Annotated in this window: 50 protein-coding genes, 2 tRNA genes and 1 pseudogene (2 of these 53 cut by a window edge); 33 read left to right on the top strand and 20 right to left on the bottom strand. The window is 72.4% G+C overall.

The genetic code is table 11. The features are described 5' to 3' along the window. Positions 1–415, bottom strand: the 5' portion of a protein-coding gene (locus Saso_RS35480; protein ID WP_189919989.1) for a lysylphosphatidylglycerol synthase domain-containing protein. It extends 2,303 nt beyond the left edge of the window; 415 of the gene's 2,718 nt are visible here — the first part of the coding sequence; the start codon lies at positions 413–415; the stop codon falls past the left edge of the window. A gap of 185 nt (positions 416–600) precedes the next feature. Here Saso_RS35480 and Saso_RS35475 point away from each other — a divergent pair, with 185 nt between their 5' ends. The 5 genes from Saso_RS35475 (at position 601) to nudC (ending at position 10,957) form a co-directional block, all read left to right on the top strand. Further along, on the top strand, positions 601–987 hold the full coding sequence (locus Saso_RS35475) for an MGMT family protein (RefSeq protein ID WP_307822334.1): 387 nt from the start codon (positions 601–603) through the stop codon (positions 985–987). A 347-nt stretch (positions 988–1,334) separates the two neighbouring features. Continuing rightward, a complete protein-coding gene (locus Saso_RS35470) occupies positions 1,335–4,661 on the top strand; it encodes an ATP-dependent helicase (RefSeq protein WP_189919985.1) in 3,327 nt (1,108 codons plus the stop codon). 104 nt (positions 4,662–4,765) lie between these two features. Continuing rightward, positions 4,766–8,437 carry an ATP-dependent DNA helicase gene (locus Saso_RS35465; protein WP_189919983.1) on the top strand — a complete coding sequence of 1,224 codons (3,672 nt, stop codon included), beginning with the start codon at positions 4,766–4,768 and terminating at the stop codon, positions 8,435–8,437. A 10-nt stretch (positions 8,438–8,447) separates the two neighbouring features. Next, positions 8,448–9,860, top strand: coding sequence for a dipeptidase (locus Saso_RS35460; RefSeq protein ID WP_189919981.1), 1,413 nt, complete (start codon positions 8,448–8,450; stop codon positions 9,858–9,860). Positions 9,861–10,012: 152 nt separating this feature from the next. Then, positions 10,013–10,957, top strand: coding sequence for an NAD(+) diphosphatase (gene nudC, locus Saso_RS35455; RefSeq protein WP_229901174.1), 945 nt, complete (start codon positions 10,013–10,015; stop codon positions 10,955–10,957). 78 nt (positions 10,958–11,035) lie between these two features. On the opposite strand, the gene Saso_RS35450 is transcribed toward nudC, so the two are convergent. Beyond that, positions 11,036–11,278 carry a mycoredoxin gene (locus Saso_RS35450; protein ID WP_057603310.1) on the bottom strand — a complete coding sequence of 81 codons (243 nt, stop codon included), beginning with the start codon at positions 11,276–11,278 and terminating at the stop codon, positions 11,036–11,038. A gap of 217 nt (positions 11,279–11,495) precedes the next feature. On the opposite strand from Saso_RS35450, the pseudogene Saso_RS35445 reads away from it, so the two are divergent. The 4 genes and pseudogenes from Saso_RS35445 (at position 11,496) to Saso_RS35430 (ending at position 15,073) form a co-directional block, all read left to right on the top strand. Beyond that, positions 11,496–13,698 (top strand): annotated as a pseudogene (locus Saso_RS35445) (ATP-dependent DNA helicase UvrD2). A 189-nt stretch (positions 13,699–13,887) separates the two neighbouring features. Then, a complete protein-coding gene (locus Saso_RS35440; protein ID WP_189919975.1) occupies positions 13,888–14,205 on the top strand; it encodes a hypothetical protein in 318 nt (105 codons plus the stop codon). 179 nt (positions 14,206–14,384) lie between these two features. Then, complete coding sequence (locus Saso_RS35435; RefSeq protein ID WP_037695023.1) at positions 14,385–14,753, top strand: WhiB family transcriptional regulator; 369 nt, start codon at positions 14,385–14,387, stop codon at positions 14,751–14,753. Beyond that, a complete protein-coding gene (locus tag Saso_RS35430) occupies positions 14,750–15,073 on the top strand; it encodes a hypothetical protein (RefSeq protein ID WP_189919973.1) in 324 nt (107 codons plus the stop codon). Before Saso_RS35435 ends, Saso_RS35430 begins: the two co-directional genes overlap by 4 nt. Before the next feature lie 458 nt (positions 15,074–15,531). Here Saso_RS35430 and Saso_RS35425 read toward each other — a convergent pair whose 3' ends face one another. Together Saso_RS35425 and Saso_RS35420 are read right to left on the bottom strand one after the other, a co-directional pair. Next, positions 15,532–16,911, bottom strand: coding sequence for an ABC1 kinase family protein (locus Saso_RS35425; protein ID WP_189919971.1), 1,380 nt, complete (start codon positions 16,909–16,911; stop codon positions 15,532–15,534). Next, positions 16,904–18,112 (bottom strand): TOMM precursor leader peptide-binding protein, encoded by a 1,209-nt coding sequence (locus tag Saso_RS35420; protein ID WP_189919969.1) that lies wholly within the window; start codon positions 18,110–18,112, stop codon positions 16,904–16,906. The genes Saso_RS35425 and Saso_RS35420 overlap by 8 nt, the downstream gene beginning before the upstream one ends. 241 nt (positions 18,113–18,353) lie before the next feature. Between Saso_RS35420 and Saso_RS35415 the strand changes: the two genes are divergently transcribed. From Saso_RS35415 to Saso_RS35400, 4 genes are all read left to right on the top strand, one after another. Then, entirely contained in the window at positions 18,354–18,950 is a 597-nt protein-coding gene (locus Saso_RS35415; RefSeq protein WP_189919967.1) for a M48 metallopeptidase family protein, read from the top strand. 143 nt (positions 18,951–19,093) lie between these two features. Then, on the top strand, positions 19,094–20,776 hold the full coding sequence (locus Saso_RS35410; RefSeq protein WP_189919965.1) for a TerD family protein: 1,683 nt from the start codon (positions 19,094–19,096) through the stop codon (positions 20,774–20,776). Positions 20,777–20,787: 11 nt separating this feature from the next. Then, positions 20,788–21,468 carry an AIM24 family protein gene (locus Saso_RS35405; protein ID WP_189919963.1) on the top strand — a complete coding sequence of 227 codons (681 nt, stop codon included), beginning with the start codon at positions 20,788–20,790 and terminating at the stop codon, positions 21,466–21,468. 18 nt (positions 21,469–21,486) lie between these two features. After that, complete coding sequence (locus Saso_RS35400) at positions 21,487–22,242, top strand: AIM24 family protein (protein ID WP_189919961.1); 756 nt, start codon at positions 21,487–21,489, stop codon at positions 22,240–22,242. Between the two features lie 67 nt (positions 22,243–22,309). Here Saso_RS35400 and Saso_RS35395 read toward each other — a convergent pair whose 3' ends face one another. Together Saso_RS35395 and Saso_RS35390 are read right to left on the bottom strand one after the other, a co-directional pair. After that, positions 22,310–22,825 (bottom strand): NUDIX hydrolase, encoded by a 516-nt coding sequence (locus Saso_RS35395; protein WP_189919959.1) that lies wholly within the window; start codon positions 22,823–22,825, stop codon positions 22,310–22,312. Further along, the gene (locus Saso_RS35390) at positions 22,822–24,276 is read right to left on the bottom strand and encodes a zinc-dependent metalloprotease (RefSeq protein ID WP_189919958.1); all 1,455 of its coding nucleotides are present in this window, start codon (positions 24,274–24,276) and stop codon (positions 22,822–22,824) included. Before Saso_RS35390 ends, Saso_RS35395 begins: the two co-directional genes overlap by 4 nt. Positions 24,277–24,468: 192 nt before the next feature. Between Saso_RS35390 and Saso_RS35385 the strand changes: the two genes are divergently transcribed. From Saso_RS35385 to Saso_RS35370, 4 genes are all read left to right on the top strand, one after another. Continuing rightward, positions 24,469–25,578, top strand: a complete 1,110-nt coding sequence (locus Saso_RS35385; RefSeq protein ID WP_189919957.1) for an SDR family oxidoreductase — start codon at positions 24,469–24,471, stop codon at positions 25,576–25,578. Positions 25,579–25,742: 164 nt separating this feature from the next. Beyond that, positions 25,743–26,204 (top strand): molybdenum cofactor biosynthesis protein MoaE, encoded by a 462-nt coding sequence (locus tag Saso_RS35380; RefSeq protein WP_189919956.1) that lies wholly within the window; start codon positions 25,743–25,745, stop codon positions 26,202–26,204. A gap of 137 nt (positions 26,205–26,341) precedes the next feature. Further along, entirely contained in the window at positions 26,342–26,506 is a 165-nt protein-coding gene (locus tag Saso_RS35375) for a hypothetical protein (protein ID WP_189919955.1), read from the top strand. A gap of 54 nt (positions 26,507–26,560) precedes the next feature. After that, positions 26,561–27,652 (top strand): YlbL family protein, encoded by a 1,092-nt coding sequence (locus Saso_RS35370; RefSeq protein ID WP_189919954.1) that lies wholly within the window; start codon positions 26,561–26,563, stop codon positions 27,650–27,652. A 9-nt stretch (positions 27,653–27,661) separates the two neighbouring features. On the opposite strand, the gene Saso_RS35365 is transcribed toward Saso_RS35370, so the two are convergent. Beyond that, the gene (locus Saso_RS35365; RefSeq protein ID WP_234482783.1) at positions 27,662–28,204 is read right to left on the bottom strand and encodes a PPA1309 family protein; all 543 of its coding nucleotides are present in this window, start codon (positions 28,202–28,204) and stop codon (positions 27,662–27,664) included. A 164-nt stretch (positions 28,205–28,368) separates the two neighbouring features. On the opposite strand from Saso_RS35365, the gene Saso_RS35360 reads away from it, so the two are divergent. The 4 genes from Saso_RS35360 to Saso_RS35345 all read left to right on the top strand — a co-directional run bounded on the left by Saso_RS35360 (position 28,369) and on the right by Saso_RS35345 (position 33,800). After that, on the top strand, positions 28,369–31,353 hold the full coding sequence (locus tag Saso_RS35360) for a UPF0182 family membrane protein (protein ID WP_229901195.1): 2,985 nt from the start codon (positions 28,369–28,371) through the stop codon (positions 31,351–31,353). Between the two features lie 40 nt (positions 31,354–31,393). Continuing rightward, positions 31,394–31,467, top strand: a tRNA-Met gene (locus tag Saso_RS35355). A gap of 206 nt (positions 31,468–31,673) precedes the next feature. Continuing rightward, a complete protein-coding gene (locus Saso_RS35350; RefSeq protein WP_189919949.1) occupies positions 31,674–33,566 on the top strand; it encodes a tetratricopeptide repeat protein in 1,893 nt (630 codons plus the stop codon). Positions 33,567–33,726: 160 nt separating this feature from the next. Further along, a tRNA-Met gene (locus tag Saso_RS35345) sits at positions 33,727–33,800 on the top strand. A gap of 127 nt (positions 33,801–33,927) precedes the next feature. Here Saso_RS35345 and Saso_RS35340 read toward each other — a convergent pair. The 6 genes from Saso_RS35340 to hisN all read right to left on the bottom strand — a co-directional run bounded on the left by Saso_RS35340 (position 33,928) and on the right by hisN (position 38,907). Then, entirely contained in the window at positions 33,928–35,112 is a 1,185-nt protein-coding gene (locus tag Saso_RS35340) for an ABC transporter substrate-binding protein (protein WP_189919947.1), read from the bottom strand. Continuing rightward, complete coding sequence (locus Saso_RS35335; protein WP_229901173.1) at positions 35,109–36,020, bottom strand: ABC transporter permease; 912 nt, start codon at positions 36,018–36,020, stop codon at positions 35,109–35,111. Before Saso_RS35335 ends, Saso_RS35340 begins: the two co-directional genes overlap by 4 nt. Further along, complete coding sequence (locus Saso_RS35330) at positions 36,017–36,784, bottom strand: ABC transporter ATP-binding protein (RefSeq protein ID WP_189919945.1); 768 nt, start codon at positions 36,782–36,784, stop codon at positions 36,017–36,019. Before Saso_RS35330 ends, Saso_RS35335 begins: the two co-directional genes overlap by 4 nt. An 84-nt stretch (positions 36,785–36,868) precedes the next feature. Beyond that, positions 36,869–37,285 carry a Fur family transcriptional regulator gene (locus Saso_RS35325; RefSeq protein WP_189919943.1) on the bottom strand — a complete coding sequence of 139 codons (417 nt, stop codon included), beginning with the start codon at positions 37,283–37,285 and terminating at the stop codon, positions 36,869–36,871. 230 nt (positions 37,286–37,515) lie between these two features. After that, positions 37,516–37,908 (bottom strand): CBS domain-containing protein, encoded by a 393-nt coding sequence (locus tag Saso_RS35320; RefSeq protein ID WP_189919941.1) that lies wholly within the window; start codon positions 37,906–37,908, stop codon positions 37,516–37,518. Between the two features lie 198 nt (positions 37,909–38,106). Beyond that, complete coding sequence (hisN, locus tag Saso_RS35315; protein WP_189919939.1) at positions 38,107–38,907, bottom strand: histidinol-phosphatase; 801 nt, start codon at positions 38,905–38,907, stop codon at positions 38,107–38,109. Between the two features lie 164 nt (positions 38,908–39,071). On the opposite strand from hisN, the gene Saso_RS35310 reads away from it, so the two are divergent. Further along, positions 39,072–39,698 carry a TetR/AcrR family transcriptional regulator gene (locus Saso_RS35310; protein WP_189919936.1) on the top strand — a complete coding sequence of 209 codons (627 nt, stop codon included), beginning with the start codon at positions 39,072–39,074 and terminating at the stop codon, positions 39,696–39,698. A 45-nt stretch (positions 39,699–39,743) separates the two neighbouring features. On the opposite strand, the gene Saso_RS35305 is transcribed toward Saso_RS35310, so the two are convergent. The 4 genes from Saso_RS35305 to Saso_RS35290 form a co-directional block, all read right to left on the bottom strand. Continuing rightward, the gene (locus Saso_RS35305; RefSeq protein ID WP_062642293.1) at positions 39,744–40,067 is read right to left on the bottom strand and encodes a DMT family transporter; all 324 of its coding nucleotides are present in this window, start codon (positions 40,065–40,067) and stop codon (positions 39,744–39,746) included. Positions 40,068–40,177: 110 nt separating this feature from the next. Then, entirely contained in the window at positions 40,178–41,188 is a 1,011-nt protein-coding gene (gene rsgA / locus Saso_RS35300; protein ID WP_189919934.1) for a ribosome small subunit-dependent GTPase A, read from the bottom strand. Positions 41,189–41,199: 11 nt separating this feature from the next. After that, positions 41,200–42,540 (bottom strand): 3-phosphoshikimate 1-carboxyvinyltransferase, encoded by a 1,341-nt coding sequence (gene aroA / locus Saso_RS35295; RefSeq protein ID WP_189919932.1) that lies wholly within the window; start codon positions 42,538–42,540, stop codon positions 41,200–41,202. A 311-nt stretch (positions 42,541–42,851) separates the two neighbouring features. After that, on the bottom strand, positions 42,852–43,574 hold the full coding sequence (locus Saso_RS35290; RefSeq protein ID WP_189919930.1) for a M50 family metallopeptidase: 723 nt from the start codon (positions 43,572–43,574) through the stop codon (positions 42,852–42,854). 57 nt (positions 43,575–43,631) lie between these two features. On the opposite strand from Saso_RS35290, the gene Saso_RS35285 reads away from it, so the two are divergent. The 10 genes from Saso_RS35285 to Saso_RS35240 all read left to right on the top strand — a co-directional run bounded on the left by Saso_RS35285 (position 43,632) and on the right by Saso_RS35240 (position 53,755). Next, complete coding sequence (locus Saso_RS35285) at positions 43,632–44,447, top strand: SOS response-associated peptidase (RefSeq protein WP_189919928.1); 816 nt, start codon at positions 43,632–43,634, stop codon at positions 44,445–44,447. Position 44,448: 1 nt separating this feature from the next. Then, entirely contained in the window at positions 44,449–45,096 is a 648-nt protein-coding gene (locus Saso_RS35280) for an alpha/beta hydrolase family protein (RefSeq protein WP_189919926.1), read from the top strand. Between the two features lie 313 nt (positions 45,097–45,409). Next, positions 45,410–46,105 carry an RNA polymerase sigma factor SigR gene (gene sigR, locus Saso_RS35275; RefSeq protein WP_189919924.1) on the top strand — a complete coding sequence of 232 codons (696 nt, stop codon included), beginning with the start codon at positions 45,410–45,412 and terminating at the stop codon, positions 46,103–46,105. Beyond that, positions 46,102–46,404 (top strand): mycothiol system anti-sigma-R factor, encoded by a 303-nt coding sequence (rsrA, locus tag Saso_RS35270; RefSeq protein ID WP_189919922.1) that lies wholly within the window; start codon positions 46,102–46,104, stop codon positions 46,402–46,404. The genes sigR and rsrA overlap by 4 nt, the downstream gene beginning before the upstream one ends. A 117-nt stretch (positions 46,405–46,521) precedes the next feature. Continuing rightward, entirely contained in the window at positions 46,522–47,829 is a 1,308-nt protein-coding gene (locus Saso_RS35265; protein WP_189919920.1) for an HD-GYP domain-containing protein, read from the top strand. After that, positions 47,826–49,127, top strand: coding sequence for an HD-GYP domain-containing protein (locus tag Saso_RS35260; protein WP_189919918.1), 1,302 nt, complete (start codon positions 47,826–47,828; stop codon positions 49,125–49,127). Before Saso_RS35265 ends, Saso_RS35260 begins: the two co-directional genes overlap by 4 nt. Positions 49,128–49,252: 125 nt before the next feature. After that, complete coding sequence (locus tag Saso_RS35255; RefSeq protein WP_189919916.1) at positions 49,253–50,233, top strand: hypothetical protein; 981 nt, start codon at positions 49,253–49,255, stop codon at positions 50,231–50,233. A 123-nt stretch (positions 50,234–50,356) separates the two neighbouring features. Further along, positions 50,357–51,007: a peptide deformylase gene (gene def, locus Saso_RS35250; RefSeq protein WP_189919914.1), complete on the top strand. Its 651-nt coding sequence runs from the start codon at positions 50,357–50,359 to the stop codon at positions 51,005–51,007. A 283-nt stretch (positions 51,008–51,290) separates the two neighbouring features. Next, positions 51,291–52,388, top strand: coding sequence for an epi-isozizaene synthase (gene cyc1, locus Saso_RS35245; RefSeq protein WP_189920521.1), 1,098 nt, complete (start codon positions 51,291–51,293; stop codon positions 52,386–52,388). Beyond that, the gene (locus Saso_RS35240) at positions 52,385–53,755 is read left to right on the top strand and encodes a bifunctional albaflavenone monooxygenase/terpene synthase (protein ID WP_189919911.1); all 1,371 of its coding nucleotides are present in this window, start codon (positions 52,385–52,387) and stop codon (positions 53,753–53,755) included. The genes cyc1 and Saso_RS35240 overlap by 4 nt, the downstream gene beginning before the upstream one ends. Before the next feature lie 9 nt (positions 53,756–53,764). Here the strand turns inward: Saso_RS35240 and Saso_RS35235 are convergent, their stop codons facing one another. After that, positions 53,765–54,730, bottom strand: coding sequence for a GlxA family transcriptional regulator (locus Saso_RS35235; protein ID WP_189919909.1), 966 nt, complete (start codon positions 54,728–54,730; stop codon positions 53,765–53,767). Positions 54,731–54,823: 93 nt separating this feature from the next. Here Saso_RS35235 and Saso_RS35230 point away from each other — a divergent pair, with 93 nt between their 5' ends. Continuing rightward, entirely contained in the window at positions 54,824–55,066 is a 243-nt protein-coding gene (locus tag Saso_RS35230; RefSeq protein WP_189919907.1) for a hypothetical protein, read from the top strand. Here the strand turns inward: Saso_RS35230 and Saso_RS35225 are convergent. Next, entirely contained in the window at positions 54,979–56,004 is a 1,026-nt protein-coding gene (locus Saso_RS35225) for a ribonucleotide-diphosphate reductase subunit beta (protein ID WP_189919904.1), read from the bottom strand. The genes Saso_RS35230 and Saso_RS35225 overlap by 88 nt on opposite strands. Continuing rightward, on the bottom strand, positions 56,004–57,193 hold the end of the coding sequence (locus tag Saso_RS35220; protein WP_189919902.1) for a ribonucleoside-diphosphate reductase subunit alpha. The gene runs 1,198 nt beyond the window's last position; only the last 1,190 of its 2,388 coding nucleotides appear in the window; its start codon lies off the right edge, out of view; its stop codon occupies positions 56,004–56,006. Before Saso_RS35220 ends, Saso_RS35225 begins: the two co-directional genes overlap by 1 nt.

Below are 57,193 nucleotides of genomic sequence, written 5' to 3'. Positions count from 1 at the left end.
CGGCGATGCGCAGTCCGTCGCGTTTGATCAGCCGCTCGATCGCGAACGCGACCGGCACCAGCAGGATCGCGATGCTGGACGCCAGGCCCGCGATCTTGATGAGGAGATCGGGCGCCTGTCCGGTGCCCTTGTTGATGTCCTGTTCGAGGCCCGAGGTCGTCCCGTGCGCGAAGGCGGCGATGCCCAGGAGCAGCATGACGGCGAGGACGCCGACCAGCAGTCGCATGAGGTCGGAGGGGCGGTGCACGCGCGCGGGGAGGAGCGGCTCGTCGCCCTCGACCTCGTCGGTGTGCGCGTCTTGCGTTACCTGGGCCTCCGGTACGTCGGCTTCCGGTACCTCGGCGGCGGTGTCCGGGCGCGCGGCAGCGTCAGAGGTGCTGTCCGCGCCCTCAGGATGCACGCCCTGCTGCTTCATCGTCTCTTCTTGATCTCGTATCACCGGTCACCGCCCGCACGATGGTGGCATGCCGCACCGACACACGGGGGCATCAGGGTGCAAACGCGGGGCGCACAGTCTGCCCGAAGCCTCGCACGGGGGCGAGCATCACACAGGGTCGCGGGCCCGTCGCATTGTCGGTGCCGTGGGGCAGGATGGGGCGGATGAGCGAGCAGAGCCCTCCGGACGACGCCCGCCCGGAGTACACCGACGAGCTGCCGGAGTACGCCGAGCGGGTCCTCGAGGTCGCGGAGCTGATCCCGCCCGGGCGGGTCATGACGTACGGGGACGTCGCGGAGTGGCTGGAGGAGGGCGGGCCGAGACAGGTCGGCCGGGTGATGGCCCTCTACGGCGGTGCCGTCCCGTGGTGGCGTGTGGTGCGCGCGGACGGCCTGCTCCTCCCGGGGCACGAGTTGCGGGCGCTGGACCACTACCGCGTCGAGGGCACGCCGCTGAAGCAGGCGGCCCGGGCCGCCGCGGGACACCTGCCGCGCCTCGACATGAAGCGGGCGCGGTGGGACGGCGGTGAACGCGCGGAAGGTCACACCTGACAGCTTCCGCCATCGGAGGGGGTGGAGGGGAGCCTGTGGCTCGTACGGGGGAAACCGCGCAAACGGGGCACGTCGGCGCGATGGCGTACGTTCGAGAGGCGACGGACGTGCGGGATGCGCGGGACATGCGGGCCGGAAAGGGCGTGAGGGCTGTGCGAGGCGTGAGGGCCCTGAAGGCTGTGCGGGTCGCGGCGGGCGTGCGGGCCGGGAGAGAACAAGCGGAAGCCGTCCTTCCGGACCGTTCCTCGGCGTAGCGTCGGCTGCGCGCGTCCCCCTCATCCCGTGACCACCGCTCTTCCCGAGCGGTGCTTCCTCGACCAGTACACCCACCAGGACCGGCGAACCACGTGAGCTCCTCTTTCTCCACCAGCCGTCTGTCGTACCCCCAGGGGCGACAGGGGAACCGTGGCGCTCACCGACTGGTGCGTACCCCGCCGGTCCGGGTGGATCCCCCTCAGCTGGACGCCGCACAGCGCTCCGTGGTTGACCACGGGTCCGGCCCCCTGCTCGTCCTCGCGGGCCCGGGAACCGGGAAGACCACCACGCTGGTCGAGTCCGTGGCGGCCCGTGTCGCCCGGGGCGGCGACCCCGAGCGCATCCTGGTGCTCACCTTCAGCCGCAAGGCCGCCGTGGAACTGCGCGACCGGATGGCGCACCGCATGGGCGCCGCCCGCGCCCCCCGGGCGACCACCTTCCACTCCTACTGCTACGCCCTGGTCCGCGCCCATCAGGACGCCGACCTGTTCGTGGAACCCCTGCGGCTGCTGTCCGGCCCCGAACAGGACGTCGCCGTCCGCGAGCTGCTCGCCGGCCAGCTCGACCTGCAACGGCTCGGCCTCGCGCACGTGCGCTGGCCGGACGAGCTGCGCGCCTGCCTGACCACACGCGGCTTCGCCGACGAGGTCCGCGCCGTCCTCGCCCGCAGCCGCGAACTGGGCCTCGACCCGGCCGCCCTGGACGCCTTCGCGCACCGCATCGGCCGCCCCGACTGGCGCGCCGCCGCCTCCTTCCTCGCCGAGTACCTCGACGTGCTGGACCTGCACGGAGTGATCGACTACGCGGAACTCGTCCACCGCGCGGTCCTCCTCGCCCACCGCCGCGAGACGGCCGGGCGGCTCGCCGCGCAGTACGACGCCGTGTTCGTCGACGAGTACCAGGACACCGACCCCGCCCAGGTGCGGCTGCTGCGCGCCCTCGCGGGCGGCGGCCGCGACCTCGTCGCCTTCGGCGACCCCGACCAGTCGATCTACACCTTCCGCGGCGCCGACGTGAACGGCATCCTCGACTTCCCCGAGGACTTCCCCCGCCCGGACGGCCGTCCCGCCCCCGTGGAGGTCCTGCGCACCTCCCGCCGCTCGGGCGCCGGCCTGCTGGCCGCCACCCGGCTGCTCACCCAGCGGATGCCCCTGACCCGCCTGCCCGCCGAGAAGGTCCGTGCCCACCGCGAACTGACCGCCGCACGCGACGGCGGCCGGGTCGAGGTCTACACGTATCCGACCACCGGCACCGAGCTGGACAACGTCGCCGACATCCTGCGCCGCGCCCACCTCGAGGACGGTGTGCCCTGGAGCGGGATGGCCGTCCTGGTACGTGCGGGCGCCCGCACGATCCCGACGGTCCGGCGCGCCCTGACCGCCGCCGGCGTCCCCCTCGACATCGACGGCGACGACCTCCCCCTGCGCCACGAACCCGCCGTGGCGCCCCTGCTCACCGCCCTGCGCGCGGTGGCGACCGCCGAGGCCTCCGCCCCGCCGCCGGAAGGCGAGGACGCCGACGCGGCCTCGCGCGCGTGCTGGCTCGACACCGAGACCGCCCTCACCCTCCTCGCCTCCCCGCTGGCCGGCATGGACGCCGCCGACCTGCGCCGCCTCGGACGGGCGCTGCGCGAGGAGGAGCGCGCCGCGGGCGACCCCCTGCCACCGCCCTCCGACGAGCTGCTCACCCGCGCCCTCGCCGAACCGGAGCGGCTGGTCGCCCACGACCCCACGTACGCGCGCGGTGCGCAGCGCCTCGGCGCGCTGCTGGCGACGGCCCGCGAGGGCCTCGCCCGCGGCGGCACGGCCGAGGAGGCCCTGTGGGCGCTGTGGGACGGCACGCCCTGGCCCGGGCGCCTGGAGCGGGCGGCCCGGCGCGGCGGCGCGGCGGGCCGCAACGCCGACCGGGACCTGGACGCCGTGTGCGCCCTGTTCGCCACCGCCGCGCGCGCGGAGGAGCGCACCGGAGGCCGGGGCGCCCTGAACTTCCTGGCCGAGATCGAGGCCGAGGACATCGCCGCCGACACGCTCGCCCGCCGGGCCGTGCGCCCCGACGCCGTACGTCTGATGACCGCCCACCGCGCCAAGGGCCTGGAGTGGAGGCTGGTCGTCGTGGCCGGCGTCCAGGAGGGTCTGTGGCCGGACCTGCGCCGCCGGGGCTCCCTCCTGGAGGCGGACCGCATCGGCCGCGACGGACTCGCCGAGCCGCTCACGCCCGGCGCGCTGCTCGCCGAGGAGCGCCGCCTGTTCTACGTCGCCGCCACGCGCGCGCGGGAGCGGCTCGTCGTCACCGCCGTGAAGGCACCCGCCGACGACGGCGACCAGCCCTCCCGCTTCCTCACCGAACTCGGTGTCGAACCCAAGGACGTCACCGGCCGCCCGCGCCGCCCCCTGGCGGTCGCCGCGCTGGTCGCCGAACTGCGCGCCACGACGGTCGACCCCCGCGCCTCCGCCGTCCTGCGCGAGGCCGCCGCCCGCCGCCTGGCCCGGCTGGCCGCGCTCGCCGACGAGGACGGCAGGCCGCTGGTGCCGGCCGCCCACCCGTACCGCTGGTGGGGCATGTTCGAGCCGACCGAGAGCAAGGTGCCGCTGCGCGACCGCGACCAGCCCGTCGTGCTCTCCGGCAGCGCCCTGGACCAGCTCGCGAACACCTGCGCCCTCCAGTGGTTCCTGGGCCGTGAGGTGAAGGCCGACGCGCCCGCCACCGCCGCGCAGGGCTTCGGCAACGTCGTCCACGTCCTCGCCGACGAGGTCGCCTCCGGGCACACCCCGGCCGATCTCGACGTCCTCATGGAGCGCCTCGACTCCGTGTGGAACGCCCTCGCCTTCGACGCGCCGTGGAAGTCCGCGCAGGAGAAGACCCACGCGCGTGTGGCGCTCGAACGCTTCCTGAAGTGGCATGTGATGGACCGGGCGGGCCGCACGCCCGTCGCCAGCGAGCACGACTTCGACGTCACCCTCGAAGCGGGCGGGTACGAGGTGCGCATCCGCGGCCAGATGGACCGCGTCGAGGCCGACGCCGACGGCCGCGCCTACGTCGTCGACTTCAAGACCGGCAAACACGCGCCGACCGCGCGCGAGGTGGAGCGCCACCCCCAGCTCGCCGTCTACCAGCTGGCCGTCCGTGAGGGCGCCCTCGACGAGGCCTTCGACGGCGTCCGGCCCGCGCCGGGCGGCGCCGAGCTCGTCCAGCTGCGTCAGAGCGCCGCCAAGCGGGACGGCGGCGAGAGCCTGCCCAAGGTGCAGGCGCAGGAGGCCCTCGACGGCGGGTCGGGGGAGTGGGTCGGTGAGCTGCTCGCCACGGCGGCCGGCAAGGTCCTCGACGAGCGGTTCACCCCGACCTCCGGCCAGCAGTGCACCCACTGCGCGTTCCGCGCCTCGTGCAGCGCCCGGCCCGAGGGGCGGCACGTGGTCGAGTGACGGGGGCGTGTGACGGACCGCACCACACGTGCTGACCTGCGGTTCTCCCGGTCCGTGCGGGCGATTTGTCATCGACTGTCAGTGCTCGCCGCTAGCCTCTCCCCATGCCCGCCCGCATCAACGATCCCGAGCAGCTCAAGGAGCTCCTCGGGATCCCCTTCACCCCGGAGCAGACGGCCTGCATCGTCGCGCCGCCCGCCCCGCAGGTGATCGTGGCCGGAGCCGGGTCGGGCAAGACGACGGTGATGGCCGCGCGCGTGGTGTGGCTGGTCGGCACCGGCCAGGTGGCTCCCGACCAGGTCCTCGGTCTGACCTTCACCAACAAGGCCGCCGGGGAACTCGCCGAGCGCGTCCGCAAGGCACTGGTCAGGGCGGGCGTGACCGACCCCGACCTCATCGACCCCGACGACCCGCCGGGCGAACCGGTGATCTCCACCTACCACGCCTTCGCGGGCCGCCTCCTGACCGACCACGGTCTGCGCATCGGTCTGGAACCGACGTCCCGCCTGCTCGCCGACGCCACCCGCTACCAGCTCGCCGCACGCGTCCTGCGCGAGGCCCCCGGCCCCTACCCCTCGCTCACCCGCTCCTTCGCCGACCTGATCAGCGACCTCCTCGCGCTCGACGCCGAACTGGCCGAACACCTCGTACGGCCCGAGGACCTGCGCGCGTGGGACGCCGGACTGCTCGGCGCACTCGCAGGCGCCAGGCTCACCAACGCCGACCTGCGCAAGGTGCCCGAGACGGCCGCCGCCCGGCGCGAACTGGCCGACCTGGTGCTGCGCTACCGCGCCGCCAAACGGGAACGCGACCTGCTCGACTTCGGCGACCAGATCGCCCTGGCGGCCCGGCTCGCCCAGGTTCCCGAGGTGGGGCCGCTGCTGCGCGACGAGTTCCGCGTCGTCCTCCTCGACGAGTACCAGGACACCTCGGTCGCCCAGCGCGTCCTCCTGGCCGGCCTCTTCGGCGGCGGCACCGGGCACCCCGTGACCGCCGTCGGCGACCCCTGCCAGGCCATCTACGGCTGGCGCGGGGCCTCCGTCGCCAACCTCGACGACTTCCCCGAACACTTCGCGCACGCCGACGGCGGCACGGCCCGCCGCCAGTCCCTCAGCGAGAACCGCCGCAGCGGCGGCCGCCTCCTGGACCTCGCCAACGGCCTGGCCGAACCGCTGCGCGCCATGCACGCGGGCGTGGAGGCACTGCGCCCGGCCCCCGGCGCCGAACGCGACGGAGTGGTCCGCTGCGCCCTGCTCGACACCCACGCCGAGGAGATGGACTGGATCGCCGACTCCGTCGCCCACCTCGTGCGCACCGGCAAGGCCCCCGGCGAGATCGCCGTGCTGTGCCGCACGGCCACGGACTTCGCGGAGATCCAGGCCGCCCTGGTCGCCCGGGACGTCCCCGTCGAGGTCGTCGGACTCTCCGGACTGCTGCACCTGCCCGAGGTCGCCGACCTCGTCGCCGTCTGCGAGGTCCTCCAGGACCCCGGCGCCAACGCCTCGCTGGTCCGCCTGCTCACCGGCCCGCGCTGGCGCATCGGCCCCCGCGACCTCGCCCTCCTGGGACGGCGGGCACGGCTGCTCGTGACCCACGCGCGCGGGGGCGACGACGACCCGGACCGCCGCCTCGCCGAGGCCGTCGAGGGGGTCGACCCGTCCGAGGTGATATCGCTCGCGGACGCCCTCGACACCTTCCTGGAGACCCCCCTCTACAGCGACGGCGGTACCGGGGACGACGACGGACTGCCCTTCTCGCCCGACGCGCGCGTACGGTTCGCGCGACTGGCCACCGAGCTGCGCGACCTGCGCCGCTCCCTGGCCGACCCGCTCATGGACGTCCTGCACCGCGTGCTCGCCGTCACCGGCCTGGAGGTCGAACTGTCGGCCTCCCCGCACGCCCTGGCCGCCCGGCGCCGCGAGACGCTGTCCAACTTCCTCGACGTCGCCGCCTCCTTCGCCGCGACCGAGAGCCAGGCGAGCCTGCTGGCCTTCCTCGCCTTCCTGCGCACCGCCGCCCAGTACGAGAAGGGCCTCGACAACGCCCTCCCCGGCGGAGAGAACACCGTCAAGGTGCTCACCGCGCACAAGTCCAAGGGCCTGGAGTGGGACGTCGTCGTCGTCCCCGGTCTGGTCACCGGCACGTTCCCCAGCGGCCAGGGCCGCGAGAAGTGGACGGCCCAGGCCAAGGTGCTGCCGCACGAACTGCGCGGCGACGCCGACACCCTCCCCGGCCTCGACTCCTTCGACGCGCGCGGCATGAAGGCCTTCCACGAGGCCATGAAGGACCACCAGCACACCGAGGAGCTCCGCCTCGGCTACGTCACCTTCACCCGCCCGCGCTCGCTGCTCCTCGGCTCCGGCCACTGGTGGGGTCCCACCCAGAAGAAGCCCCGCGGCCCGTCCGCCTTCCTCCACGCGCTCCACGACCACTGCGCGGCCGGACACGGCGAGATCGAGGCCTGGGCGGACGAGCCGGCCGAGGACGAGGAGAACCCCGTCCTGCACCGCGCGACGGCCGACCAGGTGTGGCCGCTCCCCCTGGACGACGACGCCCTCGCCCGCCGCCGGGCCGCCGCCGAGACCGTCCTCGCGCACCTGGAGGACCTCGCCTCCCACCAGGACGGTCACCCCGGCGCCGCCCACGACCCGGACACCTACGAGGACCCGGACTGGCCACCGCCCTCGGACGAGGACGACCCCGCCCACGGGCAGCACGACCACGAGCCCCCCTACGACGAGCCTCCGTACGACGAGGCTCCCTACGACGAGCCCGGGTACGACGACTCCCCGTACGACGCGTCCCCGGACGACGACGCGCCCCCCGGCGGTCCGCCGCACGGCGAGTCCGACCCGTTCGACGAGGCCCGGTTCGCGGAGACCCCCTTCGACGACGCGCCCTTCGACGACGCCCCCGGCCGGGACCCGGCCCGGCCCGGCCGTCCCACCGTGCCCCACCAGGCGACCGCCCCCGAGGCCCCCGCGGCCCGTGCGCGCCGGACCTCCCTCACCCCCGAGGAGGCCCGCGCCGTCGCCTCCTGGGACCGCGACCTCGACGCGCTCGCCGGAGAGCTGCTGCGCGCCCGCCGCAGCGTCACGGACGTGCCCCTGCCCACCACCCTCACCGCCTCGCAGGTGCTGCGGCTGGCCGCCGACCCCGACGGGCTCGCGCAGGAACTCGCGCGCCCCATGCCACGCCCCCCGCAACCCGCCGCGCGCCGGGGCACCCGGTTCCACGCCTGGGTGGAGGCCCGTTTCGAGGAGTTGACGCTCCCGCTGCTGGAGCCGCACGAGCTGCCCGGCGACGACGCCGATATCGCCGACGAACGAGACCTGGAAGAGCTCAAGGAGGCCTTCGAGCGCACCGAGTACGCCCACCGCACCCCCTACCGCGTCGAGGCCCCCTTCCAGCTCGCCCTCGCCGGCCGCGTCGTCCGGGGCCGGATCGACGCCGTCTACAAGGAAGGCGACGGAGACACGGCCACGTACGACATCGTCGACTGGAAGACCCACCGCGCCCGCACCGCCGACCCGCTCCAGCTCGCCCTCTACCGGCTCGCCTGGGCCGAGCAGCAGGGGGTCCCCGTGGAATCCGTCACAGCGGCGTTCCTCTATGTGCGCAGCGGGGACGTCGTCCGACCGGAGGGTCTGCCCGATCGTGCCGCGCTGGAGCGCCTGTTGACCGGGGAAGAGGGCTCCGGGGGCGGCGTCGACGGCCCGGCCGCGCGGGCGGACGGCGCGCGAGGGCCCGGCGAGGACGACCGCGCGGGCCGATAGGCTCGTGACCATGAGCCATACCGTTGACAGTGCCGTCAGCGCCGTTCGCACGTACATCGAGCAGCACCGCGCGGCCTTCCTCGACGACCTCGCCGAGTGGCTGCGCATCCCGTCGGTGTCCGCCCAGCCCGACCACGCCCCCGACGTGCGGCGCAGCGCCGACTGGCTCGCGGCGAAGCTGACGGAGACCGGCTTCCCGACCGTCGAGGTCTGGCAGACCCCGGGCGCGCCGGCCGTCTACGCGCAGTGGCCGTCCGGCGATCCGCAGGCCCCCACCGTCCTGGTCTACGGCCACCACGACGTGCAGCCCGCCGCCCGCGAGGACGGCTGGGACACCGACCCCTTCGAGCCCGCCGTCCTCGGCAACCGCCTCCACGCGCGGGGCGCGGCCGACGACAAGGGCCAGGTCTTCTTCCACACCCTGGGCGTCCGCGCCCACCTCGCCGCCACCGGCCGCAGTGCCCCCGCCGTCAACCTCAAGCTGCTGATCGAGGGCGAGGAGGAGTCCGGCTCCCCGAACTTCCGCGCCCTGGTCGAGGAGCGGGCCGAGCGGCTCGCGGCGGACGCGGTGGTCGTCTCCGACACCGGGATGTGGTCCGAGGACACCCCCACGGTCTGCACCGGCATGCGCGGCATCGCCGAGTGCGAGATCCGGCTCTTCGGGCCCGACCAGGACATCCACTCCGGGTCCTTCGGCGGCGCCGTGCCCAACCCGGCCACCGAGGTCGCCCGCCTCGTCGCGGCCCTGCACGACGAGCACGCGCGCGTGGCCGTTCCCGGCTTCTACGACGGCGTCGTCGAGCTCACCGACCGGGAGTGCGAGCTCTTCGCCGAGCTGCCGTTCGACGAGGCCCGGTGGCTGCGCACCGCCCGGTCGCACGCGGCGTACGGCGAGGCGGGACACACCACCCTGGAGCGCGTCTGGGCCCGCCCCACCGCCGAGGTCAACGGCATCGGCGGCGGCTACCAGGGCGCCGGCAGCAAGACGATCATCCCTTCCTCGGCCTTCGTGAAACTGTCCTTCCGGCTGGTCGCGGGCCAGGACCCGGAGCACGTGCAGAAGGCCGTGCGGGTCTGGGCCGCCGAGCGTCTGCCCGCCGGGATCCGCCACGAGATCACCTTCAGCCCGGCCACGCGCCCGTGTCTCACCCCGCTCGACCACCCGGCGCTGCGGTCCGTGGTCCGCGCCATGGGCCGTGCCTTCGAAGGACCCGTCCGCTTCACCAGGGAGGGCGGTTCGGGACCGGCCGCCGACCTCCAGGAGGTCCTCGGCGCCCCCGTGCTCTTCCTGGGCATCTCCGTCCCCTCGGACGGCTGGCACGCGCCGAACGAGAAGGTCGAGCTGGATCTGCTGTTCAAGGGCGTCGAGACCAGCGCCCACCTCTGGGGGGACCTGGCCGACACCTGGCGTCGTGCGCCCTGACGCCCCCGCTCGGTCCGGAGGGGGCACGCGCGCGGGGCACACTGGAAAGGCCGCCCCGCACCGCGACACCGCACCGGAACCGGTCCTCTGCCGTACGTCCCGCTGAACCGCCCGCCGAAACAACCGTTCCACCGGGGGAGTTGGAAGTACCCGTGACCACCTGGACCGACCAGAACGCCGATCGACCCATCTCGCTCACCGCGCCCAGCGGTGTCGACCGCGCCGCCCACCACCGGCTCGACGAGGCCTGGCTGGCCGCGGCGTGGAGCCACCCCACGACGCGCTGCTTCGTCGTCTCCGGCGGCCAGGTCCTCATCGACGAGACGTCCGACGGCCGCACCGAACTCGTCATGACCCCGTCGTTCGAGGCGCCCCTCACCGAGGCGCACCGCTACTTCCTGGGGACCGACGAGGACGGCGTCAGCTACTTCGCCCTCCAGAAGGACGCGCTGCCGGGCCGCATCGACCAGTCCGCCCGCCCGGCCGGTCTGCGCGAGGCCGGTCTGCTGCTGTCGCCGCGCGACACCGGACTGATGGTCCACGCGGTGGCGCTGGAGAACTGGCAGCGTCTGCACCGCTTCTGCTCGCGCTGCGGCGAGCGGACCGTGATCGCCGCCGCCGGTCACATCCGCCGCTGCCCCGCCTGCGGTGCCGAGCACTACCCGCGCACCGATCCTGCGGTGATCATGGCCGTCACGGACGAGGAGGACCGCATCCTCCTGGGCCGCCAGGTCCACTGGCCCGAGGGCCGCTTCTCGACCCTCGCCGGATTCGTCGAGCCCGGCGAGTCCATCGAGCAGTCCGTGCGACGCGAGGTCTTCGAGGAGGCCGGCGTCACCGTCGGACAGGTCGACTACATCGCCAGCCAGCCGTGGCCGTTCCCGTCCAGCCTCATGCTGGGCTTCATGGCCCGCGCCACCTCGACCGAGATCGACGTCGACGGCGACGAGATCCACGAGGCCCGCTGGTTCTCACGCGACGAACTCGGCGCCGCGTTCGAGGCCGGCGAGGTGCTGCCCCCCTACGGCATCTCCATCGCGGCCCGGCTGATCGAGCTCTGGTACGGCAAGCCCCTGCCGACGCGCAGCCTCGTCTGACCCGGGGCCCGACCGGCCGACGGCGTGAGAAGGGCGGCTCCCGAGATCCGGGAGCCGCCCTTTGCCTCAGCGCTCAGGTCACGCGCCGATCTTCTGCTTCACCTGCGCCAGCGACGGGTTCGTCAGCGTCGACCCGTCGGGGAACAGCACGGTCGGAACCGTCTGGTTTCCGCCATTCGCCTTCTCCACGAACGCCGCGGACTCCGGGTCCTGCTCGATGTTGATCTCGGTGTATCCGATGCCCTCGCGGTCCAGCTGCTTCTTCAGCCGCTGGCAGTAGCCGCACCAGGTGGTGCTGTACATCGTCACAGTGCCCAGCATGTCTGTCATGCTCCTTCGGCGGGTCGGGGGACAGGTGGTCGCACGGGGGAGAACGTACGTGAAAGGGCCACCATTCCCGCAGGGCACGGTGAGGTGCCGACGAGCGAAGTGACACTCGCCGCACGAGGAGGTGACACTCGCCGCATCAGTACGACCGCAAGGGCCCGCCTGTGGACAACCGCCCCGCCCTTCCCCGCCGACCTGGCAGCATGGCCATGTGACAGCAGCAACGCACTCCCCTCTCTTCCCGCAGGTACCGGACTCGGCCGACGCGGTGCTCGAAGGGCTCGACCCCGAGCAGCGCGAGGTGGCCACCGCCCTGCGCGGTCCGGTGTGCGTGCTGGCCGGAGCGGGCACGGGCAAGACCCGGGCGATCACCCACCGCATCGCCTACGGTGTGCGCGCCGGCATCCTCCAGCCCTCCAGTGTGCTGGCCGTCACCTTCACCAACCGGGCCGCCGGGGAGATGCGGGGCCGGCTGCGCCAGCTCGGCGCGCAGGGCGTCCAGGCCCGCACCTTTCACTCCGCGGCCCTGCGCCAGCTCCAGTACTTCTGGCCGAAAGCGATCGGTGGTTCACTGCCCCGGCTCGTCGACCGCAAGATCCAGCTCGTCGCCGACGCGGCCGCCGCCTGCCGGGTCCGCCTCGACCGCGGCGAGCTGCGGGACGTCACCGCCGAGATCGAGTGGTCCAAGGTCACCCAGACCGTCCCCGCGGACTACGCGCCCGCCGCCGTCAAGGCGGGCCGCGACATCCCCCGCGACCCCGCCGAGATCGCCCAGCTGTACTCCGCCTACGAGGACGTCAAGCGGCAGCGCGGCGTCATCGACTTCGAGGACGTCCTGCTGGACCGTCGCCGTCCTCCAGGACCGCGCCGACATCGTCGAGCAGGTCCGCGCCCAGTACCAGCACTTCGTGGTCGACGAGTACCAGGACGTCAGCCCGCTCCAGCAGCGGCTGCTGGAACTGTGGCTCGGCGAGCGGGACGACCTGTGCGTGGTCGGTGACGCGAGCCAGACGATCTACTCCTTCACCGGGGCCACCCCCGACCACCTCCTGGACTTCCGCACCCGCCATCCCGGGGCCACCGTCGTCAAGCTGGTCCGCGACTACCGCTCCACACCGCAGGTCGTCCACCTCGCCAACGGTCTGCTCTCCCAGGCCAGCGGACGGGCCGCCGACCACCGCCTGGAGCTGGTCTCCCAGCGCGACCCGGGACCCGAGCCCGGCTACACCGAGTACCCGGACGAGCCCGCCGAGGCCGAGGGAGCCGCCCGCCGGATCCGCGATCTCCTGGACGCCGGTGTCCCGGCCGCGGAGATCGCCGTCCTCTTCCGCACCAACGCCCAGTCCGAGACCTACGAACAGGCCCTCGCCGACCTCGGCATCCCCTACCAGCTGCGGGGCGCCGAGCGCTTCTTCGACCGCCCCGAGGTGCGCAAGGCGGGCGTCGCCCTGCGTGGCGCGGCCCGCTTCGGCGGCAACGACACGCTCCTCGAGGACGCCGTGGACCTGCCCTCCCAGGTGCGTGCCGTCCTGTCCGGCGAGGGCTGGACACCGCAGCCGCCCGCGGGCTCCGGGGCCGTCAGGGAGCGCTGGGAGTCCCTGGCCGCGCTGGTCGGCCTCGCGCAGGACTTCGCCGCAGCCCAGCCGGGGGCCTCGCTCGCCGACCTGGTCGCCGAGCTCGACGAACGGGCCAACGCCCAGCACGCCCCGACCGTCCAGGGCGTCACCCTGGCCTCCCTGCACTCGGCCAAGGGCCTGGAGTGGGACGTCGTCTTCCTGGTCGGGGTCGCCGAGGGCATGATGCCGATCACCTACGCCAGAACCGACGAGCAGATCGAGGAGGAGCGCCGCCTCCTCTACGTCGGGGTCACCCGGGCCCGGGAACGCCTGCACGTCTCCTGGGCGCTCTCCCGCTCTCCGGGCGGCCGCCCGAGCCGTCGTCCCAGCCGCTTCCTCGACGGCCTGCGCCCCGGTTCGGGGGCGGCCGTCGGCCGCGCCGCGGGCGGTGGCGCCGGCGGTATCGAACGCGGCTTCACCGGCGCCGCGGCCGGCGCCCCCCTCGTGCGCCGGCGGACCCAGCGGACGCCGGCCCGTTGCCGGGTCTGCGGACGGACGCTGACCGACGCCGGCGAGATGAAGCTGATGCGCTGCGAGGACTGTCCCTCCGACATGGACGAGGGGCTCTACGAACGGCTGCGCGACTGGCGGGCCGTCCAGGCGCGGCGTGCGGGGCAGCCGGCCTTCTGCGTCTTCACCGACAAGACCCTGATGGCGATCGCCGAGACCGTCCCCGAGGAGGAGGGCGAGCTCGCGCGGATCCCGGGGGTCGGCGTGCGCAAGTTCCACCGGTACGGGGCCGACGTCCTCGCCATCTGCGCAGGCCACGACGTGGGAGGGGACGACGAGGAGGGCTGAGGACAGCCCGTCGCGGAACTGATCCGAACTCGTCGGAAAAATAGTTTGCGCATGCCCCGGCAATCCCCATAGGTTCTTAGACACCGGAACGGCGGCCTTCTCGAAGGCCCTGATTCCGTGCTGTACTTGCATACCCGCCGGACCGGACTCACCCCCGGTCCCCCGAGACGCCGAGAGGAGGCGATTCCAGTGATGATCATCAACAGCAGCTCCACCGCCAAACTGACCGATCACTCGGTCGTCTCCACGTGCATTCTCGACGCCTCGTTCCTGGGCACCGGTCTGTCCGGCATCCGTGCCGACCGGCCTGCGTCCTCCTCCGTTGCCTCCCTGGGTCTTCCCGGCCGTGAGCGCAATGAGCGACCGACCGAGGCACTGGAAGCAGTAGGGGCACAGGCGCAGGCCTATGCCTTTGCGGCTGCCGGTGCCGCAGTCCGGAAGCAGACGACCCAGCACCACCTGATGTGGGCCTTCCGTGGGCCAGAACCCTGGAGTGATCCAGCCTGATCTTCGATCAGGCCGGCGCCTTCAGGGCCGCGGAACCCCACCCGGGATCCGCGGCCCTTCTGTTTTCCCCGAAACAACGGGGACGGCGGAGCGAAGGGGCCTCGGGACAAGAAAAGAACCCGGTACCCAGCCGACACCGGTCCCACAGGACCGGACCGACCAGACGAGGAAGACGATCCGTGCAACTCGAAGCGCACGCCCCGTCAGTACCGCCTTCCGAAACGATCTCCCCGCCCGGCCTCACGGAGGACTCCACCTTGACCCCGCTCACGGCGCTCACCGCGCTCGACGACGCCATCGAGAACCTCGGCGTACCCGTCCCCTGCCGTTCCTACGACCCGGAGGTCTTCTTCGCCGAGTCCCCGGCCGACGTCGAGTACGCCAAGTCCCTCTGCCGTACCTGCCCGCTGATGGAGGCCTGCCTCGCCGGCGCCAAGGAGCGGCGTGAGCCCTGGGGCGTCTGGGGTGGCGAGCTGTTCGTCCAGGGCGTCGTCGTCGCCCGCAAGCGGCCGCGTGGCCGCCCGCGCAAGAACCCGGTCACGGCATGAACACCGCAGGAACGATCGACCGTCCCCTCACGCAAGACCCCAAGAAGCAGGCCCCGATGAAGCCGTTCCCCAGCGAGCCCGCAGGCTCCGCTACCGAAGACATCACCACCAGTGGCGCGTACGACTCGCGTCAGAACAGGACACGCGAGATGCAACTCATCCCAGAAGCCCTGGCTCGTGCGCATATGCACGACCGCCTGCACCAGGCCGAGCGGGAGCGCAGGGCCATGCGCCTGGCGACCGCCCGCCGGATGCAGCGCCGTGCCGAGCGCGCCTCGATGCGCGCCCGGCGGGCGCTCGCCATGGCCGTGATGCAGTGATCACCCACACCTGAAGCGGTGGCCTCCCGACCGAGGGGGGCGAAACCTTCCCCGCGGGGGCCGGTCCGTCCGAACGGACCGGCCCCCGCGGTGCGTTCGCGGTGGATCCACCGCGGCGGCGTATCGTCCGGAGGGTGACGAGTGTTCCCGGAGACGGTGCCCCGGAGGATCCGGCGGATGATGCCCGGCGCCCGGGCGGCGGCCCCGACCCTCGCGCGGCGGAGTCCCGCACCCTCGTGTGCGCACGCTGCGGTGCCCGGGCCGACGAGCCACCGCCCCTGACCTGGACCTGGCCCCTGGAGGACGGCTCCACTACTGCGAGGCCTGCTCCCGCGAGCACCTCAGGGCGATCGAGGGACGACTGGATTCGCAGTGGTGGTGAAGGACGCGAGGTGAAACGCGTCACACCGGGGGGTGAGAGACCCGTGGCCCCCGGGTCCTGGCCCGCCCCGGCCGGCTCACACCTCGGCGGCCGACTCCTCCGCCTCGAACGTCTCCAGGGTGTCCGCCGCGCGGAACCCGGGCAGCCACTCCTGGAGTTCCTCGCGCAGCCGCACCGTCGCGCCGAGCTGGCACAGCACGCCGATGGTGCTGAGCGTCACCCGGTGTATCAGCAGGTAGGCCGGGGGGAGATTGAGCTGCTTGCCCAGCTGATGGGCGGGCGAGCGGGGGTCGGCGATCCGGGCCGCCTGACTGCGCATCCAGCCGCGGGTGAACGTGAACTCCTCCACCTGGGCCGGCTCGATGATCGGCACGAGGTAGTCGAGGACGGCGTCGGGATCCAGCTCGATGGAGTCGCGGACGAAACCCTCCCGGCGCAGGAGTTCGTAGACCGCCTCCGCGTCACCGTCGAGGGTCATGCGCAGGGACTCGCCGATCGGGTCCGGCAGGCCGCCGGGGAGCCGGTCCACCGTGCCGAAGTCCAGGACGCCCAGCCGCCAGTCCTGCGGGCCGTCGGGCCCGCCGGGCAGCAGACGGAAGTTGCCGGGGTGCGGGTCGGCGTGGAGCAGACCGGTGCGGGCCGGTCCCGAGAAGAGGAAGCGGGAGAGCAGCTGGCCGGCCCGGTCGCGCTGCTCCTTGGTGCCCTCGTTGATCACCTCGGACAGGGGGACTCCGTCGATCCACTCGGTGACCAGGACCTGGTCGCACTGGTGGACCACCGCCGGGACCACCACGTCGGGGTCGTCCGCGAACTCTTCGGCGTGGGCCTGCTGGGCCTGTGCCTCCAGGGCGTAGTCGAGTTCCTCGGAGACCCGGTCCTTGAGCTCGGAGATCAGGGGTTTCACGTCCATGCCCGGGATGAGCGGGCCCAACAGGCGGGCGAAGCGGCTCAGTTGGCTCAGGTCGGAGAGCAGGGCCTCACCGGCGCCGGGGTACTGGACCTTGACGGCGACCTCCCGGCCGTCGTGCCACACCGCCCGGTGCACCTGGCCGATCGACGCCGCCGCGGCAGGCTTGTCGTCGAACTCCAGGAACAGCTCGGACCAGTCCTCGCCGAGCCGCTCCGCGAGCACCGCGTGCATCGTGCGGGTCGGCATCGGCGGTGCCGCGTCCTGGAGCTTGGTGAGGGCCGCCCGGTAGGGCCCGGCGACCTCCTCGGGGAGGGCGGACTCGAAGACGGACATGGCCTGCCCGAACTTCATCGCCCCGCCCTTGAGCTCGCCCAGCACCTTGAAGAGCTGCTCGGCGGTGCGCTGCTGGAGCTCGCGGCCGACGATCTCCGCGGACTCGCCCACGATCCGCTTGCCCAGACCCCAGGTGGCCCGCCCGGCGAAACCGAGCGGGAGCGTGGCGAGCCTGGCGGTCCGGGTGACCGCCTTGCGGGGAAGATCAGACATGCGCCCTCCAAGTCCCAGCCAGCCGCGCCGTGTCCGTCGTACGGCGAAACTCCGTCGAATGCTGCACTGCCATTGTCGCGTGTGGTTCGCGGTCCTCGGGGGTGTGTTCCCGCTTACCTTTGCGTGACGCGCCGCACGGGCACGCGCCGTGGGGGAGCAGCGGCCGGCTCCGCCACCGCAGGGCCGGTGCCGCGATCTCCCAACGGGCGCCCGCGCTCGACGGGGTCCGGCCGTCCAGGAACATGAGCGCGTGCGCGGCGGCCAGGCCGGCGACGGCCGTGGCCATTGTCACGTCGCACGCGCCCGCCGCACGCCTTCTGCCGGAGTGCCACTGCGCGACCAGCCGCGGCCAGGCCGGGTCCAGATCGGTGCGCGTGTGGTGCAGGCATCCGGCGCAGCCCGTCTCGCCCGGCAGGACCAGCGGGCCGACGACCCCGGTCCCCTCCACCACTCCGGCGTACAGGTGCGGTGTGCCCGACGCGATCAGGGGTTCGGCCGCCGTGGGCGACGGCGCGTGCACGGACACCTCGTCCCGCGGGGCGATCACCACCAGGGAGAAGCCGCCCGCCTGCTCCGCCGGTGACGCCGTGCTCCTGCGCGGCGCGGGACCCGGGGCGGCCCGGCGTACGGCGCGGCGGGCGGACTCGTCGCGCCGCTCGCCGATCGCCTCGGCGGGCTGACCGCCCGGGGCGACGTCCGCCGCCTCCACCAGGCCGCCGTCGCGTACCTCCACCTCGGCGACCCCCGCGGCCGACAGCAGCGCGGCCAACGCCGTGCCGACCCGGCCGGCGCCCCGCACCTGGACCCGCAGCCCACGCCGGGCGGCCAGCCCTTCGATCGCGTCGGCCGGTTCCGACGTCAGGAGGGACAGCGCGGCCAGCTCGGGCCGCAGCCGGTCCATCACCTGACCGCTCTCGCGCAGGGCGGCCGCCCGCGCACCGCCGCCGCGGGCGTCGTCGAGCACTCCGGCCCGCGCAAGCCGCTGGACCAGCCGGTCGACATGGCCGTCGGGCAGGTCCATACGGCGGCCCTCCTCACGCAGGAGCGGGAGCCCCCGGGTGCCGTCCATGAGGTCGAGGAAACTGCCCGTGGCCGTGTCGACCGGGCCGAGTGTCAGCGCGTGCGCCGGGGTCATCCCGAACTGCACGGTATTGAGGTCACGCCACCCGCGCCGCAGTGCGGGCTTCACCGTCGGATGCATCTGGGCCCCCGTGTTCCTGGAAACTCCCCGTCACATCGGCGGAGCGGGGGCGTGGGGGTGTCCTCGCTCCGCCGACGACCGCCAGCATGCCCGGACCCGGTCGGGGCGTGCCGAAAGTTGTCCACAGGCCAGGGCATTCATCGTATAAATCCGTCGAACGAGGCAAAAGAGGCAGGTTCGATCCGAACCGAACCGCCCCGGAGCCGGGACTTCTCCCATGTGCAGCGGGTAACGTCGTGGCGTGTCCGCCGACCCACTCCACCGCGCCGGAACATCACAGCGCGGTACGACGAGCCAGCCGCCGAGCGGCTCCCGGACGAGCGCGATCGAGGTCCGCAGAAGCGCCCGCCGACGGCGCACGGTCTCCGCGTACCGTGAGGGCGACCGCACCATCGTGCTCATCCCCGCCCGGATGTCCGAGGCCGAGGAGCAACGCTGGGTGAGCGTCATGCTCGACAAGCTCGCGGCCCAGGAGAGCCGGCGGGTGCCGGGCGACGCCGAGCTGGCCGAGCGCGCCGCGCGGCTGTCGGCCCAGTGCTTCGGCGGCCGGGCCCGGCCCGCCTCCGTGCGCTGGGTGACCAACCAGAACACCCGCTGGGGCTCGTGCACCCCCGCCGAGGGCAGCATCCGCCTGTCGCACCGGCTCAAGGGCATGCCCGAGTACGTCATCGACTACGTCCTCGCCCACGAGCTGGCGCACCTGCTCGTGCCCGGCCACGGCCCCGACTTCTGGCGCCTGCTCGAGGCGTACCCGCGCACCGAGCGTGCCCGCGGCTACCTCGAGGGCGTCGTCGCGGCCGAGCGCCTGCCCCACCTGTCCGGCGCGAACGAGGAGTGACCTGCGGCGCTCGCGGCGGATCGGTCCCCGCGGCGCCCGGCGCCGGTTGTGTACCGGGTCTGTACCGACATCGTGCGTTGTCCGACTTTGCGGTTAGCCTGGCGCGACGCATTCACCATCGGGATGGGGGACGGTCGACACGCATGCCCAGGGAATTCCAGCGCGGCCACAAGGCCAGGATCAGTGACCTCACCGCGGGCACCGATCTGTACGTAGGCGTGCAGATCACCGCCCCCGGCCTGACCTTCGACATCAGTTGCTTCGGCCTCGACGCCGACGAGCGGCTCTCGGACGACCGGTACTTCGTCTTCTTCAACCAGCCGAAGTCACCCGAGGAGTCCATCCAGCTCCTGGGCGCCCAGGCGGGTGACACGGAGTCCTTCCGCGTCACCCTCGACCGGATCCCGCCGCAGATCCACAAGCTGTCCTTCACGGCGACGCTCGACGGCGCCGGGCAGATGTCGCAGATCGGCCCCGGTTACCTGCGCATCGTCGCGGGGGGCGAGGAAGTGGCCCGCTACGCGTTCAACGGCTCCGAGTTCAGCAGCGAGCGGGCCGTCATGCTGGGCGACTTCTACCTCAAGGACGTGTGGCGGTTCGCGGCCGTCGGCCAGGGCTTCGACGGCGGCCTGGACGCGCTGCTGAAGAACTTCGGCGGCGAGGTCGCGGAGGAGGAGGCGCCCGCCGCGCCGCAGCAGCCGCAGACCGGAGCGGGCGCTCCCGGCTTCGCGCCGCCCGCGTTCGGCGCCCCGTCCGCGACCGCGCCGGCCCCCGCTCCCGCGCAGCCGCAGCCGGCCGCGCAGGGCTTCGCGCCGCCGCCCGGCGCGACCCCGCCGCCCGCCCCACCGGCGCCCGCGCCCTCGGTGCACGCCGCGCCGACCATCGTCGCGCCCCTGGCCCCGCCCGGCGGCGGCCAGGTCCCGCCCCCCGCCCCGGCACCCGCGCCGTACGGCCAGCCGCCGCAGCAGCCGTACGGCCAGGGGCCCGCGCCGACCGCGCCCATGCCGCCCGGGTACGGCCAGCAGCCCCCCGCGCCGCACGCCCCGCAGGCGCCGCCCGGCTACGGCCAGTCGCCCCAGCCGCCGGGCTTCGGCCAGCAGCCCCCGTTCGGACAGGTCCCGGGCCAGCAGACGTACGGGGTGCCGCAGGGCGCCCCCCAGGGCGGCGCCGGTGTGACCGCGGCGCTCCAGCAGTTCAAGGAGACGCCCACCGGACAGCGCTGGACGCAGCAGAACAAGAAGCTGATCCGCGTCGACCTCGGGATGGGCGGCCAGCCCGTGCTCGCCCGTCAGGGCAGCATGGTCCTCTACCAGGGCAAGGTCGACTTCAGCTACAAGGGCGCCGGGTTCGCCGGCCGGATCGTGGGCAACGCCACCGGCCAGGAGATGCAGCTGATGCGCTGCACCGGCCAGGGCCAGGTGTTCCTCGCCGACAACTCCACCCACCTGCACCCGGTCGAGCTCCAGGGCGACGCGATCTGCGTCTCCGCGGAGAACGTCCTCGCCTTCGACGAGAGCCTCCAGTACGAGGTCCGCCGCATCGAGGGGCACGGCATCCCGGGCGGCGCGCTGTTCACCATGCAGTTCCAGGGGACCGGCACGATCGTCGTGAAGACGCACGGCACCCCCGTCGTCCTGCCGGTCACACCCACCACGTTCGCCGACTGCAACGCCGTCGTCGCCTGGTCGGCCGCCTCCCAGGTGGTCGTCTCCAGCCAGGTGCGGATGCGCCGCAACGCCTACCCGGGCGACACCGGGGAGAGCGTCAACCTCCAGTTCCGGGGCGCTCCCGGCAACTTCATCGTCGTCCAGCCGTACGAGGTCTGAGGGAGCCCGTCATGAACCAGCCATTCGCGGGCTACGCCCCCGCACCCGTCACCGCCCGTATGGAGAACCACGGCAACCACATGCTGAAGGTCGCCATGCAGACCGGCAACGACCTCCTCGCGCGCGTGGGCTCGATGGTCGCCTACGAGGGCTTCGTGCAGTACGAGCCGAACCCGCCCGCCGTGCGCCAGATCGCCCGCGACTGGATGACCGGCGAGGGCGCGCCCCTGATGAAGTGCTCGGGCGACGGCCTGCTCTACCTCGCCGACTACGGCGCCGACGTCGTCGTGATCAACCTCAACGGCGACGGCATCTCCGTCAACGCCACCAACCTGCTCGCCTTCGACGCGCACCTCACCTGGGGCGTCGAGCGCGTCAAGGGGCTGGCCAAGTTCGCCGGCCAGGGTCTGTGGAACACCAAGATCTCCGGTCAGGGGTGGGTCGCGCTGACCTCCCGGGGCAAGCCCATCGTCGTCGACTGCGGAGGCGGCGAGGACGAGACGTACGTCGACCCCGACGCGCTCGTCGCCTGGTCGCCGAACCTCAAGGTGAAGGGCAAGCGCAGCTTCAAGGCGCAGTCGCTCATCGGCCGGGGCAGCGGCGAGGCCTACCAGATGGCCTTCTCCGGCCAGGGCATCGTCGTCGTCCAGCCCAGTGAGGACAGCACCGACCGCCTCCGGTTCCGGGGCTGAGGGGGAGCCAGAAACGCCATGCAGAGCTCACTTTTCGCGCACAACGACTCGCAGACCCAGGAGCGCTGGAGTCTTCAGAACAAGCAGATGCTCCGCGTCACCCTGGAGGGTCACGACGACATCCTCGCCCGCAAGGGCACGATGGTCGCCTACCAGGGCCTGATGGAGTTCGACGCCGAGTACCAGAACAACCAGCAGGGACGCGCGCGGGCGTACACCGGCGAGGGCCTGGACCTGATGCGCTGCCACGGGCAGGGCACCGTCTACCTCGCCAACCTCGCCCAGCACGTGCACCTGATGGACGTCGACCAGGACGGCCTCACGGTCGACAGCAGCTACGTCCTGGCCATGGACTCCTCGCTGCACCACGAGGTCATCGCCGTGGACAGCCTGTACGGCATCTCCGGCTCCGGGAAGTACCAGCTCAACATCACCGGCCGCGGCAAGGTCGCCCTGATGACCTCGGGCGCGCCGCTGATGATGCAGGTCACGCCGGACAAGTACGTCAACTGCGACGCCGACGCCATCGTCGCCTGGTCCACCGGGCTGCGGGTGCAGATGCAGGCCCAGACGCACTCCTCGGGGGTGTGGCGCCGGCGCGGCAACACGGGTGAGGGCTGGGAGCTCAGCTTCATGGGCAGCGGCTACGCGCTCGTCCAGCCCAGTGAGCTGCTGCCGCCGCAGAACGCCCAGATCGGCTCCGGTCTGGCCGCCCAGTACGGCATGGGGCAGCAGGGCGTGCGCGGGCAGAACCAGGGCAACGTCTGGAGCTGACCGCGGCCGTGCGCGGCGCGAAGGCAAGGGGCGGCCTCCTGGAGTGTCGCCCCTTACCCGTATCCGTTCACAGCCGCGCCCGGGTCGCCTCCAGCAGCCGCACGACCGACCCGTCGGCCACGTCCGCGACCTCGTCGTAGGCGAACCAGCGCAGGTCGAGGGACTCGTCGCTGATGGCCTCCACCGCCCCGGCCGTCGCCAGCGCCGCGTACTGGACGTCGTAGTGCCAGGCGCACGGCGTGCGGTGCCGGTCCAGACGCACCGGGCCGCCGGGGAGCAGGGACAGCCCCCCGATGCCGGACTCCTCGGTCGCCTCGCGCAGCGCCGCGGCCCGCAGCGTGCCGTCGACCGGCTCGCAGTGGCCTCCCATCTGGAGCCACATCTTCAGCTTCCTGTGCAGGGTGAGCAGCACCCGGCCCCGCTCCGGGTCGACCACCAGCGCGCTCGCCGTGACATGGCCGTCCCGGCAGGCCTTCCACATGCCGTCGGGGTGCACGGCGAGATGGTCGAGATAGGCCTGGCGCAGCTCTTCCTGGCCCTCGTACCCCTTCAGGACGAGGACCGCGTCGTCGTACAGACTCACTCGGTGTCGTCGCCCTCGGGGTCGGTGTCGTCGTGCTTCTTCAGGTCCGGCTTCCCGCCGGAGGCGCCGCTCGCCGCCTCGCCGAGCATCTTGTCCAGCTCGGAGAAGTCCAGCTGCTCGCGGTGGACGAAGCCGTCCGGGTCGTCCAGGTCGGAGGCCGTCGGCAGCATGTCCGGGTGGGCCCACAGACCGTCACGGCCGTCGACGCCCCGCGCGTCCGTCAGGGACGCCCACAGCCGGGAGGCGTCCCGCAGACGGCGCGGACGCAGCTCCAGACCGATCAGCGTCGCGAACGTCTGCTCCGCCGGACCGCCCGAGGCGCGACGGCGCCGCAGCGTCTCGCGCAGGGCGTCCGCGGACGACAGACGCGGTTTCGCGGCCGCGTGCACCACCGCGTCCACCCAGCCCTCCACGAGGGCCAGGGCCGTCTCCAGACGGGCCAGGGCGGCCTTCTGCGCCGGGGTGTCCTCCGGCTGGAACATGCCCTGCTGGAGCGCTTCCTGGAGCTGCTCGGGGTTCTGCGGGTCGAACTGGCCGACCACGTCCTCCAGCTTGGCCGTGTCGACCTTGATGCCCCGCGCGTAGCCCTCGACCGCGCCGAACAGGTGCGAGCGCAGCCACGGCACGTGGGCGAACAGGCGCTGGTGGGCGGCCTCGCGCAGCGCGAGGTAGAGCCGCACCTCCTCCTGGGGCACGCCGAGGTCCTTGCCGAACGCCTCGATGTTCACCGGCAGCAGCGCGGCCCGCCCGGCCGGACCGAGCGGCAGGCCGATGTCGGTGGAGCCGACGACCTCGCCCGCGAGCACGCCCACGGCCTGGCCGATCTGCGATCCGAACATGGCGCCGCCCATCGAGCGCATCATGCCGATCAGCGGGCCGGCCATGGCCTGCATCTCCTCCGGCAGGACATCGCCCATGGCCGCGCCGACCCGCTCGGCGACCGGGTCGACGAGCTCCTTCCACGCGGGCAGGGTCGCCTCGACCCACTCCGCGCGCGACCACGCCACGGCGGTGCCCGCGCCGGACGGCAGCGAGGTCGCGTCGTCCAGCCACAGGTCGGCGAGGCGGACGGCCTCCTGGACGGCGGTGCGCTCGGAGGGACCGACGCTGGAGTCCTTCACGCCGTCGGCGGTGCCCTGGGCGACCGTCTGGCGGGCGATCTGCTTGGCCATGTCCCAGTTCACCGGGCCGCCCTCGTAGGAGAGCATCTGGCCCAGCTGCTGGAACGCGGCCCCGAGATCGTTGGGGTTCAGCGAACCGAACATCGCGGCGAGCGGGTTGTCGGCACCGGGTCCGCCCGGGGCGCCGAAGCCTCCGGCGCCGGGCAGCCCGCCGAAACCGAACGGGTTGGCCGGTCCCTGACCACCGCCGCTCTGGTCCCTCTTCTTGCCTTCGTCGCCGTCCTCCGGCTCCTCCGGCGGAAGGCCGAATCCGAATGGGGTGTCACTCACGGGGTTCCTCGGCTGGTAAGGCCACCGGTTCTCGGCCGGCGGCGGCTGCCCTGCAACACCACCCAGCGTAGACACCCCGGCTCGATCGGGCCTCGGTGCTTCGCCGACTCCCGGCCTGCGGCAGGATGGATGCCACCTGGTACGTACGCTCTACTCGCGCCCGTATGCCAAGACAACCGCTGGAGACACCTGGTGAGTTCCCCAGATCCGCAGGTTCGCGCAGCGCGAAACCACTCGGCCCCGGCCGGTGCGCGCGGGCCCGTCGTCGCCGTGACCGGCGCCGCGACCGGCATCGGCGCCCTGCTCACCGAGCGTCTCGCCGCGTCCGAGGAGGTCAAGCAGGTCGTGGCCGTCGACGAGCGGCGGGGCGAGTGCGAGGCGGCGCAGTGGCACATCCTCGACGTCCGTGACCCCGCGATCGCCGACAAGCTGCGCGGTGTGGACGTCGTCGTCCACCTCGCCCTGGACCTCGACCTGGGGAGTGACGCCGCCGCCCGGACGGCCTACAACGTGCGCGGCACGCAGACCGTGCTGACGGCCTCCGCCGCGGCCGGGGTACGCCGCGTGGTGCTCTGCACCTCCGCGATGGTCTACGGAGCGTTCGAGGACAACGAGCTCCCCCTCTCGGAGGACGCGGAGCTCAAGGCGACGGCGGAGGGGACCGGTGTCGGGGACCTCCTGGAGATCGAACGGCTCGCCCGGCGCGCGCCCCGGGCGCATCCGGGGCTCAATGTCACGGTCGTGCGCCCCGCGATGCTGGTCGGCGGTACGGACACGGCGCTGACGCGGTACTTCGAGTCGCCGCGGCTGCTGGTGGTCGCCGGGTCGCGGCCGGCCTGGCAGTTCTGTCACGCCGAGGACCTGGTGAGCGCCCTGGAGTACGCCGTCCTGGAGAAGGTCGAGGGCGAGCTGGCCGTCGGCTGCGACGGCTGGCTGGAGCAGGAGGAGGTCGAGGAGCTCAGCGGGATCCGGCGCATGGAGCTGCCCTCGGCGGTCGCGCTGGGCGCCGCGGCCCGGCTGCACCGGATCGGCCTGACGCCGTCGCCCGCCGGGGACCTCGCCTACACGATGTACCCCTGGGTGGTGAGCGGGAGCCGGCTGCACGACGCGGGATGGCGCCCGCGCTGGACCAACGAGGAGGTCCTCGCGGAGCTGCTGGAGGAGGTGGCCGGACGGCACACCGTCGCCGGCCGGCGCCTCGGGCGCAAGGACGCGACCGCCGCGGGCGCGGCGGGTGCGACGGTGGCGCTGCTGGGCGCGGCGGCCGTCGTGCGGCGGGCCCGCAAGGCCCGCCGGCGCTGAGCGCGGGGCCCGTACGGACCCCCGCGCGCCGCCCCGTGGCAGGTCTCCCGGTCGGGGCGGCGTACGGCGTGTGCTCCCTTGGAGGTCGCTCCGAAGCGGTACGCGCGTGTGTCGGGTGATCACGCTATTTCACCTGCCGCACGGGGTGCGGCACGATGGAGGACATGGCAGCCATCGACGAGCATCCCGGCGAGCACGCGGCGCAGGACCCCATCAAGCTGATCGCCGTGCGGGACACCGCGCTCTCCCTGGACGAGGTCTTCGAGGCCGTCGGGGACGACGCGGCGGGTGGGACCGCGCTCTTCGTGGGCACCGTGCGCAACCACGACGGGGGCGCCGACGTCGCCGCGCTCGGATACTCCTGCCACCCGAGCGCGGAGGCGGAGATGCGGCGCATCGCGGAGAAGGTGGCCGCCGAGTACCCGGTGCGGGCGCTCGCCGCCGTGCACCGGATCGGCGACCTCGGCATCGGCGATCTCGCCGTCGTCGTCGCCGTCTCGTGCCCGCACCGCGCGGAGGCGTTCGAGGCCTGCCGGAAGCTGATCGACGATCTCAAGCACGAGGTGCCCATCTGGAAGCACCAGAGGTTCTCGGACGGCACCGACGAATGGGTGGGCGCGTGCTGAAGCGCCCTGTTCCCGGGCCGCCCGGCGGACCACCCTTCCGGTTGCGTAACCCCACCCCTGCCGTGAGCGTTGTCCCTGCGGATGGTTAATCTGCTGATCAGTCAGTTGCAGGGGCTCATCGGGGTTGGGAGGTCGGCATGGCCGCGCTCGTCTGGTTGCTGATTCCGCTGGTCGCCGCGATCGGTGCCGGCCTGTGGGGCAGTTGGGCCAACCGGACCCGCAAGGCCCGCAGCGACGGTCCCGAGCTGGACGGATACGCCCGCTTCCGGGCGGCCATGGAGAAGCCCCACTCGCGTACGTGACCCGGGTGGCAGCCCTGACGGTGCGCCGACAGGGGCGTCCCGTAGTGTCGACTCATGCCACGCCGCACCGCGACGATGCTCGCCTCCACCCTGATGCTGATCGCACTCCTGTGCGCGGGCGTCCTCATCCCCGTGCCGTACGCGGAGATGTCTCCCGGGCCGACGGTGAACACGCTCGGCGATCACGGCGGCGAGCCGGTGCTCCAGATCTCCGGACGCAAGACCTACGCCACCAGTGGCCACCTGAACATGACCACGGTGCGGGTCACCAGCGCCGACTACCGGATGAACCTCGTCGAGGCCGTCTACGGATGGCTCGCCCACGACAACAAGGTCGTCCCGCACGACACCCTGTACCCGGACGGCAAGACCGAGGAGCAGTCCACCCAGGAGAACGCCGAGGAGTTCAGCCAGTCCCAGGAGAGCGCCAAGGTCGCCGCCCTGAAGGAGCTGGACATCCCGGTGACGTCGTGGGTGATCGTCTCCACGGTGGTGAAGGGGTCCCCGGCGGAGGGCCGGCTGCACGCCGGTGACGTGATCAAGGCCGTGGACGGCACCGCGGTCAAGGAGCCCGGCGACGTCGCGAAGCTGGTGACCAAGCACCAGCCGGGCGACAAGGTCGTCTTCCGCATCGTCCCGGCGAAGGAGCAGGCGGCCGCAGAGAAGGCGCGCAGGACGGCGACCGCGACCCAGGACGTCACCATCACGACCGCAGCCTCCGACGACAGCGGCGCCAAGCGCGCCATCGTCGGCATCTCGGCCGGGACCGACCACACGTTCCCGTTCACCATCGACATCAAGCTCGCCGACGTGGGCGGGCCGAGCGCGGGTCTGATGTTCGCGCTCGGCATCTACGACAAGCTCACCCCGGGCAGCCTGACCGGCGGCAAGTTCGTCGCGGGCACCGGCACCATCGACGACTCCGGCAAGGTCGGGCCGATCGGCGGCATCGAGATGAAGACGGTGGGCGCGCGCAGCCAGGGCGCCCAGTACTTCCTGACGCCCGCGGAGAACTGCGCGGCGGCCGCCAAGGACACCCCCTCCGGGCTCCGGCTCGTCAAGGTGAACACCATCGACGACGCCCTCACCGCCCTCGAGGACATCCGCGGCGGCGACACCGCGGACCTGCCGAAGTGCGCGAAGTAACCGGACGGGCTACTCCGCGAACGTAGCCGACAGCGCCTCGGCCAGACCGGGCACCAGCCCCGCGCCGGTGAGGACCTCGGTCGGGGCGTCCTTCTCGCGCAGCCGCAGCGCCGAGTCACGGGTGCCGTCGCGCAGGACGCCGACCGTCATCCGCACCTCGTGGCGGTCGGGGTGGTCCGCCACCCACTTCGTGAGCTTCGCACCGCTCAGCCCCTTCGGGACCTGCGCCTCGGCGGACGGGGGCAGCATCAGCCGCTCCACGGTGAGGGCGCACCCGACCACGGCGTCGGGCCAGGCGATCGTGGCCAGGAACTCGTCGAGCGGCTTGTCCGTTGGCACTTCGTCCTGCTCGATCGGGGTGAGACCGGTGGTCTCGGGCGCGTCCTGAAGGCCGAGCTGGGCGGCGAGCGACGGTTCCTGCGTGCGCAGCCGAGCGGTGTCTACGAGGGCGAAAAGGCGGGCGGGCTGGTCCCAGCCGAGGCCGGAGGCGTACTCGTCGATCTCGAGTACGGCCCGGGTGAGCGGGCTCGCCGCCATGGGAGTGTTGGACATGGTCACAATCCTGCCTCGTTCAGGGGTGGAATCGGGAACCGAGTAAACGGTGAGTAAGTTGCATAGGTGTGGGCCCACGATCACGGGGGGCCACGAACGGTCCACGAACACGCGGACCTGACGGATCAATCGCGACTTTCGAGGTGCGCACCTTGGCTTTCCAGATGCCGGACCGCGGCGGAGGCCCCACGGGGCCGCGGATCAGAGTGGGCCGCCCGTCCCGGCGCGTCCGGACCCTGCTCATGACGCTGGGCGTCCTTGCCGTTCTCGGCATGGCGTTCACCATGTTCGCGGGCTTCTGGACGGACTGGCTCTGGTACCGCTCGGTGAATTACTCGTCGGTCTTCACGACCACGCTGTGGACCAAGATCGGGCTGTTCTTCGTGTTCGGCCTGCTGATGGCCCTCGCGGTCGGGTTCAACATCTGGCTGGCGCACCGGATGCGGCCGCCGCTCAGCGCGATGTCGGTGGAGCAGCAGAGCCTCGACCGCTACCGCATGGGCATCGCGCCGTACAAGACATGGCTGCTGCTCGGCATCACCGCGCTGGTCGGCCTGATCGCGGGCGCCTCCGCGGCGGGTCAGTGGCGGACCTGGCTGATGTGGGTCAACGGGGTGCCCTTCCACCAGAAGGACCCCCAGTTCCACCTCGACGTGTCGTTCTTCGCGTTCGACCTGCCCTGGTACCGGTTCCTGCTCGGCTTCGGCTTCGCCGCCACGATCCTCTCGCTGATCGCCGCCGCGCTCACCCACTACCTGTACGGCGGGCTGCGCGTCACCAGCCCGGGCGCGCGCGCCACCGCCGCGGCCACCGGACACCTGTCGGTCCTGCTGGGCATCTTCGTCACGCTGAAGGCGGTCGCCTACTGGCTCGACCGCTACGGTCTGGCGGTCAAGTCCAGCGACTTCAAGGCCACGGACAACTGGACGGGCCTGAGGTACGTCGACGCCAACGCCTACCTGCCGGCCAAGACGATCCTGTTCTGCATCGCCGTCATCTGCGCCCTGCTCTTCTTCGCCACGCTGTGGCGGCGCACCTGGCAGCTGCCGGTGATCGGCTTCGGCCTGATGGTGCTCTCGGCGATCCTCATCGGCGGGCTGTACCCGGCGATCGTCCAGAAGTTCCAGGTCCAGCCGAACGAGCAGGCCAAGGAAGCCCCGTACGTCGAGAAGAACCTCAAGGCGACCCGTGAGGCGTACGGCATCGACGGAGCGCAGGTCAAGGAGTACTCGGGCACGAGTACCACCAAGGACAAGACGACGCTGCGCGACGACGTCGACGCCACGGCGAGCATCCGCGTCCTGGACCCGAACATCGTCTCCCCGACGTACCAGCAGCTCCAGCAGATGCGGAAGTACTACGCGTTCCCGACCAACCTGGACGTGGACCGCTACAACGTGAACGGGTCCGACCAGGACACCGTCATCGGTCTGCGCGAGCTGAACCTCGCGGGCGTGGACAAGCAGAACTGGATCAACAACCACTTCCGCTACACCCACGGCTACGGCGTGGTCGCCGCCAAGGGCACCACCGCCGACGCCGAGGGCCGTCCGCTGTTCACGGAGTCCAACCTGCCCTCCGAGGGCGACCTGGGCACGTACCAGCAGCGGGTCTACTACGGCGAGAAGACCACCACGTACTCGATCGTCGGCGGTCCCCAGAAGGAGATCGACTACTCCGACGACGCGGGGGAGAAGACCACCAGTTACAAGGGCGGCAGCGGGGTCAACCTCTCCAACCCGGTCAACCGGGCCGCTTACGCGGTGGCGTTCGGCGAGCCGCAGATCCTGTACTCCGGCGCCATCGGCGAGGGGTCGCGGATCCTGTACAACCGCACGCCCAAGGAGCGCGTCGAGGCGGTCGCCCCGTGGCTCACCATCGACGGCGACGCCTACCCGGCGGTGGTCGACGGCAAGATCCAGTGGATCGTCGACGCGTACACGACGACGAACGGCTACCCGTACGCGTCCCGTACGACTCTCGGGGACACCACGGCGGACTCGCTGACCGCGACGAACGACAACCGCGCGGTGGTGGCCCAGCAGAACCAGGTCAACTACATCCGCAACTCGGTGAAGGCCACCGTCGACGCGTACACCGGCCAGGTCAAGCTCTACCAGTGGGACACCGAGGACCCGGTCCTCAAGACCTGGATGAAGGCGTTCCCCGGCACGGTGAAGTCCAAGTCGTCCATCTCGGACGCGCTGATGGCCCATCTGCGGTACCCGCAGGACCTGTTCAAGGTGCAGCGCGAGCTGCTCACCCGCTACCACGTGAAGGACGCGACGACGTTCCTCAGCGGCAGCGAGGTGTGGCAGGTGCCGGACGACCCGTCCAACAAGTCGGGCGACGCGGTGCCGCCGTACTACCTGAGCATGAAGATGCCCGACCAGAAGGCGCAGGCGTTCTCGCTGACGACGACGTTCACGCCCAACGGCCGTGACAACCTCAGCGCGTTCATGGCGGTCGACTCCGAGGCCGGCACTCCGGACTACGGCAAGATCAGAGTCCTGAAGCTGCCGACCAGCACGACCGTCGACGGCCCCAAACAGGTGCAGAGCCAGTTCAACTCCGAACAGGACATCGCCGAGTCCATCAGACTCCTGAAGGGCGGCGACTCCGACATCGAGTACGGCAACCTGCTGACGGTGCCCCTCGACGGCGGTCTGCTGTACGTGGAGCCGGTCTATGTGCGCGGCGGTGGCCTCAAGTACCCGCTGCTGAAGAAGGTGTTGGTGACCTACGGCGGGAACACCGCCTTCGAGGACACCCTGGACGAGGCCCTCAACAAGGTCTTCGGCGCGGAGGGCACGACCCCGCCACCGACGGACGAGGGCGGGGGCACGACCCCGCCGCCGACGTCGTCCAACCCGACGGTCCGTGAGGCGCTGGCCGATGCGCAGAAGGCCTTCACCGCCGGCCAGGAGGCCCTGAAGAAGCCCGACTGGGACGCGTACGCCAAGGCGCAGAAGGACCTCGAGGCCGCGCTGAAGCGGGCCGAGGACGCGCAGGCGACGGCCGACAAGGGGGCCAAGGCGTCGAGCAGCCCGAGCCCGAGCGCTTCGGCGAGTCCGAGCGGTGGCTCCGGCGGCGGTTCGTCGGGCGCCGCCGGCGGCGCGAGCCCCAGCCCGAGTCCCAGCAGCGGCTGATCATGCCCGCCCCGCGTCGTGGTACGGTTGTGGAACACGACGCGGGGTGGAGCAGCTCGGTAGCTCGCTGGGCTCATAACCCAGAGGTCGCAGGTTCAAATCCTGTCCCCGCTACTGAAGACGAAGGCCCGGATCCTTTAACGGATCCGGGCCTTCGTGGTGTGCGAACGCATGTGCCGGGGGGTTCGACGGCCGCGCCGCCGAGGGGAGTTGGGCTATCTGTGTTTCACTTGTCTCTCTGTGGGCATGTCGACAAAACGCTGAAGTGACCTTACGGGCCGCGGTATACCAGGTGTACCCGGGTTGCGGGTGGTGCGACGATGGACGTTATGGGGGACAAGGCAACTCTGTTCGAGACAGGGCGGTTTGTGCAGCCTTCCGGTGAGGAAGCGACGACCCCGGGCGAGAGCCGGGGCGAAACGGCGGAGGCCGTCGAGACGGGGGAGGCCGTCGAGGAGATGGGCCTGCGGCTCGCGGCGGAAGCCGGCGACGTCGAGGCCGTGAGTGTCCTCGGGGCCATGTTGCTGCGCCGCGGTGACCTCGACGGAGCCGAGCCCTACCTGCGTGCCGCGACCGCGCAGGGCGACCGGGCCGCCGCCAACAACCTGGGCGTCCTGCTCCACCAGCGCGGATACCCCGACGAGGCCGCCGGGTGGTGGCGGGTCGCCGCCGTCGCCGGCTCCGCCGCGGCCGCGCACGCCCTGGGCCGCCACCGCCGCGAGTGCGGCGACGAGCCGGCCGCCGAGTACTGGCTGCGCCAGTCCGCCGAGCAGGGGCACGCGCTGGGCGCCTACGCCCTCGCCGACCTGCTGGAGCACCGCGGGGACGCCGCGGCCGAGCAGTGGATGCGGGCCGCCGCGGAGCGCGGGCACCGGGAAGCGGCGTACCGGCTGGCCCGCGCCCTCGACCACAAGGAGTGCCGGCACGGCGCGCAGTGCGCGGAGCGCGGGCGCGCCCGCGGGGACGGCGAAGCGGACGCGTGCGCCCACGACAACGGTGTCCTGGCGCGGGCGGAGGCCGAACAGTGGTACCGCCAGGCCGCCGCACGCGGCCACCGCCGGGCCGCCCTGCACCTCGGGACGATCCTGGAGGGCCGCGGCGAACTGAAGGAGGCCGGACGCTGGTACCTGACGTCCGCCAAGGACGGCGAGGCGCGGGCCGCCTGCGCACTCGGCTTCCTGCTGCGCGACGCCGGCGACACCGAGAGCGCGGCCGTGTGGTGGCTGCGGGCCGCGCAGGAGGGCGACGGCAACGCGGCGAACGCACTGGGCGCGCTGCACGCCGAGCGGGGACAGACCCAGACCGCCGAGCGGTGGTACCGGGCGGCCATGGACGCCGGCGACGACAACGGCGCCTACAACCTCGCCCTGCTCTGTGCCGAACAGGGCCGCACCGCGCAGGCCGAGCACTGGTACCGGCGTGCCGCCTACGCCGGGCACCGGGAGGCGGCCAACGCGCTCGCCGTCCTGCTCCTCCAGGGCGGGGACACGGCCGGGGCCGAGCCCTGGTTCTCCAAGGCGGCGGAGGCGGGCAGCGTCGACGCCGCGTTCAACCTCGGGATCCTGTTCGCGGGGCGAGGCGAGGAGGGCGTCGCGCTGCGCTGGTACGAGCGGGCGGCGGCCGCCGGACACACCGAGGCGGCGCTCCAGGTCGCCATCGCGCGGCTGCGCGACGGGGACGAGCAGGAGGCGGAACGGCATCTGCGGTGCGCCGCCGGAGGAGGCAGCGCGGAGGCGGCCTACCGGCTGGCCGCGGTGCTGGACGCCCGGCGGCCGCAGCAGCCCGCGCACGAGCTCGGGGAGATCGTGCACGAGAAGACCGAGTGCGAGGAGTGGTACGAGCGGGCGGCGACCCAGGGGCACCGGCGTGCCCAGGTCAGGGTCGGGATGCTGGCCGCCGCGCGGGGTGACGTGGTCGAGGCGGCGCGGTGGTACCGCACGGCCGCCGAGGCCGGGTCCCGCAACGGCGCCTTCAACCTCGGACTGCTGCTCGCCCGGGAGGGCAGCGAGCCCGAGGCGGCCGTGTGGTGGACCCGTGCCGCCGACGCGGGGCACGGGCGGGCGGCGTTGCGGCTCGCCCTGGTCTACGCGCGTCGCGGTGAGCTGGCGGAAGGCCAGCGGTGGGCGGACCGGGCGGTGTCGCTCGGGCCTGCGGAGGTGGCCGAGCGGGCGGCCCGCCTGCGCGACGCGCTGCACGAGGAGCTCTCCGCCTGAGAGTGCCCGACCGGTGTCCGCCCGGTGCGTCCCCATGGTGATCGCCCGACGGCTCCGGGGTCGGGCGGGGGCGGGGTGATGTGCTCTGACCTGCGTCGACGGGCGGCGGACAATGGATTTGCCTTTGCCCTTCCCCTTCACGTAACGTTGCATTCAACGGCGCGGGGTGGAGCAGCTCGGTAGCTCGCTGGGCTCATAACCCAGAGGTCGCAGGTTCAAATCCTGTCCCCGCTACTGAAGGCCGAGGGCCGGAATCCGAAAGGGTTCCGGCCCTCGGTCGTTTCGTCGTCCCGGGCAAGAGCCTTGAAGGCCGCCCTGGCTCGCCTGGCCGCCGTCCTGGCCGTCCAGTCCGCTCAAGTCCTCAGGGGTGGTGGCCCACCGCCTCCTCGTACAGGCGCCGGTCCACCGTTCTCGGCTCGGGGAGCGGGGGCGAGGATCCGGGGACGGCGCCCTGGGCCTCGTAGGCGGCCTGGAGGCGGTCGGTCGTGCCCGAGCGGATCTCCCAGTCCATCCGGAGCAACGGCGTCGACCTCAGGATCGCGGCGTCGGTCTTCAGCAGCTTCGCCAGGTAGGTCACGAAAGCCGCGTCCGCCTTGTAGTCCGAGGCGAAGTACGTGTTCACGGTGCGGATGTAGGCGCGCAGCAGGGCCACCCCGGCGTCCGTGTCCTCGGACAGCAGGCTCGGGCCGTACAGCAGACCGCCCAAGGGCTCGCCGGCCGGCTGGCCGCCCAGGAACGCGTAGCCCGGCTTGTCGTCGACCCTGCGCCAGACCGGGTCGAGCAGCCAGGCCGAGTCGACGCCGCCGTTCTCCAGGGCCGTGAGGACGTCCGCGGAGCCGAGCTGCTGGTACTGGATGCGGGACAGGTCGCCGCCGTACCGCTCCAGCGCCTTCTCCATGGGGTACGCGATCACCGACCCCTTGCCGATCATCGTGCCGAGGCGCCGCCCGGACAGGGTGACGTCCGCCGCGCTCTCACCGTCCTTCAGACGCGCCCACAGGCCGCTCTTGGAGCCGGGGCCGGGCGAGAAGTTGCCCGCGACCCAGCGGATGTCGAAGCCGCCCCTGACGCCGTTCATCACGGCCGCCTCCGGCGCCGCCCACAGGGCGTCGACGTCCCCCTTGGCCAGCAGGGGCAGGGCCTCCGGCGTGGGCAGCACCTTGAGCGTGACGTCGAGGCCCTCGCGCGCGAACTCGCCCTTGTCGAGGGCGACCACCAGGGGCGCCACGTACTCCGCGCTCAGCGTGCCGGTCGCGATGGTCAGCCGGCGGTGCTCGGCGAGGGGGGCGGCGGGTGGGGCGCCCGGCCGGCAGCGGGCGGGGGCCCGGTCGGCGGAGAGGTCCGCCGGGTCCGTCCAGGCGCCGGTGCCGCAGCCCTCCACCGGACGGATCGCCCGGGTCGCGCCCTCGGACCGCGCCCGGCCGTCACCGCCGTCGCCCGCGTGGGGCGAGGAGCACGCCGTCGCCGTCAGCAGAGCGGCGGCCACGGCCAGGGCGACCGGTGCGGCCGGTCCGCACCCGAAGGACCACCGCGTACGTCCCGTCATGACTGCCCCCGGCCCCGGTCCCGCGGCGCCCACGGCGTGAGCAGCCGTCCCACGATGCGCACCAGCTCGGAGAAGACCACTCCGATCACCGCCACACAGACGATCCCCACGAACATCACGTCGTTGCGGAACAGCGCGCGCGAGTCGAAGATCAGGTGCCCCAGGCCGTTCCCCGCGGCGATCTGCTCCGAGGCGACGATGACGAGGACCGCCACACCCGCGGCGATCCGCGCGCCGACGAGGACGGCGGGCAGCGAGGCCGGGAGCAGGACGTGGCGGAACATCTGCCACGGGGAGGCGCCGAAGACGCGCCCCGCGTCGCGGTGGCCGGAGGGGACGGCGAGCACCGCCGCCATCGTCGAGATCCACACGAAGAAGAAGACCGTCGTCGCGACCAGCGCCACCTGCGGGCCCTCGCCCAGGCCGAACATGTTCAGGAAGACCGGCAGCAGGGCCAGTTTCGGGACCACGTACAGGGCGTCCAGGAGAGGCTCCAGGGCCGCCCGGACCAGCGCCAGGGATCCCATCAGCAGGCCCAGCGCGTAGCCCGCCGCGGTCCCGAGCGCGTAGCCGCCCAGGACGCGCTTCAGTGTGGCCCGCACGTCCGGCCACAGCTCGCCGGCCGCCGCGCGGTCCCAGCCGTCGGCGAGGACCGTGGACGGGGCCGGGTAGACGCGGTCGTCGATCCAGCCGCGGACCGCCGCCAGCTGCCACAGCAGGACCAGCAGCAGCGGGACCGCGACCGCCAGGGACAGCTCCAGGGCCCGGCGGCGGCGGTGCGTGCGGCCGGGGCGCAGCTCCTGCGGACCGGGCCGGCGGACCAGCACCGGCCCGTGGTGATCCGGCCCGTGGTGATCCGGCCGGCCGTGATCCGGGCCGGTGGCCGGGCGTTCGAGCGGGACGCTCATGTCGGCACCGCCTCCCTTCGCAGCAGGTCCCACAGCTCGCCCCGCAGGGCCGTGAACTGGGGCGTCGCGCGGATGTCCCCCGTGCGCGGACGGGGGAAGGGCGGCCGGTGCTCGGCGATGATCCTGCCGGGCCGGGCGGACATCACGAGGACCCGGTCACCGAGGACGATCGCCTCTTCCAGGCTGTGCGTGATGAACAGGGTGGTCGTGCGGGTGGCCTGGGTGAGTTCCAGGAGCTCGTCCTGGAGGATCGTGCGCAGCTGCGCGTCGAGGGCCGCGAAGGGCTCGTCCATGAGCAGCACCTCGGGTTCGACGGCCAGCGCGCGGGCGATGGCCACGCGCTGGCGCATGCCGCCCGAGAGGGTCGCCGGGTAGGCGTCGGCGAAGTCCCCGAGGCCCGTGCGGGCGAGCCAGTCGTCGACGCGGGCGTCCGCCGTGCGGCGCGGGACGCGCTGGACGTCCAGGCCGAAGCGGACGTTGGCGCGGACCGTCTTCCAGTCGTAGATGCCGTAGTCCTGGAAGATCATGGCGGCCGGGCGGGGGCTTGCGGTGCGGATCTCGAGGGTTCCCGTGCTGGGGCGCAGCAGGCCCGCCGCGATGCGCAGCAGGGTGGACTTGCCGCAGCCCGAAGGGCCGACGACACAGGCGAACTCGCCGGTCGGGATGCTCAGTTCGACGGGGCCGAGGGCGTCGACGGCGCCGGGGCCCCGGCCGAAGGTCCGGGTCAGGTCGTGTGCGCTGAGTTTCGGATGCGGAACTCCCACAGCCGACGACGATATGACGGACCGTCAGATACGGGAACCCGTGTGCGCCACGGAAGTGGCTCCGGGGGGGCAGGGCGAGGGGTGTCAGGCGGCCGCGCAGCTCGGGCAGATCCCGCGGTACGTCACCTCGACGTCCGAGACCGCGAAGCCGAAGCGTTCCGAGTCGGGGAGGTCGGCCAGCGGATCGCCGCCGGGGTGGACGTCCTTGATCGCGCCGCAGCGCGCGCACACCAGGTGGTGGTGCGGGCGGTGCGCGTTCGGGTCGTACCGCTTGGCCCGCCGGTCGGTGGCGACCTCGAGGACCTCGCCGAGGGAGACCAGTTCGCCGAGCGTGTTGTAGACGGTCGCCCGGGAGATCTCGGGCAGCCGGACGACGGCCCTGGCGTGCACCTCGTCGGCGGTCAGGTGGACGTGCTCGCCGTCGAGCACCTCGGCCACGACGCGCCGCTGCGCGGTCATGCGCCAGCCGCGTCCGCGCAGTCGCTCCAGAAGGTCGCTCATGGCATCAGCCTAGCAGTCGATCGGACCAGGTCCCGAACGAGTGTGATTTTAGATGGCGCATCGACTTGGATGATGTCCATTGTAGGATCAGGTTGAGTTCACGGACCGTGGCAGGCGGCCGGCGGCCGCGTCGGTGGGGGCACCGCGCGGCCGTCGGCACTGGACCGCCTGCCGTGGCGGACGGGCCGGGCGTCCCGGAGGCGCCCGGCCCGTCCGTGTGTCCGGTGCGGTCAGGCCGGTACCTGCCGGCGGGCCGGTACCCAGCAGCGGATGATGTCGCGGACCGAGACGATGCCGGCCGGCTCGTCGCGGTCGAGGACGACCAGGTGCCGGAAGCCGCCGTGGGCCATGGCCCGAGCTGCCTCCTCCAGGGTCCAGGCCGGGGTGGCGAAGACGACGTCGTTGGTGGTGTGGGCGTGGGTGCGTTCGGTGTCCGGGTCCTGTCCCAGGCCCACCGAGATGAGGATGTCCCGCTCGGTGAGGATGCCGATGCCGCCGGCGTCCGGGTCCCAGACGACGGCCGCGCCGACGCGGCGGGCGGCCATCAGGGCGGCGGCCTGACGGAGTGTGTGGGCGGGGCCGATGGTGAGGACCACCGTGCTCATGGCGTCGCGGACGAGCATGGCTGGAGCCACCTCCTAAGAACCCATGGTTGTTCATGGATTCACAAGTTCACAAGTGGGGGTGCTGTCAGCGTGGCAGGTAAAGCGGGGGTCAACAAGAGGGCGCGCGCGGCCAATTGAGGGCGCACGCGCTCATCTGTGAGGGACCGGCGGCCTTTTCAGCGCCGCTCGTGGAGGTTCACCGCCGTCCGGCGCGGTTCAGTGCCGCTCGTTCAGGTAACCCAGCAGTTCCTCGTGCAACAGCCCGTTCGACGCGGCGGCGTTGCCGCTGTGCGGGCCGGGCCGCCCGTCGAGGCCCGTGAACGTGCCGCCGGCCTCCGTCACCACGATCGCCGTGGCGGCCATGTCCCAGAGGGAGAGCTCCGGTTCGGCGCACAGGTCGACCGAGCCCTCGGCGACCATCATGTACGGCCAGAAGTCGCCGTACGCGCGCGTGCGCCAGACCTCGCGGGTGAGGTCGAGGAAGCCGTCCAGGTGTCCGCGCTCCTCCCAGCCGGTCAGCGAGGAGTACGCGAAGGAGGCGTCCGAGAGCTCCGAGACGCGCGAGACGCGCAGCCGGCTCGCGGAGGTCAGGCTGCGGCCGGTGAAGGCGCCGTGGCCCTTCGCGGCCCACCAGCGACGGCCGAGCGCCGGGGCGGAGACGACACCCACCACCGGCTGGAAGCCCCCCTCGCCCGCCTCCATCAGCGAGATCAGGGTGGCCCAGACCGGGACGCCCCGCACGTAGTTCTTCGTGCCGTCGATCGGGTCGATCACCCAGCGGCGCGGGCCGGTGCCCTGGACGCCGTACTCCTCGCCCAGGATCGCGTCCCGCGGACGGGCCCGCTGGAGCTGGCCGCGGATCAGTTCCTCGGCGGCCTTGTCGGCCTCGCTCACCGGTGTCATGTCCGGTTTGGTCTCGACCTTGAGGTCGAGGGCCTTGAAACGGTCCATGGTCACGGCGTCGGCGGCGTCCGCGAGGACGTGCGCGAGTCGGAGGTCGTCGTGGTAGTCCGGCATGGGACGAACCGTATCCGCCGGAGACGAGGACGGGCCACAGCGGACCGCGGGGTGGACGCGCGGGCGCACCGGCGCGGGTCCCGGGGCGGCGGTCGTCCCGTGACCCTTGACAGTGCGGCCGCGCGCGTCAAACCTGGGCCCAGAGCCGCTCGCCCCGGGAGGCGATGATGCCTGCAGCGCGGGAATCCCTACTGGACGCCGCCTTCGAGGCGCTCGCCCGGCGGCCTTGGGCCGCGGTGCGCATGGTGGACGTCGCCGCGGCGGCCGGGGTGTCCCGGCAGACGCTGTACAACGAGTTCGGCAGCAAGGAGGGCCTGGCGCGGGCCCTCGTCAGACGCGAGGCCGACGCCTACCTCGCCGGGGTCGAACGGGCGCTCGCCGTGCACGGCGACGTCCGGGACAGGCTCACCGCCACCGCCGAGTGGACCGCCTCCGCCGCCCGGGAGAACGCCCTGCTCAGGGCCGTCCTCACCGGTTTCTGGAGCGAGCGGCTGCCCGCGCCGACGCTCTCCGCCGTGCCGTCCTCCTCCGCCGTGCCGGCCCAGCGGCGGGCGGACGGGCCGCTGCCCTCGCCGGGCGACCTGGTCGGCGCCGTCCGTGACCGGGCCGTGGCGGTGCTCTCCGGACCCGGTGCCGTACGGGCCGACGCCGCCGACCTGGCCCGCTCCTGCGAGCTGGCCGTGCGGCTCGCGCTGTCCTGCGTGGCGGCCCCGCCGCCGGGTGAGGACGGCGTCGCCGAGCTGGTGCGGGGCGCCCTGCAACGGCAGCCGGGCGACCGGCCCGGTCGGTGAACCGGGCAGGCCCGCCGGGTCGGTGAGCCGCGCGTGCCCGTCGGGTCAGTGGGCCGAGCCCGAGAGCTGAAGGCCGATGACTCCTATGATCACCAGGCTGATCGAGACGAGCTTCAGGGTCGACACCAGGTCGCCGAGGAAGACCATGCCGTAGATCGCGGTGCCCGCCGCACCGATGCCCGTCCACACCGCGTAGGCGGGGCCCACGTCGAGCTTCTTCAGGGAGAGGGTCAGCAGACCGAAGCTCCCCAGGGCGAAGGCGCAGAAGGCGATGGTGGGCCAGAGCCTGGTGAAGCCGTGCGACAGCTTGAGGCAGACGGCGAAACCGGTCTCGAGCAATCCGGCCACGACGACCAGCAGCCACGCCATGTGCTGTCCCTCCGTTCGCCCGGCCCGGTCCGGCTCGGTGCGATTATGCACTTACCGGGCCCGGGCGGACGCAAACAACGCGGTGGTCAGCCGCTGGACGAGCCGTCGGATCAGTCGCCCTCGGTGCGTTCCCGGGTGGCGAGCAGCCGCCGCAGGGAGTACAGCCGCGCCGGGTCCGCGTGGCCCTCGGCGACCCACGCGTCCAGCGCGCAGTCCGGCTCGTCGTGGCTGCACGCGCGCGGACAGCCCTCGGTGCCCGGCTCCAGGTCGGGGAAGGCGTGGATCACCCGCGAGGGGTCGACGTGGTGCAGGCCGAAGGAGCGCACGCCCGGGGTGTCGATCACCCAGTCGTCCGAGCCCGCCAGGGGCAGGGCGAGCGCCGAGGTCGTGGTGTGGCGGCCGCGGCCGGTCACCGCGTTGACCTGGCCTGTCACCCGCCGTCGTTCCTCCGGGACCAGCGCGTTGACCAGAGTCGTCTTCCCTACGCCGGAATGACCGACGAACGCCGTGGTCCGCCCGACCAGGAACTCGCGCACCCGGTCCGCCGCACCGCCGTTCTCCAGCTCCTCGCGGCTGGTGACGACGTAGGGGATGTCGAGGTTGCCGTACAGCTCCAGGAGCTTGTCGGGCGAGGCCAGGTCCGACTTCGTCATCACCAGCAGGGGGGTCAGCCCGCCGTCGTAGGCCGCGACCAGGCAGCGGTCGATCAGACGGGGGCGGGGCTCAGGGTCGGCCAGCGCGGTGACGACGGCGAGCTGGTCGGCGTTGGCGACGACCACCCGCTCGAACGGGTCGTCGTCGTCCGCGGTGCGGCGCAGCACCGAGGAGCGCTCCCCGATCCGGACGATGCGGGCGAGGGTGTCCTTCTTGCCCGACAGGTCACCGACCAGGGACACCCGGTCGCCGACGACCGCGGCCTTGCGGCCCAGTTCGCGGGCCTTCATCGCGAGGACGACCCGGTCGTCGACGAGACAGGTCAGCCGGCCCCGGTCGACGGTGAGGACCATGCCGTCGGCGGCGTCCTCGTGCTTGGGCCTGATGTGCGTACGGGGCCGGGTGCCCTTGCGGTTCGGACGGCTGCGGATGTCGTCCTCGTCGGTGTGCTTGCCGTAGCGGCGCATGGCGGAAGTCCCTATACCCCGAGCATCCCGGTCCACAGGTCCGGGAAGTCCGGCAGCGTCTTCGCCGTCGTCGCCACGTTCTCGATCTGCACGCCCTCCACCGCGAGGCCGATGACCGCGCCGGCCGTCGCCATGCGGTGGTCGTCGTAGGTGTGGAAGATCCCGCCGTGCAGCCGCCGCGGGCGGATGTGCAGACCGTCCGCGGTCTCCGTCACGTCGCCGCCGAGTTCGTTGATCTCCTTGGTCAGCGCGGCCAGCCGGTCGGTCTCGTGCAGACGCAGATGGGACACGCCCCGCAGGGTGGACGGCGAGTCCGCGAGGGCGGCGACGGCCGCGATGCCCGGGGTCAGCTCGCCCACGTCGCCCAGGTCGACGTCGATGCCGTGGATCGAGCCCGAGCCGGTGAGGACCAGGCCGTGGTCGGTCAGCTCGCAGGAACCGCCCATCTCGGTGAAGATCTCGCGCAGCCTGTCACCCGGCTGGGTGGTGTGGGCCGGCCAGTCCGGGATCATGACGCGCCCGCCGGTCACCAGCGCCGCCGCCAGGAACGGCTGGGCGTTGGACAGGTCCGGCTCGATGGTCAGGTCCCGGCCCAGCAGGGCGCCCGGGGTGACGCGCCAGACGTTCGGCTCGCCGCCCGCCTCCGGGGTGTCCACCTGCGCGCCCACCGCGCGCAGCATGTCGACGGTCATCCGGATGTGCGGCAGGGAGGGCAGGGAGGAGCCCGTGTGGCGGACCTCGACCCCCTGGTTGAAGCGGGGGGCGGACAGCAGCAGCGCCGAGACGAACTGCGACGAGGACGAGGCGTCGATCTCCACCGTGCCGCCGTCCAGCGCGCCCGAGCCGTGCACGGTCAGCGGCAGCGCTCCGCGGTCGTCGTCGTCGATACGGGCGCCGAGGACGCGCAGCGCGTCGATGACGCCGTTCAGGGGACGCTCGTAGGCGCGCGGGTCACCGTCGAACCGGACGGGACCGTCGGCGAGGGCGGCCACCGGCGGCAGGAAGCGCATCACCGTGCCGGCGTTGCCGACGTCGACCGTGGCCGGTCCGCGCAGACCCGCGGGCAGCACCCGCCAGGCCTCGCCGCCGGCGTCGGGGCCCCCGGCGCCGGCGGAGCTCGACGACACCGTCTCCTCGATGCCGACGCCCATCGCGCGCAGGGCGCCCGCCATCAGCAGGGTGTCGCGGGAGCGCAGGGGGCGGCGCAGCCAGCCGGGCTCGGACGCGAGGGCGGCGAGGACGAGGGCGCGGTTGGTGACGGACTTCGACCCCGGTACGTGGACCGTCGCGGCGACGGCCTCGCTCGCGTGCGGGGCGGGCCAGAGGGCGGTGTGTGCGGGGTTCGGGGCCATGGGCCCCACTTTAGTGGTCGGCCCGGCGCCCGGCTGTCGTCCGTCCCGCGGTCCGGCTCGGCGCCCGGCCGCGGTCGGGCCCGGCGTCTGGCTGGCGCCGGCCCGCCGTCCGGCCCGGCGCCAGGTCGGCGTCCGGTGCGTCACAGCCGGGCCCGGCCAGGGGGCGTGCAAGGGCGGCCTACGTTCCGCCCGGCGCCCCCGTCGCGCCCTGCGCCCTGTCCCGGCCCCGCCGACGTCCTGCTTTGCGCCCCCGTCCCGGCCTCGCCCCGCGCCGCCGGGCGGCCCCTGTGGCGGCCGCGGTCGGCCTCGTGTCACAGGGCCAGCAGCCACCTGCCGCCGCCCAGCAGCGCGCACAGGCTCACGGCGTGGAAGAGGAACAGCCACAGGCCCGCCGGTACGTGGGTCAGCCGGGACAGCTGGTCCGCGTCGGAGTCGCCCGCGCCGCCGCGTGAGCGCTTCGCCTGGAGTTCGAAGGCGGGCCGTACGCCGCCCAGCAGCAGGAACCACACCACGGCGTAGGCGAAGGCCGCCTGCACCTGCGGTCCGGCCAGCCAGGACACCAGCAGGAAGGTGCCGCCGGTCAGGACCACGGTGAGCGCGCCGTAGGCGTTGCGGATCATCACCAGCATCACGAGCAGCAGCGCCGTCGCCACCCAGAGCAGCAGGGTGATGCGGCCGGCCCCGAGGAGGGCGGCGCCGCCCAGGCCGAGCAGCGGGGGAGCGGTGTAGCCGGCGGCCGCGGTGAGGATCATGCCGAGCCCGTGCGGCTTGCCGCGGCTCAGGGTCAGACCGCTGGTGTCCGAGTGCAGCCGGATCCCGGTCAGCTGCCGGCCGGTCAGCAGGGCGACCAGACCGTGACCGCCCTCGTGGGCGATGGTGATCGCGTTGCGGGATATGCGCCACAGGGTGTGCGGCACGACGACCGCGAGGGCCGCGACCGCCGTGGCGATCACCACCCACAGGTCGGGCTCGGACTGGGTGCCGACGAGCCGGTCCCACAGATCGGGCAGCGCGAGGGCGGCGGTGCTCTCCATGTCGTGTGGTGGTCCCTTTCGGTCTTTCGGCTCAGGAAGTCTGGCAGTGTGGCACGTATGTGCGGACGGTATGCAGCGAGTCGCAGGCCCGAGGATCTCGCAGGAGTCTTTGAGATCGAGCGGTGGGAGCCCGAGGAGACCCTGGAGCCCGATTACAACGTGGCGCCGACCAAGGAGGTCTACGCCGTCCTCGACCGCCCCTTGAAGGACGCCGACGACAAGCGCCCGGTTCGGCAGCTGCGGAAGCTGAAGTGGGGACTGGTCCCCTCCTGGTCGAAGACCCCCGAGGGCGGTGCGCGGATGATCAACGCGCGGGCCGAGACCGTCCACGAGAAGCCCTCGTACCGGCGTGCCTTCACCACCCGGCGGTGCGTGCTGCCCGCCGACGGCTACTACGAGTGGGTCACCGGCGTCCAGGAGCGCGACCTCGAGGTGGAGGGGAAGAAGAAGCGGCCCCGCAAGCAGCCCTACTTCGTGCTCCCGGCCGACGGCTCGGTCTTCGCGATGGCCGGGCTCTACGAGTTCTGGCGGGACCGGACCCTGCCCGACGACCATCCGCAGGCCTGGTGGGCGACCTGCTCGGTGATCACCACCGAGGCCGAGACCTCCCCGCTCGCCGTGGCTCCCGCCGAGGGCCCGCACGCCCTCGCCGACATCCACCCCCGTATGCCGCTGATGCTCACCCCGGACCGCTGGGACGCCTGGCTCGACCCGGCGCGCACGGACGCCGACGACCTCCGCTGCCTCCTCGCACCGCCGCCGCCCGGACTGATGCGCGCCTACCCGGTGTCCACGGCCGTCAGCAACGTCCGCAACAACGGTCCGGAGCTGCTGAAGGAGCTGGAGGGGCCCGAGGAGGGCACACTCTTCTGACGTGAGCAGCGAAACGGTCGTGAGCACCGAGACAGCGCGGACCGAGGCGGGAACCGCCCGCATCACCTGGCACCACGCGGCGAGGCCGCGGCTCGTCCTCGCCCTGAGCCACGGCGCGGGCGGCGGGATCGAGGCTCGCGATCTCCGGGCGCTGGCCGCGGTGCTGCCCGCCCACGGGGTGAGCGTCGCCCTGGTCGAGCAGCCGTGGCGGGTGGCAGGCAAGAAGGTCGCGCCCGCGCCGAAGACCCTGGACACCGGCTGGCGTGGCATCTGGCCGGCCGTGGCCGCCCCCGGGCTGCCGGTGATCTCGGGCGGGCGCTCGGCGGGCGCCCGGGTGGCCTGCCGCACGGCCCGCGAGCTCTGCGCGCACGCCGTGCTGGCGCTGAGCTTCCCGTTGCACCCGCCGGGCAGGCCGGAGCGGTCCCGGGCCGCCGAGCTGCTCGGGGCGGGGGTGGCGACCCTCGTCGTGCAGGGCGGCAACGACCCGTTCGGCAGACCCGGCGAGTTTCCGGCGGGCGGGTACGAACTCGTGGAAGTGCCGTACGGCGACCACGGGTTCGCCGTGCCCAAGCGGGCCGGCGTGACCGGGGAGCAGACCCTGGAGACCGTCACCGCGGGAGTCGTCCGGTGGGTCGCGTCACTCGGGTGAACGGCCGGGGAATGCCGCGCGACCGGACGCTGTTGAGGCGGACATAGGTGCTGGACAACAGGCACCGAAGTCAGTGGGAGAGGAAGTCCGCCGCATGGGTTCGACCATCTGCCCGCCCGCCACGTATCACCACCCCGTGGGCGGGTCGGGTCCGGCGCAGTCCGAATCGAGCCGCAGCACCCGCGTCGATCTGGACTGGACGGTGCTGCACGCGGCCAGGACCGCTTCTATTGGAGCGGCGGCGGGCGCGGGTAGTCGTCTATCCTCCGATTCGAGTGGGATCGGTTTCGGTTCCACCCGCGATCTTGAGGAGGTGGGTCCGGTCACCGGTACCGACGCAGGGACCGACAACGGCCAGGCGGAGCTGCCCGAGGGCCAGGGCGTGAGCGGGGAGACGGGCACGGAGTCCACCGCGGAGCGCAGCGCGCGCTTCGAGCGGGACGCGCTGGAGTTCCTCGACCAGATGTACTCGGCCGCCCTGCGCATGACGCGCAATCCGGCGGACGCCGAGGACCTGGTGCAGGAGACCTACGCGAAGGCGTACGCGTCCTTCCACCAGTTCCGTGAGGGCACCAACCTCAAGGCCTGGCTGTACCGGATCCTCACGAACACCTTCATCAACTCGTACCGCAAGAAGCAGCGCGAACCCCAGCGCAGCGCGGCCGAGGAGATCGAGGACTGGCAGCTGGCACGCGCCGAGTCGCACATGTCCACAGGTCTGCGCTCCGCCGAGTCGCAGGCACTGGACCACCTGCCCGACTCCGACGTGAAGGCGGCGCTCCAGGCCATCCCCGAGGAGTTCCGCATCGCCGTGTATCTCGCGGACGTAGAGGGCTTTGCGTACAAGGAGATCGCGGACATCATGGGGACACCCATCGGTACGGTGATGTCCCGGCTGCACCGGGGCCGCCGTCAACTGCGCGGCATGCTCGAGGACTACGCCCGTGAGCGCGGGCTGGTCCCGGCCGGTGCCGGAGAGTCGGACGAAGCGAAAGGCTCGGGCTCATGAGCTGCGGAGATCCGCACGAGACGGACTGCGGTGAGGTCCTCGACCACCTGTACGAGTACCTCGACAGCGAAATGCCTCCTCTCGACCGGGACAAGTTCCAGCACCACTTCGAGGAGTGCTCCCCCTGCCTGGAGAAGTACGGGCTGGAGGAGGCCGTGAAGAAGCTGGTCAAGCGGTGCTGCGGCAGTGACGACGTGCCGACCGACCTGCGGGCGAAGGTGATGGGCCGGATCGACCTGATCCGCTCCGGACAGACCGTCCCCGAGCACGACGTGACGGCGACGACCCAGGAGAGCTGAGTCCCTTCCGGCCCCGCCATCACCCGAATGTGCTAATCCGCGGGTGATACGCCCGCAGACCCACCCCCGGCCGTCCTAGGCTCCTGAGCCGGACAGGCACGGCTGGGGGAGGCGTCGATGGAGGGAATTCCGGCGCGGGCACGCGGATACGCCGCCTGTGCCGCCCTCGGCTCACTGCTCTGCACGCTCCCGCCGGGCCCGCGCACCCCGTGGTGGGCCGTCGCCCTGCTCGCCGGGCTGTACGCCGGCGGGGAGCGGATCGCCCGCCGCCGGTTCGCCGGCACCCTGCACCCCGTGCTGCTGGCCGGGGCGTTCCTGCTCGAACCGGCCGCGGCCGCCCTCGTCCCGCTGCCAGGGGCGCTGTTCTCGCACGTCGAACGGCGCCCCTTCGCGCTGCGCAGGCTCTGGCGGGCCGCCCAGGCGTCCCTCGCCGTGTGGGCGGCTTCCCACGTGCACGGGGCGCTCGGCGGACGGGAGGCCGTGGCCGCCTGCGAACTGCCGCGGGCGCTGGTGCCGGCGGGCGCGGCCGTGCTGGTGTTCTGCGCCGCGCTCGCCCTGCTGAACGGCGGGATGCGGGCGCTCGCCGAGGGCCTGCCGCTGCGGCGGGTGTGCCGGGGACTGTTCCTGCGTTCCCTGGCGCCGCTGGCCGTGCACGGGCTCGCCGGACTGATGACGGCCGTGCTGTGGAGCAGCCCGTACGGGCCTCTGGCCGCCCTCCTCGTGCTGTTCCCGACGGCCGTGTCGTGGTGGGTGTTCGCGCAGTACCACCGCGAGCGCGCCGCCCACCAGGCGACGATCCGGGCCCTGGTGCAGGCCGTCGACATCAAGGACGGCTACACCCGCGGGCACAGCGAGCGGGTCGGCCAGGCCTCGGTGCTGATCGCGCGCGAACTGGGCATGGACGAGAGCCGGATCGAGATGCTCCGCTTCGCCGGGATCCTGCACGACGTGGGCAAACTCGGCGTACCCACCCGGCTGTTGCGCAAGGACGGGCCGCTGACCCCGCAGGAGCGACGGGTGATCGAACTGCATCCCGAGTACGGCCACGAGATCACCCGCGGGATCGCCTTCCTCGGGGAGGCCCGCTCGGCGATCCTGCACCACCACGAACGCCTCGACGGCACGGGCTACCCCTACGGTCTCTCGGGCGGCCAGATCCCGGAGCCGGCCCGCGTGGTCGCCGTCGCGGACGCCTTCGACGCCATGACGTCCACCCGCTCCTACAGCAGGGCCCGGCCGGTGGGCGCGGCCCTGGAGGAGCTGCGGCGCTGCGCCGGGGCCCAGTTCGACCCCCGGATGGTCGCGGCACTGGCCGACGTCGTCGAGCGGGACGGCTGGCACCCGGTGGTGACGGCCGACGAGACCCGGCCGGCGGCGCCCCCGCCCGCCCGCACCCCCGACGACCGGTCGGGAGCGCGCCGGTGACCGCCCGCCGTTCCCCCCTCGCGCTCCACGCCGTCGCCGCCCTCCTCGTCGCCGGCTCCCTCCTCGTCACGTTCGCGACGGGCGTCGAGGAACGCCCGGTCGCCCTCGCCTTCGGGGTCCTGGTGGCCGTCGGCGAGCTGGCCCGTCCGCCGGGCGGACCCCCGCTGCGCGAGGCCGCGCCGCTGGGCGCCGCGGGATCGCTGGCCTACGCCCTCGTCGGTGCGCACGCCGGGCATCCCACGCATCACGGGGTCGCCCAGGTCGTGACGGTCGTGGCCGCCGCCTCCCTGCTGGGCGGCGTGCCGCAGCTGGCCCGCGGGGAGGGACCCGTCCTCGACCACCTGGTCCGGCGGGTGCTGGCCGTCGGGTTCGCCGCCGTCTGCTTCCAGCCGCTCCACAACCGCGGGGTGTTCGACGGCTGGAGCGGCCCCGCCCACACCCTGCTGCTGCTCGCCCTGCTGGTCCTGACCGTCCTGTGCGACACGGTGGTCGTCGCCGTGCTGGCCCGCTCCCGCACCGGCTGGCCGTTCGCCCCGACCCTGCGCGACGAGCTGCGGGGCCTGCCGGGGATCGGCTCGGCGGTGTGCGCGACGGGGGCGGTGATGGCGCTCGCGGTGGCCGTCGTCGGGCTCTGGGCGCTGCCGGTGTTCTCGGTGCCGCTGCTGCTCACCCAGCTGTCCCTGCGCCGGCACGCGGCGGTGCGGGCGACCTACCGGCAGACCATCGCCTCGCTGGCCCGCGCCACCGAGATCGCCGGGTACACCCCGGCCGGGCACGCCCGGCGGGTCGCCGCCCTCAGCCACGCGGTGGGCCGGGACCTGGGGCTGCCGGAGCCCGAGCTGACCGTCCTGGAGTACGCGGCCCTCATGCACGACATCGGCCAGCTCAGCCTCGTCGACCCGGTCCCGGACGGCGCCACCGCGGGGCTGCCGGTGGCGCAGCAGCGCAGGATCGCCCTGCTGGGCGGGGCCGTCGTCCGGCAGACCGGGGCGGACGCCCGGGTCGCCGCGGTCGTCGAGCGGCAGGCCGATCCCTACCCGGAGCAGCCGCCGGCCGCCCGCATCGTCCGGGTGGTGAACGCATACGAGGAGAAGGCCCGGGGCAGGGGTCCCGGCGGGCCGCTCGCCGCCCTGGAGGAGCTGCGCCTCGGCACCGGCCGGGAGTACGCGCCCGAGGTGGTCGAGGCCCTGGCCGCGGTGCTTCGCAGGACGGGGGCGCAGGCCGGGGTCCACCCCCCGGCCTCCGGTCCCGGGGGCGCCTCGGGCAGGGTGGTGGCGGGCGACTCGTGGGCTGTCTGACCTTGGCCGGGGCTGGGTAACCCATGGGTAATGAGCGGCCCTCCGGCCACACGTGGTTGGATGCGAGGAAGAGAGTGTCCGGGGGCACTGGCCAGCCCACAGAACGGAACTGGCAGGCGGGAATCGTGAGGATCTTCGGCAAGGGACGGCACCGGCCCTCCGCCTCCTGGCGGCAGGCCACCGACCGCGCGTTCACGCTGATCGGCGACGGGCGGTACGAGGACGCGGGCGCGCTGCTGACACGTGCCGCCGACCTGGAACCCTGGCTGTCCGAGTCCTGGTTCAACCTCGCCCTGCTGCACAAGTTCCGGCACGACTGGGAGCAGGCCCGCACCGCGGGGCTGCGTGCGGTGGCCCTCCTGGACCGCGAGGCCGGCGCCCCCGACTGGTGGAACGTCGGCATCGCCGCCACCGCCCTCCAGGACTGGCCGCTGGCCCGCCGCGCCTGGCAGGCGTACGGGCTGCGGGTACCGGGCGAGGCCACGGGCGCGGGCGAGCCGGTGGGCATGGAACTGGGCAGCGCGGCGGTGCGGCTGTCGCCCGAGGGCGAGGCAGAGGTGGTCTGGGGGCGGCGGCTGGACCCCGCCCGCATGGAGGTCCTGTCGATCCCGCTGCCCTCGTCGGGGCGGCGCTGGGGTGAGGTCGTCCTGCACGACGGGGTGCCGCACGGCGAGCGCACCACGGCGACCGGCCACTCCTACCCGGTATTCGACGAGATCGAGCTGTGGGCGCCGTCGCCCGTGCCGACCTGGGTGGTCCTCCTGGAGGCGGCCACCGAGTCCGACCGGGACGCGCTGGAGCAGCTGGCGGCCGACGCGGGCTTCGCCGCGGAGGACTGGTCGTCGTCGGTGCGGCTGCTGTGCCGGATGTGCTCGGAGTCGCGGATGCCGTCCGACGAGGGCGACGGCGAGCACCTGGACCCGCACGACCACAGTGAGCCGGGGCACCCCGGGCCGCTCGGGCACCGTACCGACGGGCAGCTGTGGGTGCCCGAGCGGGAGTGCGGCGTGGCCGCCCCGGCCTCGCTCGTCCGGGGGCTGCTGGACGGGTGGGTCGCCGACAGTCCCGACTCCCGGGACTGGCGGGATCTGGAAGAGGTCTGCTGACCGCGTTCGGCCGCGTGTTCGTCGTGGCTGGTCGCGCTGTTCCCCGCGCCCCGCAGGTGCGCGCTGCCCGTACCCTGTATCGAGCATTCACCCCCTGTCTGTTTGAGGAAGGCATCGTCGGTCATGGCGCAGCAGGACACCGATCAGCAGCACGCGGGCGTGCTCCCCGTGGACGACGAGGGCTTCGTCATCGACACCGGGGAGGCGGAGGCGCGCGAGCTGACCTGGCGTGAGGCCGGCACCTCGCGGCCGATCACCGTCGTCGGCAACCCGGTGCTGCACAAGGAGTGCAGGGACGTCACCGAGTTCGACGACGAGCTGCGGCAGCTCGTGGCGGACATGTTCGCCTCGCAGCACACCGCGGAGGGCGTGGGCCTGGCCGCCAACCAGATCGGCGTCGACCTGAAGGTCTTCGTCTACGACTGCCCCGACGACGACGGTGTCCGGCACACGGGTGTCGTCTGCAACCCCCGGCTCGTCGAGCTGCCCGCGGAGCGGCGCCGGCTGGACGACAGCAACGAGGGCTGTCTGTCGGTGCCGACCGCGTACGCGCCGCTGGCCCGCCCCGACTACGCCGAGGTGACCGGACAGGACGAGCGGGGCAACCCGATCAAGGTACGCGGCACCGGGTACTTCGCTCGGTGTTTGCAGCACGAGACGGACCATCTGTACGGGTACCTCTACATCGACCGTCTGTCCAAGCGCGAACGCAAGGACGCCCTGCGGCAGATGGCCGAGAACGAGCCCCGGTATCCCGTGGTCGCCAACGACTGAGCCCCTCCGCACCATGACGACGCCCGGCCGGGATCCTCCCGTCTGGGCGTCGTTCGTGTGTCCGACAGACGTTCGATCGTTTACGCACAACTACTGCACATCTGCTGATCCGTAACCAGTCACCCAGGGGCGGATTCTCGGCATGTTGGGGTGGTGAATGGAGCAAATCCGTTCCCAGAACGGTCAGTTGTAGTGCTGAATGGGAAGTGCGGGGATACGCAACGGCGCACGCCCGGCACGGGTCGAGGGGCGTGTGCCCACTGGCGGCTGAGAGGGGTTGTTCGTGCCAGCTTTCCCATACAGCACCACATACAGCACCACTGCGACGGTGGCCGCGCCCGCGGTCCCTCCCTCGCTCTCTCTTCCGGTCATCGAGGCGGCGTTTTCCCGGCGACTGCATCCGTATTGGCCCCAGTTGCAGGAGAGGACGCGCTCCTGGCTGCTGGAAAAGCGGTTGATGCCGGCGGACAAGGTCGCAGAATATGCCGACGGACTTTGCTACACCGACCTGATGGCGGGCTTCTACCTCGGCGCACCCGACGAGGTGATGCAGGCGATCGCCGACTACAGTGCGTGGTTCTTCGTCTGGGACGACCGGCACGACCGCGACGTCGTGCACGGCCGGTCCTCCTCCTGGCGGCGGCTGAGGTTCCGCTTGCACGCGGCCCTGGACTTCCCCGCCGAGCACCTGCACCATTCCGATCCGCTGGTCGCCGGGCTCGCGGACAGCGTGGGCCGGCTGTACTCCTTCCTTCCCGGCACCTGGAACGCCCGGTTCGCCCGGCACTTCCACGCGGTCATCGACGCCTACGACCGGGAATTCCACAACCGGACCGAAGGGCGTGTCCCGGGCGTCGAGGAATACCTGGCCCTGCGCCGGCTCACCTTCGCGCACTGGATCTGGACCGACCTTCTGGAACTCAGTGCGGGGACCGAACTCCCGGACCGGGCGAGGAAACACCCCGCCTATCGGCGCGCGGCCCTGCTGTGCCAGGAATTCGCCGCCTGGTACAACGATCTCTGCTCGTTGCCGAAGGAAATAGCGGGCGATGAGGTGCACAATCTCGGAATCAGTCTCATCACCCATGAGGGGCTGACTCTCGAAGAGGCGGTCGAAGAACTCAGGCGCCGTGTCGGGGAATGCATTTCCGGGTTCCTCGCCGCCGAGAAGGACGTCCTGCTGCTCGCCGACCGGCTCGCCGACGGCACCGTACGCGGAAACGAAACAAGTGCCGCGGTTCGCGCCTGCGTCGGCAATATGCGGAACTGGTTCAGTTCCGTCTACTGGTTCCACCACGAGTCCGGCCGGTACATGGTCGACAGCTGGGACGACCGGTCCACGCCCCCGTACGTCAACAACGAAGCGGCAGGTGAGAAATGACCGTCGAGTCGATGAAACCCACGACCCCCAAGACGCCCGGACCGAGCGAGCCACCGCTGGCCGGTGGCGGGCTTCCGCTCCTCGGGCACGGCTGGAAGCTGGTCCGCGACCCGCTGGCCTTCCTGGCCCGGCTGCGCGAGCACGGCGACGTCGTCCGCCTCCGGCTGGGCCCCAAGACGGTGTACGCCGTCACCTCGCCTGAGCTCACCGGGGCTCTCGCGCTGAGCCCGGACTACATCATCTCGGGGCCCCTGTGGGAGTCCCTGGAGAGCCTGCTCGGCAAGGAGGGCGTGGCCACCGCCAACGGCCCGCTCCACCGCCGCCAGCGGCGCACGATCCAGCCCGCGTTCCGGCTCGACGCCATCCCGGGCTACGGGCCGATCATGGAGGAGGAGGCCCACGCCCTCGTCGACCGCTTCCGCGGCGCGGAGGTCGTCGACGTCACGGCCGAGGCCTTCCGGGTGTCCGTGCGCATCTCGGCGCGCTGCCTGATGCGCGGCAGCTATATGGACGCCCGGTCGGAGCGCATCACCTCCGCGCTCGCCACGCTGTTCGCCGGTATGTACCAGCGCATGGTGGTGCCCCTCGGTCCGCTTTATCGGGTACCGATTCCGGCCAACCGCGAATTCAACCGGGCCTTGGCCGATCTGCATCGGCTGGTGGACGAGATCGTCGCCGACCGCCGGGCATCCGGTCAAAAGCCGGACGATTTGCTGACGGCTTTGCTGGAGGCCGTGGACGAGAATGGCGACCCGATCGGGGAACAGGAGATCCACGACCAGGTCATCGCGATACTCACCCCGGGCAGCGAAACCGCCGGCTCTGTGGTCATGTCGCTGCTCAACGTCCTCACCGAGCACCCGGATCAGGTGGACAAGATCCGCGAAGAGGTGAAAAACGTCGTCGGCGACCGGCCCGTCGCATTCGACGACGTCCGAAAGCTCCAGCACACCGCCAATGTCGTGGTCGAGACCATGCGGTTGTATCCCGCCGTATGGATATTGACCCGGCGCGCGGTGACCGAGACCGAGCTCGGCGGCTACCGCATTCCGGCCGGTGCCGACATCGTCTACAGCCCGTACGCCGTGCAGCGCGATCCGCGGTCGTACGAGCGGCACACCGAGTTCGCCCCGGACCGCTGGCTGCCCGGCGGCTCCGCGCGGGTGCCCAAGTACGCCATGGCGCCGTTCGGTGTCGGTAACCGCAAGTGTCCGAGCGACCATTTCTCGATGGCCGAGCTGACGCTGATCACCGCGGTCCTCGCCTCCGCCTTCCGTTTCGAGCCGGCGCCCGGTTCCGACAACCGGACGCACATCGGCATCACCCTGCGGCCCCGCCGGCTGCGGCTGCGGGCAATACCCGGGTAGGGACGGGGGTCAGGCCGCGGCCTGCGGGCCGCGGAACGTGCGCCGGTAGGCGTTGGGGGTCGTCCCCAGCGCCTGCACGAACTGGTGGCGCAGGGCGCCGGCCGTGCCGAAACCGGCGCGCCAGGCGATCGCGTCCACCGTCTCGTCCGTCGCCTCCAGCAGGTGCTGGGCCAGCAGCACCCGCTGCCGCAGCAGCCAGCGGTAGGGGGTGGTCCCGGTCTCCTGCTGGAAACGCCGGGCGAAGGTGCGCGGGGACATGTGGGCGCGCTCCGCGAGCCGTTCGACCGTGATCTCCTGGTCGAGGTGCTGCTCCATCCAGGCGAGCACCTCGCCCACGGTGTCGCACCGCGACCGGGGCAGCGGCCGCTCGATGTACTGGGCCTGGCCGCCGTCCCGGTGCGGCGGCACCACCATCCGCCGGGCGATCCGGTTGGCCACCTCGGGGCCCTGCTCCTTGCGGACCAGGTGCAGACAGGCGTCGATCCCGGCGGCGGTGCCGGCGGAGGTGATCACCGGGTCCTCGTCCACGTAGAGCACGTCCGGTTCCACGGTCGTGCGCGGGTACTGCCGGGCCAGCTGCTCGGCGTGCCGCCAGTGCACCGCGCAGCGCCGCCCGTCCAGCAGTCCCGCCGCGGCCAGCACGAACACCCCGGAGCAGACGCTCAGCACCCGGGTGCCCCGGTCGACGGCCCGGCGCAGGGCGTCGAGCAGCTCCGGCGGGAAGTCCCGCCTGCCGTAGGTGTCCCCGGCCGGCACGGCGATCAGGTCGGCGTTCTCCAGCCGCTCCAGGCCGTGCGGGGTGCTCAGGGTGAACCCGGCGCGGGTGGCCAGCGTCGGCCCCTCCGCCGAGGCGACGGCGAAGTCGTACACGGGCAGCCCCTCGTCACTGCGGTCGATCCCGAAGACCTCGCAGACGACGCCCAGTTCGAAGGGGTGCACACCGTCCAGGAGGATCGCGGCCACGTTTTTCAGCATGCGGCCAGTGTGCCCCGCCGATGGCAGGAATTTGAAGATGTGCGGCAGTCCTGCCACTCCCGGTCAGGAGTGTCCGGCCGGAGACTGGTGTCCATGAACACGAACCAGATCGAAGGCCTCATCGGAATGCTCCTGACCTTCGGGATCCTCGTCCTCCTGGTCCTCCCGTCCGCGTTCGGCGTCGCACGCGACCGGCGCGCCGACCGGCAGATCAGGGAGGCCCAGGAGGCCCGCGGGGAGCAGGAGGATCAGAAGTCCTCGTCCAGGTCGACGGTGCCCTCCACCGCCACCTGGTACGCCGAGGGACGGCGCTCGAAGAAGTTGGTCAGCTCCTGAACACCCTGGAGCTCCATGAAGGAGAAGGGGTTCTCCGAGCCGTACACCGGGGCGAACCCGAGCCGCGTCAGCCGCTGGTCGGCGACGCACTCGAGGTACTGCCGCATCGAGTCGGTGTTCATGCCCGGCAGCCCCTCGCCGCACAGGTCGCGCCCGAACTGGAGCTCGGCGTCCACGGCCTCCCGCAGCATGGCCGTCACCTCCTCCTGGAGCCGGTCGTCGAAGAGGTCCGGCTCCTCCTTGCGCACCGTGTCGACCACCTCGAACGCGAAGCTCATGTGCATCGTCTCGTCACGGAACACCCAGTTGGTGCCCGTGGCGAGACCGTGCAGCAGCCCCCGGCTGCGGAACCAGTAGACGTACGCGAAGGCGCCGTAGAAGAACAGACCCTCGATGCACGCCGCGAAGCAGATCAGGTTGAGCAGGAAGCGCCGGCGGTCGGCCTTGCTCTCCAGCCGGTCCAGCTTCTCGACCTCGTCGATCCACTTGAAGCAGAACTCGGCCTTCTCCCGGATCGAGGGGATGTTCTCGACGGCGGCGAAGGCCGCGGCGCGGTCCGCCGGATCGGGGAGGTAGGTGTCCAGCAGCGTCAGATAGAACTGGACGTGGACGGCCTCCTCGAAGAGCTGCCTCGACAGGTACAGGCGCGCCTCGGGGGAGTTGATGTGCTTGTACAGCGTCAGCACGAGGTTGTTCGCCACGATCGAGTCGCCCGTCGCGAAGAACGCGACCAGCCGGCCGATCATGTGCTGCTCGCCCTCGGACAGTTTCGCCAGGTCGGAGACGTCCGAGTGGAGGTCGACCTCCTCGACGGTCCAGGTGTTCTTGATGGCGTCCCGGTACCGCTCGTAGAAGTCCGGGTAGCGCATGGGGCGCAGGGTCAGCTCGAAGCCCGGGTCGAGCAGGTTCTTCTCGGTCTTCTCGGGTGCGCTGGTCATTACTGGCAGGCCTCGCAGGACTCGGGGTTCTCAAGGGAGCAGGCGACGGCGTCGGGCTCGGTCACCTGCTGGAGGGGGACTGCGGCCGGGGCCTGGGCCTGGGCCGCGCGGGCGATCCGGGTCGCCGGGCGGGAGCGCAGGTAGTACGTGGTCTTCAGACCCGACTTCCAGGCGTAGGCGTACATCGAGGAGAGCTTGCCGATGGTCGGCGTCTCCAGGAACAGGTTCAGCGACTGGGCCTGGTCCAGGTACGGGGTGCGGGCGGCGGCCATGTCGATCAGACCGCGCTGCGGGATCTCCCACGCCGTGCGGTACAGGGCGCGCACGTCGGCCGGGATCCAGGCGAAGTCCTGCACCGAGCCGCTGGAGTCGCGCAGTGCCTCACGGGTGCGGGCGTCCCAGACGCCGAGCTCCTTGAGGTCCTGCACCAGGTAGGAGTTGACCTGGAGGAACTCACCGGACAGCGTCTCGCGCTTGAACAGGTTGGACACCTGCGGCTCGATGCACTCGTACACGCCCGCGATGGACGCGATGGTGGCGGTCGGCGCGATGGCGAGCAGCAGGGAGTTGCGCATGCCGGTCCGGGCGATCCGCTCGCGCAGGGCCGCCCAGCGCTCGGGCCAGGTGAACTCGACGCCGTAGTGGTCCGGGTGCAGCACACCCCTGGCCGTACGGGTCTTCTCCCAGGCCGGCAGCGGGCCGTTGCGTTCGGCCAGGCCGGCGGAGGCCTCGTAGGCGGCGAGCATGATCCGCTCGGCGATGCGCGTGGACAGGGCCTTCGCCTCGGGGGAGTCGAACGGCAGCCGCAGCTTGAAGAAGACGTCCTGGAGACCCATCGCGCCGAGGCCGACCGGGCGCCAGCGCGCGTTGGACCGGCCCGCCTGCTCGGTCGGGTAGAAGTTGATGTCGACGACCCGGTCGAGGAAGGTGACGGCCGTGCGGACGGTGTCGTCCAGCCGCTCCCAGTCGAGGGTGCCGGCCGCCGTGTCGACGAACGCGCCCAGGTTCACCGATCCCAGGTTGCAGACGGCCGTCTCGCCGTCGTCGGTGACCTCGAGGATCTCGGTGCACAGGTTGGAGGAGTGCACGACATGGCCCGGCTCGGCCGTCTGGTTGGCGGTGCGGTTGGCCGCGTCCTTGAACGTCATCCAGCCGTTGCCGGTCTGCGCGAGGGTGCGCATCATGCGGC

This window comes from Streptomyces asoensis (genome assembly GCF_016860545.1).
Classification (GTDB): Bacteria; Actinomycetota; Actinomycetes; order Streptomycetales; family Streptomycetaceae; genus Streptomyces; species Streptomyces asoensis.
This window is presented reverse-complemented; position numbering and strand designations above follow the sequence as displayed.

Coding starts and splice junctions, on each gene's coding strand:
- rsrA (WP_189919922.1), top strand. CDS start 46,102: ATGAGCTGCGGAGATCCGCACGAGACGGACTGCGGTGAGGTCCTCGAC.
- Saso_RS35235 (WP_189919909.1), bottom strand. CDS start 54,730: ATGCTGAAAAACGTGGCCGCGATCCTCCTGGACGGTGTGCACCCCTTC.
- hisN (WP_189919939.1), bottom strand. CDS start 38,907: ATGCCGGACTACCACGACGACCTCCGACTCGCGCACGTCCTCGCGGAC.
- Saso_RS35420 (WP_189919969.1), bottom strand. CDS start 18,112: ATGCATCCGACGGTGAAGCCCGCACTGCGGCGCGGGTGGCGTGACCTC.
- Saso_RS35340 (WP_189919947.1), bottom strand. CDS start 35,112: ATGACGGGACGTACGCGGTGGTCCTTCGGGTGCGGACCGGCCGCACCG.
- Saso_RS35230 (WP_189919907.1), top strand. CDS start 54,824: ATGAACACGAACCAGATCGAAGGCCTCATCGGAATGCTCCTGACCTTC.
- Saso_RS35370 (WP_189919954.1), top strand. CDS start 26,561: ATGCCACGCCGCACCGCGACGATGCTCGCCTCCACCCTGATGCTGATC.
- Saso_RS35335 (WP_229901173.1), bottom strand. CDS start 36,020: ATGAGCGTCCCGCTCGAACGCCCGGCCACCGGCCCGGATCACGGCCGG.
- Saso_RS35430 (WP_189919973.1), top strand. CDS start 14,750: ATGAACACCGCAGGAACGATCGACCGTCCCCTCACGCAAGACCCCAAG.
- Saso_RS35475 (WP_307822334.1), top strand. CDS start 601: ATGAGCGAGCAGAGCCCTCCGGACGACGCCCGCCCGGAGTACACCGAC.
- Saso_RS35305 (WP_062642293.1), bottom strand. CDS start 40,067: ATGGCGTGGCTGCTGGTCGTCGTGGCCGGATTGCTCGAGACCGGTTTC.
- Saso_RS35310 (WP_189919936.1), top strand. CDS start 39,072: ATGATGCCTGCAGCGCGGGAATCCCTACTGGACGCCGCCTTCGAGGCG.
- Saso_RS35290 (WP_189919930.1), bottom strand. CDS start 43,574: ATGGAGAGCACCGCCGCCCTCGCGCTGCCCGATCTGTGGGACCGGCTC.
- Saso_RS35360 (WP_229901195.1), top strand. CDS start 28,369: ATGCCGGACCGCGGCGGAGGCCCCACGGGGCCGCGGATCAGAGTGGGC.
- Saso_RS35265 (WP_189919920.1), top strand. CDS start 46,522: ATGGAGGGAATTCCGGCGCGGGCACGCGGATACGCCGCCTGTGCCGCC.
- Saso_RS35465 (WP_189919983.1), top strand. CDS start 4,766: ATGCCCGCCCGCATCAACGATCCCGAGCAGCTCAAGGAGCTCCTCGGG.
- Saso_RS35225 (WP_189919904.1), bottom strand. CDS start 56,004: ATGACCAGCGCACCCGAGAAGACCGAGAAGAACCTGCTCGACCCGGGC.
- Saso_RS35380 (WP_189919956.1), top strand. CDS start 25,743: ATGGCAGCCATCGACGAGCATCCCGGCGAGCACGCGGCGCAGGACCCC.
- Saso_RS35460 (WP_189919981.1), top strand. CDS start 8,448: ATGAGCCATACCGTTGACAGTGCCGTCAGCGCCGTTCGCACGTACATC.
- Saso_RS35375 (WP_189919955.1), top strand. CDS start 26,342: ATGGCCGCGCTCGTCTGGTTGCTGATTCCGCTGGTCGCCGCGATCGGT.
- Saso_RS35365 (WP_234482783.1), bottom strand. CDS start 28,204: ATGTCCAACACTCCCATGGCGGCGAGCCCGCTCACCCGGGCCGTACTC.
- rsgA (WP_189919934.1), bottom strand. CDS start 41,188: ATGCGCCGCTACGGCAAGCACACCGACGAGGACGACATCCGCAGCCGT.
- Saso_RS35350 (WP_189919949.1), top strand. CDS start 31,674: ATGGACGTTATGGGGGACAAGGCAACTCTGTTCGAGACAGGGCGGTTT.
- Saso_RS35405 (WP_189919963.1), top strand. CDS start 20,788: ATGAACCAGCCATTCGCGGGCTACGCCCCCGCACCCGTCACCGCCCGT.
- Saso_RS35320 (WP_189919941.1), bottom strand. CDS start 37,908: ATGCTCGTCCGCGACGCCATGAGCACGGTGGTCCTCACCATCGGCCCC.
- Saso_RS35325 (WP_189919943.1), bottom strand. CDS start 37,285: ATGAGCGACCTTCTGGAGCGACTGCGCGGACGCGGCTGGCGCATGACC.
- Saso_RS35400 (WP_189919961.1), top strand. CDS start 21,487: ATGCAGAGCTCACTTTTCGCGCACAACGACTCGCAGACCCAGGAGCGC.
- Saso_RS35410 (WP_189919965.1), top strand. CDS start 19,094: ATGCCCAGGGAATTCCAGCGCGGCCACAAGGCCAGGATCAGTGACCTC.
- def (WP_189919914.1), top strand. CDS start 50,357: ATGGCGCAGCAGGACACCGATCAGCAGCACGCGGGCGTGCTCCCCGTG.
- Saso_RS35240 (WP_189919911.1), top strand. CDS start 52,385: ATGACCGTCGAGTCGATGAAACCCACGACCCCCAAGACGCCCGGACCG.
- Saso_RS35285 (WP_189919928.1), top strand. CDS start 43,632: ATGTGCGGACGGTATGCAGCGAGTCGCAGGCCCGAGGATCTCGCAGGA.
- aroA (WP_189919932.1), bottom strand. CDS start 42,540: ATGGCCCCGAACCCCGCACACACCGCCCTCTGGCCCGCCCCGCACGCG.
- Saso_RS35425 (WP_189919971.1), bottom strand. CDS start 16,911: ATGTCTGATCTTCCCCGCAAGGCGGTCACCCGGACCGCCAGGCTCGCC.
- Saso_RS35450 (WP_057603310.1), bottom strand. CDS start 11,278: ATGCTGGGCACTGTGACGATGTACAGCACCACCTGGTGCGGCTACTGC.